This window comes from Deinococcus fonticola (assembly GCF_004634215.1).
Classification (GTDB): Bacteria; Deinococcota; Deinococci; order Deinococcales; family Deinococcaceae; genus Deinococcus; species Deinococcus fonticola.
Genome location: NZ_SMMH01000004.1, coordinates 56,153 through 111,785, shown reverse-complemented (window position 1 = coordinate 111,785; position 55,633 = coordinate 56,153). Strand labels below are relative to the sequence as shown.

At 64.4% G+C, this 55,633-nt stretch carries 56 protein-coding genes (2 of these 56 cut by a window edge); 21 read left to right on the top strand and 35 right to left on the bottom strand.

The window, feature by feature from the left end; all coding sequences use genetic code 11:
• The 3 genes from glmU to E5Z01_RS03795 all read left to right on the top strand — a co-directional run.
• Positions 1-398, top strand: partial view of a bifunctional UDP-N-acetylglucosamine diphosphorylase/glucosamine-1-phosphate N-acetyltransferase GlmU gene (gene glmU / locus E5Z01_RS03805; RefSeq protein ID WP_167757754.1) — the 3' portion only. 1,045 nt of this gene lie to the left of the window's left edge; 398 of the gene's 1,443 nt are visible here — the last part of the coding sequence; its start codon lies off the left edge, out of view; the stop codon is at positions 396-398.
• Between the two features lie 63 nt (positions 399-461).
• A complete protein-coding gene (locus tag E5Z01_RS03800) occupies positions 462-1,331 on the top strand; it encodes a UbiA family prenyltransferase (RefSeq protein ID WP_135228159.1) in 870 nt (289 codons plus the stop codon).
• Positions 1,316-2,692 (top strand): phytoene desaturase family protein, encoded by a 1,377-nt coding sequence (locus E5Z01_RS03795; RefSeq protein WP_276321224.1) that lies wholly within the window; start codon positions 1,316-1,318, stop codon positions 2,690-2,692. Before E5Z01_RS03800 ends, E5Z01_RS03795 begins: the two co-directional genes overlap by 16 nt.
• Before the next feature lie 109 nt (positions 2,693-2,801).
• On the opposite strand, the gene E5Z01_RS03790 is transcribed toward E5Z01_RS03795, so the two are convergent.
• The 9 genes from E5Z01_RS03790 to E5Z01_RS03745 form a co-directional block, all read right to left on the bottom strand.
• Positions 2,802-4,544: a S8 family serine peptidase gene (locus E5Z01_RS03790; RefSeq protein WP_135228158.1), complete on the bottom strand. Its 1,743-nt coding sequence runs from the start codon at positions 4,542-4,544 to the stop codon at positions 2,802-2,804.
• Between the two features lie 369 nt (positions 4,545-4,913).
• Positions 4,914-6,485, bottom strand: a complete 1,572-nt coding sequence (gene pruA / locus E5Z01_RS03785) for an L-glutamate gamma-semialdehyde dehydrogenase (protein WP_135228157.1) — start codon at positions 6,483-6,485, stop codon at positions 4,914-4,916.
• On the bottom strand, positions 6,478-6,993 hold the full coding sequence (locus tag E5Z01_RS03780; protein ID WP_135228156.1) for a DUF6714 family protein: 516 nt from the start codon (positions 6,991-6,993) through the stop codon (positions 6,478-6,480). The genes pruA and E5Z01_RS03780 overlap by 8 nt, the downstream gene beginning before the upstream one ends.
• A complete protein-coding gene (locus tag E5Z01_RS03775) occupies positions 6,993-7,925 on the bottom strand; it encodes a proline dehydrogenase family protein (RefSeq protein ID WP_135228155.1) in 933 nt (310 codons plus the stop codon). The genes E5Z01_RS03780 and E5Z01_RS03775 overlap by 1 nt, the downstream gene beginning before the upstream one ends.
• On the bottom strand, positions 7,922-8,647 hold the full coding sequence (locus E5Z01_RS03770; protein ID WP_135228154.1) for a GntR family transcriptional regulator: 726 nt from the start codon (positions 8,645-8,647) through the stop codon (positions 7,922-7,924). The genes E5Z01_RS03775 and E5Z01_RS03770 overlap by 4 nt, the downstream gene beginning before the upstream one ends.
• Before the next feature lie 78 nt (positions 8,648-8,725).
• Positions 8,726-9,193, bottom strand: coding sequence for an MgtC/SapB family protein (locus E5Z01_RS03765; RefSeq protein WP_135228153.1), 468 nt, complete (start codon positions 9,191-9,193; stop codon positions 8,726-8,728).
• A 72-nt stretch (positions 9,194-9,265) separates the two neighbouring features.
• Positions 9,266-9,664, bottom strand: a complete 399-nt coding sequence (locus tag E5Z01_RS03760) for a hypothetical protein (RefSeq protein ID WP_135228152.1) — start codon at positions 9,662-9,664, stop codon at positions 9,266-9,268.
• The gene (locus E5Z01_RS03755) at positions 9,661-9,918 is read right to left on the bottom strand and encodes a hypothetical protein (RefSeq protein WP_135228151.1); all 258 of its coding nucleotides are present in this window, start codon (positions 9,916-9,918) and stop codon (positions 9,661-9,663) included. The genes E5Z01_RS03760 and E5Z01_RS03755 overlap by 4 nt, the downstream gene beginning before the upstream one ends.
• Before the next feature lie 234 nt (positions 9,919-10,152).
• Positions 10,153-10,545 (bottom strand): hypothetical protein, encoded by a 393-nt coding sequence (locus E5Z01_RS03745; protein ID WP_119765704.1) that lies wholly within the window; start codon positions 10,543-10,545, stop codon positions 10,153-10,155.
• An 84-nt stretch (positions 10,546-10,629) separates the two neighbouring features.
• On the opposite strand from E5Z01_RS03745, the gene recO reads away from it, so the two are divergent.
• A complete protein-coding gene (gene recO, locus E5Z01_RS03740) occupies positions 10,630-11,355 on the top strand; it encodes a DNA repair protein RecO (RefSeq protein ID WP_135228150.1) in 726 nt (241 codons plus the stop codon).
• 111 nt (positions 11,356-11,466) lie between these two features.
• Here recO and E5Z01_RS03735 read toward each other — a convergent pair whose 3' ends face one another.
• Positions 11,467-12,342 carry an alpha/beta hydrolase gene (locus tag E5Z01_RS03735; protein WP_135228149.1) on the bottom strand — a complete coding sequence of 292 codons (876 nt, stop codon included), beginning with the start codon at positions 12,340-12,342 and terminating at the stop codon, positions 11,467-11,469.
• Between the two features lie 145 nt (positions 12,343-12,487).
• Between E5Z01_RS03735 and E5Z01_RS19395 the strand changes: the two genes are divergently transcribed.
• Positions 12,488-12,655, top strand: coding sequence for a hypothetical protein (locus E5Z01_RS19395; RefSeq protein ID WP_167757753.1), 168 nt, complete (start codon positions 12,488-12,490; stop codon positions 12,653-12,655).
• A gap of 107 nt (positions 12,656-12,762) precedes the next feature.
• Positions 12,763-13,428 carry an L-serine ammonia-lyase, iron-sulfur-dependent subunit beta gene (gene sdaAB, locus E5Z01_RS03730; protein ID WP_135228148.1) on the top strand — a complete coding sequence of 222 codons (666 nt, stop codon included), beginning with the start codon at positions 12,763-12,765 and terminating at the stop codon, positions 13,426-13,428.
• Between the two features lie 7 nt (positions 13,429-13,435).
• Here sdaAB and E5Z01_RS03725 read toward each other — a convergent pair whose 3' ends face one another.
• Positions 13,436-13,954: a GNAT family N-acetyltransferase gene (locus E5Z01_RS03725; RefSeq protein ID WP_135228147.1), complete on the bottom strand. Its 519-nt coding sequence runs from the start codon at positions 13,952-13,954 to the stop codon at positions 13,436-13,438.
• Positions 13,955-14,044: 90 nt separating this feature from the next.
• On the opposite strand from E5Z01_RS03725, the gene uvrB reads away from it, so the two are divergent.
• Positions 14,045-16,060 carry an excinuclease ABC subunit UvrB gene (gene uvrB, locus E5Z01_RS03720; RefSeq protein WP_135228146.1) on the top strand — a complete coding sequence of 672 codons (2,016 nt, stop codon included), beginning with the start codon at positions 14,045-14,047 and terminating at the stop codon, positions 16,058-16,060.
• A gap of 15 nt (positions 16,061-16,075) precedes the next feature.
• Here uvrB and E5Z01_RS03715 read toward each other — a convergent pair whose 3' ends face one another.
• Both E5Z01_RS03715 and E5Z01_RS03710 read right to left on the bottom strand, forming a co-directional pair.
• Positions 16,076-16,531, bottom strand: coding sequence for a hypothetical protein (locus tag E5Z01_RS03715; protein WP_135228145.1), 456 nt, complete (start codon positions 16,529-16,531; stop codon positions 16,076-16,078).
• 46 nt (positions 16,532-16,577) lie between these two features.
• A complete protein-coding gene (locus E5Z01_RS03710) occupies positions 16,578-17,843 on the bottom strand; it encodes a uracil-xanthine permease family protein (RefSeq protein ID WP_135228144.1) in 1,266 nt (421 codons plus the stop codon).
• Between the two features lie 259 nt (positions 17,844-18,102).
• Between E5Z01_RS03710 and E5Z01_RS03705 the strand changes: the two genes are divergently transcribed.
• Positions 18,103-19,014 carry a hypothetical protein gene (locus E5Z01_RS03705; RefSeq protein WP_135228143.1) on the top strand — a complete coding sequence of 304 codons (912 nt, stop codon included), beginning with the start codon at positions 18,103-18,105 and terminating at the stop codon, positions 19,012-19,014.
• A gap of 85 nt (positions 19,015-19,099) precedes the next feature.
• On the opposite strand, the gene E5Z01_RS03700 is transcribed toward E5Z01_RS03705, so the two are convergent.
• Together E5Z01_RS03700 and E5Z01_RS03695 are read right to left on the bottom strand one after the other, a co-directional pair.
• On the bottom strand, positions 19,100-19,393 hold the full coding sequence (locus E5Z01_RS03700) for a hypothetical protein (protein ID WP_135228142.1): 294 nt from the start codon (positions 19,391-19,393) through the stop codon (positions 19,100-19,102).
• Positions 19,394-19,497: 104 nt separating this feature from the next.
• Positions 19,498-20,103, bottom strand: a complete 606-nt coding sequence (locus tag E5Z01_RS03695; RefSeq protein WP_135228141.1) for a c-type cytochrome — start codon at positions 20,101-20,103, stop codon at positions 19,498-19,500.
• Positions 20,104-20,276: 173 nt separating this feature from the next.
• On the opposite strand from E5Z01_RS03695, the gene malQ reads away from it, so the two are divergent.
• Complete coding sequence (gene malQ / locus E5Z01_RS03690; protein ID WP_135228231.1) at positions 20,277-21,794, top strand: 4-alpha-glucanotransferase; 1,518 nt, start codon at positions 20,277-20,279, stop codon at positions 21,792-21,794.
• A gap of 143 nt (positions 21,795-21,937) precedes the next feature.
• Here the strand turns inward: malQ and E5Z01_RS03685 are convergent, their stop codons facing one another.
• The 3 genes from E5Z01_RS03685 to E5Z01_RS03675 form a co-directional block, all read right to left on the bottom strand.
• The gene (locus E5Z01_RS03685; protein WP_135228140.1) at positions 21,938-22,495 is read right to left on the bottom strand and encodes a P-loop nucleotide/nucleoside kinase family protein; all 558 of its coding nucleotides are present in this window, start codon (positions 22,493-22,495) and stop codon (positions 21,938-21,940) included.
• A complete protein-coding gene (locus E5Z01_RS03680) occupies positions 22,492-23,049 on the bottom strand; it encodes an ATP-binding protein (protein WP_135228139.1) in 558 nt (185 codons plus the stop codon). Before E5Z01_RS03680 ends, E5Z01_RS03685 begins: the two co-directional genes overlap by 4 nt.
• Before the next feature lie 94 nt (positions 23,050-23,143).
• Positions 23,144-23,581, bottom strand: a complete 438-nt coding sequence (locus tag E5Z01_RS03675; RefSeq protein ID WP_135228138.1) for an OsmC family protein — start codon at positions 23,579-23,581, stop codon at positions 23,144-23,146.
• Between the two features lie 76 nt (positions 23,582-23,657).
• On the opposite strand from E5Z01_RS03675, the gene E5Z01_RS03670 reads away from it, so the two are divergent.
• Positions 23,658-24,485 (top strand): alpha/beta hydrolase, encoded by an 828-nt coding sequence (locus E5Z01_RS03670; RefSeq protein ID WP_135228137.1) that lies wholly within the window; start codon positions 23,658-23,660, stop codon positions 24,483-24,485.
• Positions 24,486-24,618: 133 nt separating this feature from the next.
• Here E5Z01_RS03670 and E5Z01_RS03665 read toward each other — a convergent pair whose 3' ends face one another.
• Positions 24,619-25,038 carry a hypothetical protein gene (locus E5Z01_RS03665; protein WP_135228136.1) on the bottom strand — a complete coding sequence of 140 codons (420 nt, stop codon included), beginning with the start codon at positions 25,036-25,038 and terminating at the stop codon, positions 24,619-24,621.
• Between the two features lie 267 nt (positions 25,039-25,305).
• On the opposite strand from E5Z01_RS03665, the gene E5Z01_RS03660 reads away from it, so the two are divergent.
• The 3 genes from E5Z01_RS03660 to E5Z01_RS03650 all read left to right on the top strand — a co-directional run bounded on the left by E5Z01_RS03660 (position 25,306) and on the right by E5Z01_RS03650 (position 28,344).
• Complete coding sequence (locus E5Z01_RS03660; RefSeq protein WP_135228135.1) at positions 25,306-25,914, top strand: adenylate/guanylate cyclase domain-containing protein; 609 nt, start codon at positions 25,306-25,308, stop codon at positions 25,912-25,914.
• A 46-nt stretch (positions 25,915-25,960) separates the two neighbouring features.
• Positions 25,961-26,638, top strand: a complete 678-nt coding sequence (locus E5Z01_RS03655; RefSeq protein ID WP_010887388.1) for a response regulator transcription factor — start codon at positions 25,961-25,963, stop codon at positions 26,636-26,638.
• A gap of 110 nt (positions 26,639-26,748) precedes the next feature.
• Complete coding sequence (locus E5Z01_RS03650; protein WP_135228134.1) at positions 26,749-28,344, top strand: sensor histidine kinase; 1,596 nt, start codon at positions 26,749-26,751, stop codon at positions 28,342-28,344.
• 29 nt (positions 28,345-28,373) lie between these two features.
• On the opposite strand, the gene argR is transcribed toward E5Z01_RS03650, so the two are convergent.
• The 4 genes from argR to E5Z01_RS03630 all read right to left on the bottom strand — a co-directional run bounded on the left by argR (position 28,374) and on the right by E5Z01_RS03630 (position 34,490).
• A complete protein-coding gene (gene argR, locus E5Z01_RS03645; protein WP_119765741.1) occupies positions 28,374-28,835 on the bottom strand; it encodes an arginine repressor in 462 nt (153 codons plus the stop codon).
• A 205-nt stretch (positions 28,836-29,040) separates the two neighbouring features.
• A complete protein-coding gene (coaBC, locus tag E5Z01_RS03640) occupies positions 29,041-30,288 on the bottom strand; it encodes a bifunctional phosphopantothenoylcysteine decarboxylase/phosphopantothenate--cysteine ligase CoaBC (RefSeq protein ID WP_135228133.1) in 1,248 nt (415 codons plus the stop codon).
• A gap of 189 nt (positions 30,289-30,477) precedes the next feature.
• A complete protein-coding gene (locus E5Z01_RS03635; protein WP_135228132.1) occupies positions 30,478-31,545 on the bottom strand; it encodes a DmpA family aminopeptidase in 1,068 nt (355 codons plus the stop codon).
• A 68-nt stretch (positions 31,546-31,613) separates the two neighbouring features.
• A complete protein-coding gene (locus tag E5Z01_RS03630) occupies positions 31,614-34,490 on the bottom strand; it encodes a GAF domain-containing sensor histidine kinase (protein WP_135228131.1) in 2,877 nt (958 codons plus the stop codon).
• Positions 34,491-34,533: 43 nt separating this feature from the next.
• Between E5Z01_RS03630 and E5Z01_RS03625 the strand changes: the two genes are divergently transcribed.
• Positions 34,534-35,043 (top strand): GNAT family N-acetyltransferase, encoded by a 510-nt coding sequence (locus tag E5Z01_RS03625; protein ID WP_135228130.1) that lies wholly within the window; start codon positions 34,534-34,536, stop codon positions 35,041-35,043.
• Between the two features lie 76 nt (positions 35,044-35,119).
• On the opposite strand, the gene E5Z01_RS03620 is transcribed toward E5Z01_RS03625, so the two are convergent.
• The 9 genes from E5Z01_RS03620 to rpmH all read right to left on the bottom strand — a co-directional run bounded on the left by E5Z01_RS03620 (position 35,120) and on the right by rpmH (position 44,275).
• Entirely contained in the window at positions 35,120-36,001 is an 882-nt protein-coding gene (locus E5Z01_RS03620) for a menaquinone biosynthetic enzyme MqnA/MqnD family protein (protein ID WP_135228129.1), read from the bottom strand.
• Positions 36,002-36,439: 438 nt separating this feature from the next.
• On the bottom strand, positions 36,440-36,805 hold the full coding sequence (locus E5Z01_RS03615; RefSeq protein ID WP_135228128.1) for a nuclear transport factor 2 family protein: 366 nt from the start codon (positions 36,803-36,805) through the stop codon (positions 36,440-36,442).
• Between the two features lie 60 nt (positions 36,806-36,865).
• Positions 36,866-37,996, bottom strand: a complete 1,131-nt coding sequence (gene mqnE, locus E5Z01_RS03610; RefSeq protein WP_135228127.1) for an aminofutalosine synthase MqnE — start codon at positions 37,994-37,996, stop codon at positions 36,866-36,868.
• Positions 37,997-38,032: 36 nt separating this feature from the next.
• Positions 38,033-38,728 carry an SMI1/KNR4 family protein gene (locus tag E5Z01_RS03605; RefSeq protein ID WP_135228126.1) on the bottom strand — a complete coding sequence of 232 codons (696 nt, stop codon included), beginning with the start codon at positions 38,726-38,728 and terminating at the stop codon, positions 38,033-38,035.
• 69 nt (positions 38,729-38,797) lie between these two features.
• Entirely contained in the window at positions 38,798-41,257 is a 2,460-nt protein-coding gene (gene lon, locus E5Z01_RS03600; protein ID WP_135228125.1) for an endopeptidase La, read from the bottom strand.
• A 409-nt stretch (positions 41,258-41,666) separates the two neighbouring features.
• Complete coding sequence (gene yidC / locus E5Z01_RS03595) at positions 41,667-43,256, bottom strand: membrane protein insertase YidC (protein ID WP_135228124.1); 1,590 nt, start codon at positions 43,254-43,256, stop codon at positions 41,667-41,669.
• Positions 43,253-43,573, bottom strand: coding sequence for a membrane protein insertion efficiency factor YidD (gene yidD / locus E5Z01_RS03590; protein WP_135228123.1), 321 nt, complete (start codon positions 43,571-43,573; stop codon positions 43,253-43,255). The genes yidC and yidD overlap by 4 nt, the downstream gene beginning before the upstream one ends.
• Positions 43,570-44,022: a ribonuclease P protein component gene (rnpA, locus tag E5Z01_RS03585; protein ID WP_135228230.1), complete on the bottom strand. Its 453-nt coding sequence runs from the start codon at positions 44,020-44,022 to the stop codon at positions 43,570-43,572. The genes yidD and rnpA overlap by 4 nt, the downstream gene beginning before the upstream one ends.
• Positions 44,023-44,131: 109 nt before the next feature.
• A complete protein-coding gene (gene rpmH, locus E5Z01_RS03580; protein ID WP_119765764.1) occupies positions 44,132-44,275 on the bottom strand; it encodes a 50S ribosomal protein L34 in 144 nt (47 codons plus the stop codon).
• A 425-nt stretch (positions 44,276-44,700) separates the two neighbouring features.
• Between rpmH and E5Z01_RS03575 the strand changes: the two genes are divergently transcribed.
• The 4 genes from E5Z01_RS03575 (at position 44,701) to E5Z01_RS03560 (ending at position 48,516) form a co-directional block, all read left to right on the top strand.
• The gene (locus E5Z01_RS03575; RefSeq protein ID WP_135228122.1) at positions 44,701-45,768 is read left to right on the top strand and encodes an FtsW/RodA/SpoVE family cell cycle protein; all 1,068 of its coding nucleotides are present in this window, start codon (positions 44,701-44,703) and stop codon (positions 45,766-45,768) included.
• A gap of 37 nt (positions 45,769-45,805) precedes the next feature.
• Complete coding sequence (locus E5Z01_RS03570) at positions 45,806-46,663, top strand: SDR family NAD(P)-dependent oxidoreductase (RefSeq protein ID WP_135228121.1); 858 nt, start codon at positions 45,806-45,808, stop codon at positions 46,661-46,663.
• A gap of 152 nt (positions 46,664-46,815) precedes the next feature.
• On the top strand, positions 46,816-47,757 hold the full coding sequence (locus E5Z01_RS03565; RefSeq protein ID WP_135228120.1) for an isoaspartyl peptidase/L-asparaginase family protein: 942 nt from the start codon (positions 46,816-46,818) through the stop codon (positions 47,755-47,757).
• A 120-nt stretch (positions 47,758-47,877) separates the two neighbouring features.
• Entirely contained in the window at positions 47,878-48,516 is a 639-nt protein-coding gene (locus E5Z01_RS03560; protein ID WP_167757752.1) for a class I SAM-dependent methyltransferase, read from the top strand.
• A gap of 29 nt (positions 48,517-48,545) precedes the next feature.
• On the opposite strand, the gene E5Z01_RS03555 is transcribed toward E5Z01_RS03560, so the two are convergent.
• Positions 48,546-48,857 (bottom strand): hypothetical protein, encoded by a 312-nt coding sequence (locus E5Z01_RS03555; protein ID WP_135228118.1) that lies wholly within the window; start codon positions 48,855-48,857, stop codon positions 48,546-48,548.
• Positions 48,858-48,946: 89 nt separating this feature from the next.
• Here E5Z01_RS03555 and E5Z01_RS03550 point away from each other — a divergent pair, with 89 nt between their 5' ends.
• Positions 48,947-49,768 carry an exodeoxyribonuclease III gene (locus E5Z01_RS03550; protein ID WP_240738166.1) on the top strand — a complete coding sequence of 274 codons (822 nt, stop codon included), beginning with the start codon at positions 48,947-48,949 and terminating at the stop codon, positions 49,766-49,768.
• A gap of 539 nt (positions 49,769-50,307) precedes the next feature.
• Positions 50,308-54,195: a ribonuclease R gene (gene rnr, locus E5Z01_RS03545; RefSeq protein ID WP_167757751.1), complete on the top strand. Its 3,888-nt coding sequence runs from the start codon at positions 50,308-50,310 to the stop codon at positions 54,193-54,195.
• 58 nt (positions 54,196-54,253) lie between these two features.
• On the opposite strand, the gene E5Z01_RS03540 is transcribed toward rnr, so the two are convergent.
• Both E5Z01_RS03540 and E5Z01_RS03535 read right to left on the bottom strand, forming a co-directional pair.
• Complete coding sequence (locus E5Z01_RS03540) at positions 54,254-55,081, bottom strand: PIG-L deacetylase family protein (protein WP_135228117.1); 828 nt, start codon at positions 55,079-55,081, stop codon at positions 54,254-54,256.
• A gap of 123 nt (positions 55,082-55,204) precedes the next feature.
• Positions 55,205-55,420, bottom strand: a complete 216-nt coding sequence (locus E5Z01_RS03535; RefSeq protein WP_240738178.1) for a hypothetical protein — start codon at positions 55,418-55,420, stop codon at positions 55,205-55,207.
• 59 nt (positions 55,421-55,479) lie between these two features.
• Between E5Z01_RS03535 and E5Z01_RS03530 the strand changes: the two genes are divergently transcribed.
• On the top strand, positions 55,480-55,633 hold the 5' portion of the coding sequence (locus tag E5Z01_RS03530; protein WP_135228115.1) for a ParA family protein. Its footprint extends 467 nt past the window's final position; 154 of the gene's 621 nt are visible here — the first part of the coding sequence; it begins with the start codon at positions 55,480-55,482; the stop codon falls past the right edge of the window.

Sequence of the window (55,633 nt, the reverse complement as noted above, 5' to 3'; positions counted from 1 at the left end):
TCGGGAATTTCGTGGAAACCAAGAACGCGAAGCTGGACACGGGCGTCAAGGCCGGACACCTCGCGTACCTGGGAGACGTGACCATCGGCACGGAGACGAACGTCGGCGCCGGCACCATCATCGCCAACTTCGACGGCGTGAACAAACATCAGAGCAAGGTCGGCGCGGGCGTATTCATCGGCAGCAACAGCACCATCATCGCCCCGCGCACGGTGGGCGACGCCGCCTTCATTGCCGCTGGCAGCGCCGTCCACGACGACATTCCCGAAGGGGCAATGGCCGTGGCCCGCGGCAAGCAGCGCAACCTGGAAGGCTGGTCGAAACGCTACTGGGGCGGCATGGGCGAGAAGGTGGAGCGCAAACTCCCCTGGCTGGCCGGCTGGCTGAAAAGGCAGTAGCGCGCAGCGGCGGGAAAAAACACCCTTAACGCCGCTCGCCTGACCCTCTACAATTCGGGCCGCATGCCTTTGCCCCTTTTGCCCTTCCCGCGCCTGCTGGTGGTGTCCCGCCCGGCCCTGTGGGTGAATACGGTGGGCACCCTGGTGACGGGCCTGTGGCTCGCGGGGCGGCTGTTTTCACTGGACGTGCGGTTGCTGGCCCTGCTGGTCTACCTGACCCTGCCTTTCAACCTGCTGATTTACGGTCTGAACGACCTCTCGGACCGCGAGGAGGACGCCCGTTCCAGCCGCAAGGGGGGCTGGCAGGGGGCGCGGCTCACCATCGCCGAGGGCCGGCCGCTGCTCCATTCCACCCTGCTGGTGAACCTGCCGTTTCTATTGCTGGCCTTCCTGCTGCCAGCGGGAGCGTTCGCGCTGCTGCTGCTCTGCGCGCTGCTTTTCATGGCCTACAGCGTTCCGCCCCTGCGCCTGAAGGCGCAGCCTTTTCTGGATGGCCTGAGCAACGTCGCCTACGCCCTGCCGCTGGCGCTGCCCGCGCTGGTGTTCGGCGACGCGCTGCCTTGGTGGCCGCTGTGCGCCCTGATGAGTTACGCGGTGGGCAAGCACGCCTTCGATGCCGCGCAGGACATTCCCGCTGACCGCGCCGCCGGCACGCGCACCGTCGCCACGACCCTGGGTGTCCGGGGCACGGCGGGGTACGCCCTGGCGTGGTTTGGGCTGGCGGGCGCTTGCCTGTGGCCGGTGTCGCGCGTCACGGCGCTGGCCCTGTGGCTTACGTGCGGCGGCATGGCGCTGCGTCTGTGGCTGAACTCTACCCCGCAGCAGGCGGCGCGGCTGTACCCCCTCAGCATCGTGACGCCCTGGCTGGTAGGCACCGTGGCGGGCGTGCAACTCGTTGCTCTGCTGGTCAGGAAGCCGTGGCACGGGTTCTAGGGGGGGTTCTGGGGGCGCGGTCGGTCGGCGTACTGGGCGGCGGCCTGGCGGGCCTGAGTATGGCCTGCCTGCTTGCCGCGCGGGGCCACCGGGTCACGGTCTACGAACGCGAGCTGGTGGGGGGGAAACTCCGGCGCGTGCAGGTGGGTGGGCTGACCTTCGATACCGGGCCGAGCCTGTTCACGTTCCCGCAGGTGTGGCGGGCGTTTCTGGCGCGGTTGCAGCAGGAAGACCCGCTGGACTTGCAGCCCCTTCCCGGTGGGCTGGGCGTCCACCACACGCCTTTCGGAGGCCTGCCGCTGCCCGTTGCGCCGGAACATTCTCTTTTTCCCGAGTGGCAGCGGTATTGCCTGAAGGTCGCGCCGCTGCGGCCGCACCTGCTGGCCCTGCTGACCACCCCGCCGCAACTGCACCGTCCTGAATTTCTGCGGGCCAGCCGGGCTCTGTTCGGCGTGACCGGGCGGCACCTCACGGCGGAAAGCTGGTTGGAGGCACAGAAGTTTTCGCCTGCACTGGCGCATGCCCTGCGCACGCACGCGCTGAACGCGGGGGTCTCGCCGCAGGACGCTCCGGCACTGTACGCCCTGATTCCCGCCCTGGTGGGGCAGGAGGTGTACCGCCCCGCCGCCGGGATGGGCGCTGTGCTGGACGCCCTGATGGATTTTGCCCGGGCCAGGGGCGTGACCGTTCATCAGGGAAACGAGGTCACAGCCCTGAACAACCACGTTTTGACGCTGGGCAACGGACGTGTGATCGAGCACGATCTGATCGTCAGCGCCATCGACCCCCAGCGGCTGGCCCGCCTGCGGGGTCTGGCGGCCCCTTCGCCCGTCGCCCGCCGCAGCGTGAGCGGCCTGGCCCTGTACGCTGCCCTGCCGCACACCTCCCGGTTGCCGGCCACCAGCGTCCTGCCACCAGCTGATTTTCAGGTGTTCCGCCGGGCTGTCCGGGCCGGAGCACTGCCGCCGGACACCCTGGCCCTCGTCCACGCCGAGGGGCCGAAACTGGCGGCGCTGCTCACCGTTCCCGCCGTTACCCGCGAAATAACCTGCGGGCATCCCTGGGTACAGCGGCAACTCAGGCGCATCGAGAACACGCTGGGGGCACCGGGTTTGCTGGACAGCGCCCTGGACATCAAAGTTCTTGATCCCCTGCACTACGCGGCGGGCGGGCACCCCGGCGGCGCGATTTACGGCGCGTTTGCGCCTTCCTGGCGGGGCGGGCCGCTCCACCCGCAACCGTACCGCCTGGGCGAGAGGCTGTGGCAGGTGGGCACTGGCGTCCATCCGGGCGGCGGCCTGCCGGCCATCCTGGGCGGGGCGTTGATGGTGGACACGTTGCTGGCTCAGGCCAGAAAGTGAAGCTGCCCTGCGCGCCATCCTGCCTTCTTCCGGCCAGGTTCAGCCATGAAAAAACACCGCCCCTTTGAAGGAAGCGGTGCTCGGCCCGGAAGAAGGCTGAAGCGGGGACTTACTGTCCGGTGATGGCCTTGAGGGGATTGACCAGGCCGTAGCCGAAGTTGTTGTCTTTGCCGGCTGTGCCGAGGTCCTTGGCGGTGCTGGTCAGCAGGCTCAGCAGCTGGGCATTGGTCAGGCCAGGTTTGGCGGCCCAGACGACGGCAGCGGCGGCGCTGGCGTGCGGGGTGGCCATGCTGGTGCCGTTGTACATGTCGTAATCCGCGCCCGTCACGGCGACCGTGCCGGTGGTAGGCAGTTTGGTCAGCAGGCCCTGGCCGTCGGCCTGAAGGATGCCGACCACGGGAATGGTGTAGCTGTTGGTCAGGCTCGTGCCCAAGGCGCCCGCCGTGTTGTTGTAGATCATGACGGCTTTTGCGCCGCTGGCGACGGCGTTGGCGACTTTCTCCTCGAAGGAGCAGGTGCCGCGGCTGATCAGGGCGATGTTGCCGCTCAGGGCGCTGTTGCGGCTGGTCGTGCCGCAGAACTCGTTGGCGCCGGCTGTGCCTGTGCCGTCGCCGGCTTTCACGACGTTGCCGCTGAAGGTCGCCTTGGCGCTCTTGTCGGCGGACATCACCTGGGTGAAGTTCACACCGCCGCCCGACGCCGTGGCCCTGGTGCCCTGGCCGACGGGTACGCTGCTGATCACGTCCACGCCCGGAGCGACCAGGTCGACCTGTGTGCCGAAGTTGCTGAAGTCCGCCTTGGCTTCGGTGTTGTCGATGGCCCCGATGCCCACCACGTTGTCGTAGGCAGCGGGGTAGGACACGGCGGCGCCGTCGTTGCCGGTGGCCGCCACGGTGAAGGCCCCCTTCTTCCAGGCGCTGGTGTAGGCCCGCTGCTCGGTCTTGCTGGCGCGGCCGCCGCCCAGGCTCAGGCTGATGACGACCTTGGCTTCCGTGCCGCCCTGGCTTTTCAGCTGGGCGACGCACCAGTTCACACCGTTGATGATGCCGCTGCTGCTGCCGCTGCCGGTGTCGCCCAGCACGCGCGCCATGTACAGGTTCACGCCGGTGGCGACGCCGCCCACCCCGTTCACGTCCATGCCTTCCAGCGTGCCGCTACCGCCGGTGCCGGCGCCGTACTGCGCGAAGACCGTGCCGGACACGTGCGTTCCGTGGTGGGACACGTCGTTCAGCTGGTACGGGTCATTGCGGTTGGTTTCCGTGGTGATGAAGTTCTTGAAGCCCTTCAGTTTTTTCTGGAATTCGGGATGGTTGCCGTCGATGCCGGTATCCCCGATGCACACGGCCACGCCTGCGCCGGTGTAGCCGCTGGTGCGTAGCGTCTCGACTTTCAGGGCGTTGTCGCCCCAGGTGGTTTCACCGCTGCCGGTGTAGGGCGGGGTGGTCAGGGCCTGAGCGGTGAAGTTGGTTTTGCGGGAGCCGGCGTCGCTGCTGCCGCTCTTGAAGCCCTGGGCGGTGCGCACCAGATCGGGTTCCACGTAGTCCACCATGGGGTTGCCCTGAAGTTTGGCCAGCGCGGCGGGCGAGAGGCGCACGGCGGCGGCGCTGATGTCCGCCCACTGGCTGGTCATGACGCCGCCAGCGGCGGTGATGGCCTGGGCCTGCATGGCGGCCTGTTGCTGCAGGCTCTGGGCACTGATCTGCCCGGCCTCTTTAAACCCGACGAGGTAGGCGTCACTGGCGACCACGTCCTTGTTGGTGGTGGGGGCCGTGGTGTTCACGGGGCTCTGCTGCCCACAGGCAGCGAGGGTCAGGGCGAGGGTGGCAGCCAATAGAGCGCGGGTACGGGTCATGAAGTCTCCTGAGGGATGAGTCCGGAACACGTCGCTACGCGAAGTAGCCCCCCACGTTGGTAGGGACGGCATTTCCAGACGTTCAACTTTGGTCTTTTTTGGACTTGGGCGCAATCCTAATGTCCACCTGCTTCTCATTATCCGGCTTATCTAGACAACATTGTGGTGGGTGTAATAAACCCTACAAACTTCGTCGGCATCAGCTTTTCGTCAGAAAAGACATATGAAAACAGGCGGAGGGACTTCACCTTCCGCCTGCAAAGTTGCTTGACTTCTCTAAAAATGGGGTTTTAAAAACAGAATCGCACTCGCGCTGTTCCTCTCAATGAGGTGAGTAAAAGAACAGACCGGTCTGGGCGGCGGGGCGTCTTACCAGCGCTCGGTCACTGTCTTGAGCTGCATGAAGTTCGCCAGGTAGTCCGGCCCGCCCGCCTTGCTGTCCGTGCCGCTCATGTTGTACCCGCCGAACGGCTGCACACCCACGATCGCCCCGGTGATCTTGCGGTTGAAGTACAGGTTCCCCACCTCGAACTCCGCGCGGGCCTGCTCCAGGTGCTCGCGGCTGCTACTGATCACGCCGCCCGTCAGGCCGTACTCGGTGCTGTTGGCGATATCCAGCGCGTCCTGCCAGTCCCGCGCGCGGATGACCGACACGACCGGCCCGAAGATCTCCTCCTGCGCCAGACGCGACTCGCGCTTCACGTCCCCGATGATGCTCGGCTGCACGTAATGGCCCTTCTTTCCGCCGCACTCGCCGGGAGCCTCGCCGCCCAGCATGACCTGACCCTCATCCCCCGCCGTCGCGAGGTAGCCCTTGATCTTGTCGAAGCTCATCTGGTTCACCACGGCCGTCACGTGCGCGTTCTCCTCGCCGCAGCCCATCTTCAGGGCCTTCGTGCGCTCCACGAACCCGCTCATCACCTCGTCGTACACACTGTCCACCAGGATCAGGCGGCTCATGGCGCTGCATTTCTGCCCGTTGAACCCGAAGGCGCCCTGCACGGCCGCCGTCACGGCCGTCTCGATGTCCGCGCCCTCATCCACGATCAGCGCGTCCTTGCCGCCCAGCTCCATGATCACGCGCTTGATCCACTTCTGGCCGGGCTGCACCTTCGCGGCCACCTCGTTGATGTGCAACCCCACCGCGCGGCTCCCCGTGAACGTGATGAAGCGCGTCTTCGCGTGGTTCGTCAGGTACTCCCCGATCTCCTTCCCGACGCCGGGCAGGAACTGAAGCACCCCGGCCGGCAGGCCCGCCTCGATCATGATGTCCACCATGAACCCAGCGATCAGCCCGGCGTCCTCGGCGGGCTTCACCAGCACACAGTTGCCCGCCACGATCGGCGCGGCCGCCATCCCGATGAAGATCGCGCACGGGAAGTTCCAGGGGCTGATGCTCACGCCCACGCCCAGCGGGATGTGCATCAGGCCGTTCTCCTCACCTTCGAACCAGGTCGTCTCGGCGCTGCCAAACCCGCTGTAGCGCATGGCGCTGCGGGCGTAGTACTCCAGGAAGTCAATCGCCTCAGCGACCTCCACGTCGGCCTCGGCGTAGTTCTTGCCAACCTCGATGGTCATCAGCGCGCACGCTTCCAGCCGGCGGCGCTTCAGGATCGCCGCGGCCTTCAGCAGAATGCGGGCGCGGGCGTCCATGTCCCACTTCTTCCAGCTCTCGAACGCCTTCCACGCCCCCTGAAGCGCGCGCTCGGCGTCCTCCACGGTGGCCTTCGCGGTCGTGCCCACGACCTCACTGGTATCGCAGGGGTTGATGGACTCCAGCTTCTCGGCCGTGTCCACGCGCTCACCGTCGATCACTAGCGGGTAGTGCTTCCCGACCAGTTCGGCGCGGATCTTCTTCAGCGCGTCCTGGTAGGCCTTGACATTTTCTTCCTTCGTAAAGTCGATGAAGCTCTGCGGGCGGTATTCCTGAACTTTAATCATGGGTGGGCTCCTTGAGGGTTTCGGCGTGGGCAGTCCAGATGGCATGTGCCCGCTGATAGTGATGGGTGAAGCAGGAATCGTCGGGGTCGACGCTGAGCAGGTACTGCAAGAAGGCCTGGATGGCCTGAGCCTGACTGAAGTTGAACAGCACAAACTGCCCTGGTCGCTCCTGGAGAGATTCCAGCGTGTAGATGGTGTGTTCGAAGGCGGCCGAGTCGGACTGAAAGCCCCTGCGCAGCACCCAGCTGGCGTAGGCCGGCAGGTAGTAGTGCAGCCCGCGGGCGTCCATGAAGCTCAGGGCGCAGTAGCCCCAGCCCAGCGCGATGGCCTCGTCCGGCACTTCCCACCAGTGCTGCTCGGTGTCGAGGGCGCGGGCGGCCCGACGCTGCTCCGCCGTGCCGTAGTCGTCTATCACGTTGGCCTCGTGCAGGCTGACTCCGCTACCCAGCTGCACCATTTCAAAGGCCTGGCGAAGCTGATCCAAAGTGGCCTGCGCGCGGAAGTCCATCAGCCCTTCAGCATCCCCTGCACGACGAAGGCAGCGTTTCTGGGGGTTTCGGCAATCCGTCGGCTGAAGTAGGCGTACCAGTCGCGGCCGTAGGGAATATAGGCACGGACGCGGTAGCCTTCCTGCGCCAGTTGTTTTTGCAGGTCGCGGCGAATGCCGTACAGCATCTGGAACTCGAACTGATCCCTGGGAATACCGTGCGCCAGCACGAAGCGTTTCACGTCGTCGATGATCTGTTCGTCGTGCGTGGCGACGTTGGTGTAGTGCCCCGCTTTCAGGTGCGCGTACACCAGGCGGCGATAGTTCTGGTCGACATCGCTCTTGTCGGGGTAGGCGACCGTTTCGGGTTCCAGGTACGCGCCCTTGACCATGCGGATATTGGGGTGCAGGTCGTCCAGTCCGGCGCGGTCTTGCAGGCTGCGGTACAGGTAGCTTTGCAGTACCGTGCCGACGTGCTGGTGGCCGAATTCACCGACCAGCGTGCGGAACTGCTGGAGGGTGATGTCGGTGCGCGGGTGGTCTTCCATGTCCAGGCACACGAACCCGCCGTACTCGCTGGCCTTGCCGATGATGCGCCGGGCATTTTTCAGGCCCAGATCCTCGCCGGCGTCCTGCTTGCCCTGGCCCACGCTGCTCAGCTTGATGCTGACATACGGCGTAATACCGGCCTGGTGCGCCGCCTCGATGAGCCGGATGACGTTGTCGGCAAATTCGGTGCACCTGGCGGGGCTGTCGATGAACTCGCCGAGCAGGTCGAGGTTGCCCTGAATGCCGTCCTGCTCCAGGTCCTTCACGGCCTGAACAGCGCTGGAAATGTCCTCGCCGGCCACGAAGCGCTGCGCGAGGGGCCACATGCGGGCGCGGGCCAGTTCCTCGACTTTCTGATTGCCGGCGACAGTCAGCACGGCTTTGCGGTAAATCTGGTCGATCATTTCTTCTCTCCTGAGAGGGGGTGGGGGGCGGTGGTGGCGCGGCGGGGCGGTGGCGGATGCTGGCGGGGCGCGGCGTCCGGCTCCAGTTCGGGAATGACCAGCCGGGCGAAGGTGCGGACGTGCACCCGGGCGGCTTCGCGGGCGCGTACCGGGTCGCGGCGCAGCACGGCATCCACGATGTCGGCGTGCTGCTGCGCGGTTTGCGGGTGGGTGTTGTATGTGCGGGTCTGGTGCTTGATCAGGGCGATGCGCTGTTCCAGGTCGCGCGACAGGTCGCTGAGCGCGGCGTTGTGCGCGGCACTGGCGATGACGCGGTGAAAGGCGAGGTCCAGGCGCGTCTGCTCACGGTAGTCGGTGTTCTGGGCGGCGTTCAGTTGTGCCAGGGCGCTTTCGAGCGATCCGGCGTCGTCCGGCGTGTGGTGCTGCGCGGCCAGCGCGGCGGCCAGGCCATCCAGTTCCTCGCGCACGGTGTACGTGTCCTGCGCTTCCCGGGCGCTCAGGGTGCGCACACGCACGCCCTTGTTCGCCTCGGCGACCAGCAGGCCGTCCTGCGTCAGGCGCATGATCGCCTCGCGGATGGGGGTGCGCGACACGCCCAGCAGGTGCCCCAGTTCTACCTCGCCCAGCCGTGCGCCAGGCAAAAACTCACCGTCCAGCACGGCGCGGCGCAGGTGCTGATACACCCCGTCACGCACCAGGCCAGGACGCTCGAACTCGGTCATCCTGGATATTGTATACAATCTTTGAAGAAAGGAAAGGGAATCGTCATCCTATTCACGGGGCCGCATGGCGGCGCGGGTTTACTCATCTCGCCGCTTTTGAGGAACAGCCTCGGCCACCCGGCTCAGTGGCCCCAGTGTGAACAGAAACAGCAGCGTGGCGCCCGTCGCCAGCACGTACAGGTGCAGGCCGCACGCCACCCCGACCGCCGCCGTTGCCAGCAGGCCAGCGGCAGTGGTCAGGCCTTTCATCTGGTCGCCGCGTTTGCTGGAGAAGATCGCGCCCGCTCCCAGGAAACTCACGCCGCTGACCACCGCGCCCAGCACGCCGATCACGTCGAAGCGCACCTGGTCGTCCTGCCCGGCGAAGGTCTGCACCAGCGCCTCGCTCAGCACGATGAACAGCGCCGCGCTGACCCCCACCAGAATGTGCGTTCGCAGTCCGGCATTGTGCCCGTGGCGCTCGCGTTCCCAGCCGATCAGGCCACTCAGGGCAAACGCCGCCAGCAGGCCCTTCATCAGGTTCAGTTCGTGCAGCACACCTTCCACCTGCCCAGCGTAGGGGAGAGCGGCCGGTCATGTCATGGGAAGGTCATGCAGGGCGTTCATGCTCAGTGTCCTTCATGCCCAGTGTTGTTCATGCTCGGTGTGCAGGCACCTGGCGCATACCCAGTCCAGCGGCTGAAGGTTTCCCGTCAGTCGCTTACGCCGGCGTTGACGGCGGAGATAAGTGACGTACCCGATCAACACAGCGCTGCCCAGGCCGACGCCCTCTATCAGCGCCAACACGAAGCCGCGCCGGTGCTGCCCGCCCAACAGGACTACACCTACCCAGGGCATCAGAAAGCCCAGCAGCAGCAGGCTGCCCAGAATAAGGACATGGATGGGCACCCACCATTCCTCCGGTTTCCAGACCACCCACACCCGCTCCGGGTTCTGCTGGAACTTTTCCCAGCGCACCATGGGGTAGGCGCATTTGGGGCATTCATGCCAGGCCTGGGCAGGCACGCGGCGGGTCATGGGCCTGCCTCCGTGTAAAAGCACTGGGCGCACATCCAGTCCGTGTCCTTCAGGGATCGACCAGCGTGGGCTTTTCTGAATCTGCGGAGGCGACCGCCTGTCACGGCGCTGAGCGTACTTGCGCCCCACACCAGCAGGTAAATGAGCAGGTCGAGCAGCCAGCCTGGACTGAGGATGAAGGGCTCCAGGCCCTTTTCCGGTTCGCCGCGCCAGTTGCGTTCCGGCACGTTTCTCAGGCGTCCCCAGCTGCTCATGGGCCAGCCCCTCATATGGACGTGGCAGCGTGGACACTCACGCCAGGTTGCATCGAAGACGCGGCGGCTCATGACCTGACTAGAGCAGTGCTCCGAATTCCGCGCTCTGTGGAACTTCACCCCAGAGCGCTCCATTCTCTGTCCTGCTCGTCTGAATTCACTCGCTCCGCTCGAACAAAAAGCACTGCGTTCTTTTGCTAAATGCTCTACGCCAGCCTGCACCCGTTGGTTCCCTTACTCGGCGTGAATGGTCTCGATGGGAAAAATACGGTCGGCCAGGGCTTCCAGGTTCTGCTGTCCGGCGCGTTGCTGGCATCCCTCGGTGGGGCTGCACAGGGTCAGGTAACGCGTGCGCCGGGCCGCCACCACCACGCGGTAGATGTGCGCCTCGCTGCGGCTGCGGGTGTGGTGGCACAGGTCGCAGTGCAGGGCCGCATTGCCCTTGGGGGGCAGCGGCGTGAATTCTGCCAGTTGATCCCCGTGAACTAGCGCCAGCCGCCCGTCTGCGACCGGGTACAGGCCCAGGGTGGGGGCCTTCTCGCTGGAACGCTCACCAAAAATCTCGCGGTGCGACTCCGGGAACAGTTCCCGCAGCAGATCGGCGGCCGTGTGGGACTTCTCGCTCATTGTGCTCCAGTGTAAGGCGGCTGCGCGGCGCAGATTGTCGCCCCCGCCCGAGACCCTGTGTCTCCCAGCCTTTAGACTTTCCCCGTGAGGTCACGCACTGCCAACCGCAGCGGAATCGTCATTCGTCGCCGGGTGACACCGGCGGGGGACATCATCGTGACGCTGCTGACCCCGCAGGGCAAACTGAAGGCCATTGCGCGCGGCGGCGTGAAAGGCCCCCTGAGCAGCCGCCTGAACCTGTTTCACAACGTGGGTGTGCAGGTCTACCAGGCGCCCGGCAACGACCTGGCCAGCGTGAAACAGGCAGTGCTGGAGGGCGCGCTGCCCAAACTGGCCGAACCGGAACGCTACGCTTTCGCGCACCTGATGGCCGAGTTCGCGGACGCCCTGTTTCAGGAAGGCGAATTCAGCGAGCAGGCTTACGACCTGTTCGCCGGGGCACTGCGCGGCATCTCGCACCAGCATGACCCGGAGTGGGTGGCGCTGGTCATGAGCTACAAACTGCTGGGCCTGGCCGGCATCCTTCCACAGACTGCCCGCTGCGCCCGCTGCGGCACCCCGGATCCCGAGCACCCGGATCCGCTGGGTGGGCAACTGCTGTGCCGCCACTGCGCTGCGCTGCCCGCTTACCCCCCCGAGGCACTGGATTTCCTGCGCGGCGTGGTGAAACGCACCGTGCGGGCCAGCATGGACGCCCCCCTGCCCGACGATCAGCGCCCCGCCCTGTGGAAAGCGCTGGAGCGCTTCGTGACCGTGCAGGTCGGGAACGTGCACAGCTGGCGGCAACTCGTGCCCTTTGCCTCAGCCTGAACTGGAGCGTTCGCCTGCGAGAAACAGCGGCAATTCGGGGTCGGGCGGGCCACACAACAAGAGGCTGTTTCTCCCTGGCTGCCGAATAGTCCGCTCAGAAGGCCCTGGTAGTCACTTCAGGCGCCTGGCCTCGATAAACTGGATGATCTCGGCCCGCGTGCCCCCCAGGAAGGTCAGGTTCCGTGCCACCGCGCCCAGAATGGTGATGTGGTTGAGGCGCGGCAGCACCTTGCGTTCCACCTGAGCGCCCGCTTTTTGCAGCGCGGCTTCCATGTTGATGGCGTTTTGTGGATACACCGTGGTGTCGTTGGCCGCGACCAGGAGCAGGTGCGGGGGCGCGTCGGCGCGGACGTGCCGGTCCGGCATGATGTCGTCCGGCAGACCTTCTTCCGGGAAGGCGTTGCGGCTGGAAAACTCCCGGAAATCGTAGCTGTACGGCCCGGCAATCCCGATCACCCCGCGAATGCTGGAGATGGGGACATTCACCTCGCGCAGCCAGCGGGCGTTATCCACCAGCTCCACGGCGTTGAAGCCGCCCGCCGAGTGGCCCGCCACGAACACGTTCTGCGGGTTGCCGCCGTACTTCCCGGCGTTGTCGCGCAGCCACTTCAGGGCCAGCGCAGCGTCCTGAATGTAGGTGGGGTAACGGTTTTGCGGGGCCAAACGGTAATTCATGACGCCCGTCACGTACCCGGCGCGGGCCAGCGACTCGCCCACGAAAGCGTGCTGGCTCTTGTCGCCGCCCGTCCACGACCCACCGTGAATAAACAGCACGACCGGGGCGCTGCGGGCCTCCTGCGGCGCGTACACGTCTATGGTGTTGCGGGTGTCCGGGCCGTAGCGCTGGTTTTGCACCACATTCAGGCCGCGCGGGCTGTTGGTGGCGTTCACGGTCTGCACGATCCGGTCACTGGAGCAACTGCTCAACACGGCACTCAGGGCGGCGGCCCCCATCAGGGCCAGGATCAGTCGGGAAGAAAAACGCATGCGTTTCAGGCTAGGCGGCGCGGCCCCCCGACACGTTCTCTTTGGTCACAGTTCCGGCCTTGTTAAACCAATTCCCTACGCTTCCTAAGGACTCGGCCGGGCAGCAGATGCCCACCGCGCCGCCTTTTTCTCCAGACTGAGAGGCATGACCAACCCCAACCCCGAAAGCGGCGACATCAAGCAGGACGAAGTGGTGGAAGAAGGCATGCAGGGCGCAGACGGCAACGTGGACGCCAACGGGCTGGAGGCCGACATGACCGAAGCCGAGAAGCAGCAAAAGCTGCGGGAACTGCGCGAGAACCTCGACCAGTAAAGCTGTTTTTCAGCCCTCATGTCCCGGTGCCTGCCGGGGCTTTTCATGCCCGCCCCGTCCATGCCTGTACTGTGTCTACCTATACTGCGCCCGCCTATACTGCGGCCATGTCCCTTCTTGACATGATTGGCCCGGTCATGATCGGCCCCAGCAGCAGCCACACGGCGGGCGCGTGCCGCCTCGGGCTGATCGCGCATCACCTGCTGGGCGAAACCCCCCGCAAAGCCACCATCGGCCTGCACGCCAGCTTCGCCAAGACCGGACGCGGCCACGGCACGCACCTGGCCCTCATTGCCGGCATTCTGGGTTTTGCGCCCGACGACCCCCGGTTGCCCCAGGCCTTCGAGGAGGCTGGGGCCGCCGGGCTGGAATTCGAGTTCAGAGACGTCGACCTGGGCGACGTTCACCCGAATACTGCGCACATCGACCTGCACGGGGAAACGCAACACGTCACTATGCAGGGCAGCAGCACCGGCGGCGGCGTCATTCAGGTCACGCAGGTGCAGGGCCTCGGCGTGAACTTCAGCGGCGCAAGTCCCACCCTGATCGTCCGGTACAGGGACGCCATCGGCGTGATCGCCCGCCTGGCCAGCACCATTGCCGCCGCTGAGTGCAACATCGCCACCCTCACCTGCACCCGTGAAGGACGCGGCGGCCAGGCCCTCCTTGCCGTGGAACTCGACCAGGAAATGAGCACCGAAGCCGTGAACTTCCTCAATAGCTGGCAGGTGACGAACTGGGTCAGGATGCTGCCCAAAGTCATGGACGGTTAAAGCACGTTCAGGACAGGCGCTTCCAGTACAACAATGTTCCGGTGAGGCCGCCGTGTGGTTTCAGCGCGAACTCTGGAATTTCCCCGCTGAGGCTGTAGCCCATTTTCTCGTAGAACGGGCCGGCGCCTTCATCGCTGGCGGTATCCAGCACCAGCAGTGTTTTTCCGCGTGCGGCGGCTTCTGCCTCGGCGGCCTGAATCAGCCGCGTGGCGATTCCGCGCTGACGGGCCTGTGGGTGCGTCATCATCTTCGCTATTTCCGCCCGGTGCGGCTGATTTGGCGGCAGGGCGGTCAGCAGGGTCACAGTGCCCAGCAGACGCTGACCTTCCCAGGCGCCAAAAATCACGCGGTTCCCGGCATCCGCCTCATTGAAGGCCGCCTGCCAGAACGCCTGCGCCTGGGCCGGGGAAACAGGGTGCATGAACCCCACCGAGCCGCCCGCCGCGACGGTGGCGATCAGCACCTCGGCCAGGTGCGCCCGGGTTTGCGGCGTGTTCGTGAGCGGGCGGATTTCAGGCGTGGACACGCCGCAACAATACGCATTTCCAAGGTTGTGTGAGGTTCACTGCGCCATCTGGCTTACCTTTCCCTTACGCTGGGGGCGTAAAATAAGCCCATGTTGACTGTCAAGTCCGAATTCAAACCGTCCGGCGACCAGCCCACCGCCATCGCCTCCCTGGTCGACGGACTGGAAAGCGGGCTGCGGTTTCAGACACTGCTGGGGGCCACCGGCACCGGCAAAACCTACAGCATGGCGAAGGTCATCGAGGAAACGCAGCGCCCGGCGCTGATCATGGCTCCCAACAAGATCCTCACGGCGCAGCTGGCGTCCGAGTTCCGCGAGTTCTTCCCGGACAATGCGGTCGAATTCTTCATCAGCTACTACGATTACTACCAGCCCGAGGCGTATGTGCCGGGCAAAGACCTGTTCATCGAGAAGGACGCCAGCATTAACCAGGAGATCGAGCGCCTGCGCCACTCGGCCACGCGCAGCCTGATGACGCGCCGGGACGTGATCGTGGTGGCGTCGGTGTCGTGCATTTACGGCCTGGGTGACCCGAAGGAGTACACCGCCCTCAACCTGATCCTGAAGAAGGGCGAGCAGGTCAGCCGCGACGAGATGTTCGGGCGGCTGGTGAACATGCAGTACGAGCGCAACGACATCGAACTGATGCCTGGGCGCTTCCGCGCAAAAGGGGAGACGGTGGACGTGTGGCCCGCCTACGACGAACAGCCCCTGCGCATCGAACTGTGGGGCGACGACATCGAGCGCATCAGCGTGATTCACCCGCTGACCGGCGACCGACTGGGCGACCTGGACGCCACCGTGATCTACCCGGCCAAGCATTACGTGAGCAGCGCCGGGAACATCGAGCGGGCCATCGTGACCATTCAGGAGGAACTCGACCAGCGCCTGGAATACTTCAAGTCCACCGGGAAACTGCTGGAAGCGCAGCGCCTCAAGGAGCGCACCCTGTACGACCTGGAGATGCTCAAGGTGCTGGGCTACTGCTCCGGCATCGAGAACTACTCGCGCCACATCGACGGACGCCCGCCGGGGGCCACGCCGTACACCATGCTGGACTATTTCCCGGACGACTTCATCACCTTCATCGACGAGTCGCACGTCACCGTGCCGCAGATCGGCGGGATGGCCAACGGCGACCGCGCCCGCAAGCAGACCCTGGTGGATTACGGCTTCCGCCTGCCCTCGGCCATGGACAACCGCCCGCTGAACTTCGAGGAGTTCATGACGAAAACCGGGCAGACCATTTACGTGTCCGCCACCCCCGGCCCCTTCGAGCGCGAGGTAAGCGACAGCGTGGCCGACCAGATCATCCGCCCCACCGGCCTGATCGACCCGCCGGTCACGGTGCGGCCCATCAACGGCCAGATCGAAGACCTGCTGGGCCGCGTGCGCGAGAAAGCCGCCCTTGGGGAACGCACGCTGGTCACCACCCTCACCAAACGCATGAGCGAAGACCTCACCGAGTACCTGCTGGAAAAAGGCGTGAAGGCGCGGTACATGCACAGCGACATCGACAGCGTGGAACGCCAGGTGATCATCCGCGACCTGCGCCTGGGGCACTACGACGTGCTGGTGGGCATCAACCTGCTGCGCGAGGGTCTGGATTTGCCGGAAGTGTCCCTCGTTGCCATTCTGGACGCCGACAAACCCGGCTTCCTGCGCAGCGAACGCGCCCTGATCCAGACTATCGGCCGCGCCGCCCGCAACGTGAACGGCGAGGTGATCCTGTACGGCGACACCATCACGCCCGCCATGAAGTTTGCCATCGAGGAAACCGCCCGCCGCCGCGAAAAGCAGCAGGCGTACAACGAGGAGCACGGCATCACCCCCACCACCGTCATCAAGGGCGTGCGCAACGTCATTCGCGGCGAGGAACAGCCCGACGAGATCAGCAGCGACAATATCGGGGACGACCGGGACAGCCTCACCGCGCAGCTCACCGACCTTGAACTGGACATGTGGCAGGCGTCGGAAGACCTCGACTTCGAGAAAGCCGCCAGCCTGCGCGACCAGATCAGGGCCATCGAAGCGAAGTTGCAAGGAAAAGAGTTCAAGCAGGCCACCGTGCCGGGGCAGAAGGTCAGGAAGAAAGGGCGGCGGTAACGTGCAGAAGGACAGTCACTGAAGACGCTTGAGTGTGCAAGTGCCGTGGCCCGCCTTTCGCGCCGCGTCGTATAAATTACCGTCATTGGGGTTGTGGTTGACGTGCCGTTGCGGAATCAGTGTGCCCAATTCATCCGAGGTGCCGCGCAGCGCATATCCTTCATCGAGCGCGGAAAACGGCGCAATGCAGAAGCGGTTGACCTGACCATCTTGGGTAGCGATCAGAAACCGGACAGGCAAAAATGCGGTTAACGCGCCGCCCTCCGTTTTGAAGCTCCTGACCTTCTCCACGGTTCGAGTTTTCGGAAACTCCCACTCAAGGCCGACCCGCTGCACGGTTGGTAACTCACTGGTGAAACGCCACTGAACTTCCCAGAATTGACCGACTTTTAGTGGGAACTCAGGCCGAGGGCCAGCGCCGCCCGCCAGGGCAGTCGTTGAGCAAAGGATGGCTAGCAAAAGCGTTCGCATCCGTCTCAGACTACTTGACTGAGAGGTGCCTCAAAGCCGCATTTCCTCACACGCTCACGTCCTGTCCCTCAGGCAGCCCGGCGACTTCCTGATGCTGGTGGGGCAGCAGCAGATTGGCGATGATGCCGACCAGGGCGGCGAGGGCCATGCCGTGCAGTTCCAGTTTCGTTCCGGCAATACTCAGGGGGAAGGACGCGCCGCCCAGGCCCAGCACCAGAATCAGCGACACGATAATCAGGTTGCGGCTGTGCGCGAAGTCTATTTTGGCTTCGGCCAGGGTGCGGATGCCCACCGAGGCGATCATGCCGAACAGCAGAATGGACACACCGCCCAGCACGCCTTGCGGCAGGCTTTTCAGCACGGCGGCCAGTTTCGGAGAGCAGCCAAAGCAGATGGCAAAGAATGCGCCGATTTGCAGCACGCGTGGGTCGTACACGCGGGTCAGGGCCAGGACGCCGGTGTTCTCAGCGTAGGTGGTGGCGGCGGGGCCACCCAGCGCGGCACTGGTCATGTTGGCCAGGCCGTCGGCGAGGAGGGTGCGGTTGAGGCCGGGGTCTTTCAGGAAGTTCTTGCCGACCACGCGCCCGTTCACGATCACGTCCCCGACATGCTCGATGAACGTCACGACGGCCACCGGGGCAATAATCGCCACCGCCCGCCAGTCCAGCGCCGGGGCGTGAAAATCCGGCAGGCCGAACAGCGGCGCGGCGGCAATGTCGGCCAGGGCCTTGCTGTCCACCTGCCCGGTCAGCAGCGCGACCAGGTAGCCGGTCACGACGCCCAGCAGAATGGGAATCATGCGGAAGAGGCCACGCCCGAACACGCTGGCCAGAATGGCTGCCAGCAGCGTGGCGAGGGCCAGCCACCAGTTGGTTTTCGCCTGATTCACGGCCACGCTCGACAATCCCAGACCGATCACGATAATGACCGGGCCGGTCACGACGGGCGGGAATACGCGCAGCAGCCGGTCGGTGCCGAATATGGTCACCAGGGCGCTGAACAGCAGGTACATCAGGCCTGCCGCGATCAGGCCGCCGCCCGCCGCCGCTGGCCCCATCTCCTTCACGACCAGGGCAGTCGGGGCAATGAAAGCGAAGGAACTCCCCAGAAATATCGGGACTTTCCCCTGCGTGATCAGGTGAAACAGCAGGGTGGCGACCCCCGCGCCGAACAGGGCCACGCTGGGCGATAGGCCCACCAGAATGGGCACGAGAACCGTGGCACCGAACATGGCGATCGAGTGCTGTAACCCCAGCACCACGCGGCGCTCCGGTGGAATGTTAGCGGGGGAGGGGGTGGGCGTTTGGGTCATTTGGCCTCCGGGGCAGCCGTGAACACCCACCGGCAGGCGGGGGATGGGCGTGCGTTTTCCCTGAGACCCCAGCTTACCTGACCTGGCCGCCTTGATCCTGGTTCGCTTGAGCCCAACCGACTTGACCCTGACTTGCTCCATGAATCGTCACCAGCGAAGCGGGCACTCGCCTGAAGAGAAGTGAGGGACTGGAAAGGGCCGGCTATTCGGACTTCTGGGCTGACAGAACCTTGCCAGAGGCCTCCATGTACGGTGGACTGTGTCGAACTTCCGCCGGGCCTTTCTGCTTCTTCCCCTTTTCTCCCTGATGTGCAGTGCGTCGGCGGCGGGCCTTCTGGGGACGCGGGCAAGTTTTTTCAACAGTGCCTTCTGCCGTCAGTACGCCTGCGGTGAGCCCTACCGCAGCGGTCAGAACTGGATGTACCGCCTGAACACCGGGGACACGGCTTTCATTCGCCGGGAGAACAACGACGCGCAGGGCCGCATCGAACTCATGGCCGTGTTCATCAACGAGGACAGTTTTCACGCGGACGTGGATCGCCGAACCTTCGCGGATTTGCAGCGCACCGCCATCGGGCAGGTGGCCTTCACGGGGCGCATCGAACCCTGTTACGGCGCGTCGGGCGTGCGTGAACTGGTGAGTTATCCGGCGCCGAATGCCCGCTCGGTGCTGTGCATGCGCGAAGGCCGTCAAACAGCCGTGGCCCTGCTGGCTGATCTGAATGCCACGACCTCCACGGCGCCCGGATCGTCGCCAGCGCCCACTGTGGCAGGTGCCCGCGTGAAACTCAACCAGTGGCAGTTCACGGGTTGCCGCAGTGAGCGGGGCGTCACGTCCTATTTGCCGCTGGGTCTGGGCGCGGCCTGCACGTTGCAGGTTCAGGGGAATTTCAACGGTCAGCGGGTCCTCAGCGCGTCGTTCGAGTACGAGCTGGAATACCCGGTGGGAGGCGTTCTCGCCAAGTTTCGCGTAGAGGGTCGGGACACCTACTCTGCGGCGGGGGGCGGAAATGTGAAGCTGACGCCGCAGGGAAAGACCTTGAGCTTTACCTTGCCCATCAACGTCCGGGCACGGGCAGACCGGCGTTACGTGCGCCTGGGCGTGATCGGCACGCTGGTGTTTGCCGACGGCACCAGCAAACGCGTGTACGAAACCCTGAACATCCAGTGAATGAGCATCCCAGCCCCTCAATACTGAAGTGACTGGGAAGGGGCGAGCAGAGCCAAGGGGAGACCTGGCACCGCAGAAGCGGCGCTTACACCACGATGCGTTTGAACTGCCCTTCCTCATCGGCGGCCGAGAGTTGCCCGTAGGCCAGTTCACGCGCGACCACTTCAGCGACGTTCAGCCCGACCTCCGGCGCACTTCTGCCCTCGCTGGGGGTGGGCTGCGCCACCACGTCGAAGCCGCGCAGTTCGCCGTCGGCGTCGAGGTAGCGCACCTGCACGGTGAAGTCCCCGGCGTTGACCTGCGGGGTCACGGTCAGGCCGTCGCGGGGGTCCGGGCGGTAGGCGCTCTGAAAGGCGGTTTGCACGTCGCTCAAGTTCATGGCTCCAGTCTGACGGCCTCCCGCTGCCGGTGCGTCAACCGTTCGTTTAGGCTGAGGAACCTAAAAAGCCCGCCACCTGGGCGGGCCTCGCTATGCCGGGGCGGTCAGTCGACAGTTTTCAGCCAGGCATAGATGCCCGCCACTTCGTCGTCGGTCACGGCGGTGGTGTCGAACTTCATCATGGGCGGGGCCAGGGTCTTGGTTGGCGTGTTGCCGTCGCGCAGGGCGGTCTTGAATTGCTCCTGCGTCCAATCCTTTACGGCGTTCAGTTTGGGTGCCATGCCGCCCATGCCGCCCTCGGCGTTCGCACCGTGGCAACCGGCGCAGGAGGCGGCGTATTTGGTTTTGCCTGCCTCGATGTCCCCGGCGGGTTCGCTGGCGTGCGCGGCGTTCGCCGTTTCGGCGGGGGCGTTGCCGGTGGCCCCGGCAGCGTTGGTGTTGTCCACGCCGGGCGTTCCGGCGTTGGCGGTGGTGCCGGCATCGGTCGGCGCGGGCTGCGTTTCGCCGTGCGCCGCGGCATCGTCGCTGGGGGCGGGCGTGGCCGCAGCGGGCGTTTCCACATGGGTGGCCGTCCCTTCAGGGCCACTGGCAGCGGCACTGGCGTGGGCCGCCGCTTCGTCCGGGGTGGTGGCTTTTTTGTAGGCGATCACGGAACCCGCGAGTGTTCCAAGCAACAGGAGGGTCATGGTGACGGCGAACGTGTTCTTCATGAACCTCAGGCTACCATACGGTCAGGGGGCGTTTGCCCGCCCACGACGCCCTGAAACCCAGCCTGAAGAAGCGGCAGGGTGGCGGCATGTGCGCCCCTGTTCCCGTGAATGCTCTACACTTTGCACAACTCGTTGGAAGTGATTCCATCAACCTGCCTTCGGAGGTCAACTTCATGACGCTGAACCGCGCTAGCGGCATCCTTCTCCACCCCACCAGCCTGCCCGGCCCCTACGGCATCGGCGAACTCGGCATGAACGCCCGGCATTTCATCGACTGGCTCGCGCAGGCCGGACAGACCTACTGGCAGGTCATGCCGCTCGGCCCGACCGGGTACGGCGACAGCCCCTACCAGGCCTTTTCCGCCTTCGCCGGCAACCCTTACCTGATCGACCTGGCGACCCTCAAGGAAGAGAAGCTGCTCAGCGACGCGGACTTCGCGGCCATGCCCGACTTCGACCCCTTCAAGGTGGATTTCGGCGTGCAGTACGTGTGGCGTCACCAGATGCTCGACCGCGCCTACGCCAAATTCGTGTTCGACTCTACCCCCGAACTGCACCGCGAATTCGAGGACTTCAAAGCCGCCGAGGCCAGCTGGCTGGACGATTATGCCCTTTTCATGGCCCTCAAGAACGCTTTCGGGGGCCTGCCGTGGAACGCCTGGGAAAGTGGCGCGCGCGACCGCGACCCGCAGGTGCTGAGCCAGGCCACCGAGCGCCTGGCCGCCCAGATCGACCGCGTGAAGTTCGTGCAGTTCCTGTTTTTCCGGCAGTGGACGGCGCTGCGCCAGTATGCCCGCGAGCGTGGCATTCAGGTGATCGGGGACATCCCCATTTTTGTGGCGCTGGACAGCAGTGACGCCTGGGCCAACCGCGACCAGTTCTTCTTCGACGACCAGGGCCAACCCACCGTCGTGGCGGGCGTGCCGCCCGATTACTTCAGTGAAACGGGGCAACTCTGGGGCAATCCCCTCTACAACTGGGACGCCATGCAAAAAGACGGTTTCCAGTGGTGGATCAAACGTTTTCAGGGCAGCCTGAAACTGTATGACCTGATTCGCGTGGATCACTTCCGGGGCTTCGCCGGCTACTGGGAAATTCCTTTTCCGGCCGTAAACGCTATTCAGGGCCGCTGGGTGCCCGCGCTAGGCCACCAGATGTTCGAGGCCGTGTTCGCTGCGCTGGGCGAACTGCCCATCATTGCCGAGGATCTGGGCGTCATTACGCCCGATGTCGACAAACTGCGCGACGACTTCCATTTTCCCGGCATGGCGGTGTTGCAGTTCGCGTTCGGCGGCGGGGACTTCAGCGTGAACGCCTTCCTGCCCGAAAACCTGAAGGAAAATCAAGTGGTGTACACCGGCACGCACGACAACGACACCTCGCGCGGCTGGTGGGTGAACGCTGCCCCCGAAGAACGCCGCAACTTCTCGCAGTACGTGCAGCATGACCCCGCCGAGGAAGCCTTCGCCGGGCAGCTCACGCGCCTGGCCTTCCAGAGCCGCGCGGCCCTGGCGGTCGTCCCCCTCCAGGACGTGCTGAACCTGGGCAGCGAGGCCCGCATGAACCTGCCCGGCACCACCGGCGACCACAACTGGACGTGGCGCTACAACCCCGCCACCCTGATGCCCAGCCTGGCCGACAGCCTGCGCGTGCTGACCGAGCAGACCGGCAGGCTCAGTTCGCGCCCTTGATTTACAGCATTTCACAGAAGAACAAAGTGCTTTCTGCCCGAACGAGCGAGTGAATTTATTGAGAACGGCACAAGTTTGTCTTGGCGAAGCGAGGCGCACTGCACGCTGCACAAAGCCAGGAAGCGACAAGCTAATCCAGACCTCTAGAAAAGCTGCCCGGCCTGATGCGCGATCAGTAAGGCCGAGTCGGCCGGAGAGAGTGCCGCCGTGTCGATGCGAACAGCATCACGCGGCGGCGCCAACATTCCGGCCGACGCCAGCGTTTCGCGGAGTTGCTGCGGATCGCGCATTTTGGCCCGTTCCAGGCGCTCCGGCAGGGGCAGGCGCCGGGCGAGTTCCTCCACGCTGCATTCCAGCCATACGGGCAGGTATGTCGCCCCACGTTGCGCGGCCAGATCCCGCACCCGTTGCAGGGCCGCCGGGCCGGACGGCCTGTTCGTCAGGTAACTGGTAAAGATCTGATTCACATCAGGCGGAGCGAGTCTTGCCGCCTCCAATCCCGCCTCACGTACCCGCGCGGCCAGGGCGTGAATTTCAGCCGGGATCGGCCGCAGTCCGTCCGCGCCATAAGGTTTGAATACGGCGTCGTTGAACAGGTGATTGTCCAGCAGCACCGCCCCCGTCAAACGCGCCAGATGCAGTCCCACCGTTCTTTTTCCGCTTCCAGGCGGGCCGACCAGATGCCACACGAACGGCGTCATTTCAGTCCCTTATCATGCTCGTTGATGGCCTGCGCAGCCTCGGTAGGGGAGAGGCGACTGGTATCCAGCGTGAAAGCCCCATTCGGAACGGGAAGAACGCCGTGCCGCTCCAGAACTTCGCGCAGCGTGCCGACATCGTTGATCTTCTCGCGCTCGGCCCGCTCAGGGGAACCCATGCGCCGCTCCAGCGCCGTGACCGGGCAGGTCAGGTAAACCGGGAGAAACTGCGCGTCACGCGCTGCCGCCAGTTCACGCAGACGCTCGATGGCCTTTGGTTCATTCGGGTCGTCGGCCAGGTAATTCGTGAAGATATGGCTGACTTCGTGTGGAGCGAGTTTCACGGCCTCCAGCACGGCACGGTACACCTGCCCCACCATTTCCCAGACATTCTCAGGCCAAGCTTCACGGTGACGATTGCCGCCCAGCGCTATGAAAACCGGGTCATTGATCAGGTGATTGTCGATCAGTGCCGCTCCGGTCAGGCGCGAGAGTTCCTTCCCGATGGTGCGTTTTCCACTGCCGGGCGGGCCGATCAGGTAGTACAGGTGACTCATGACTCAGGCTAGAGGGCTGGATACCGGGGTGCATCTGCCAAATGCACTAAAAACCGCCCCAGCCGGAACCGGGGCAACTTTTGCAGATTGAGCTTTATTCCAGAATCGCTTCGTGAGTGATCTCCACGTTGCCCTGCATGACGCGGCTCAGGGGGCACTTCTCGGCGGCGTCCTTCACGTGCGCTTCAAAGTCGGCCTGGTCGCTGCCCGTGACTTTGCCGCGCACGACCAGGTGCATCCGGCTGATCCTGAAACCGGGGCCGTCCTTCACCATCTCGCAGGTGGCGTCGGTGCGCAGGTCTTCCACGGTGTGCCCATGGTTGCTCAGCAGCGCCGAGAGTTGCATGGTGAAGCAGCCCGCGTGGGCGCTGGCGAGCAGTTCCTCGGGGTTGGTGCCGGGGCCACTCTCGAAACGGGACTGGAAGCCGTACTGGGCGTCCTTCAGCAGCCCGCTTTCGAGGCTGACGGTGCCCTTGCCGCTTTTCAGGTCGCCTTGCCAGTGGGCCGCTGCTTTTCTTGCGATGTCTGCCATGCCTTTCAGTGTGCCGCCTCGCCTGGCCGGGCGGGTCAGTTCGCGCTTAATGCACCTTTTCGGTACACTGCCGGTCATGCAACAGCAGGAATGGACGGTGCCCGGAGCGCCCGTCAGGGGGTTCGTCTGGCCGGCAGAAAAACCGCGCGGCGTGGTGCTGCTCGCGCACGGATTCGGTGAGTACGCGGGGCGGTACGTGGAGAAGTACCACGGCCTGATCCCTGCACTGGTCGGGGGCGGGTTCACGGTGTACAGCTACGATCAGCGCGGTCACGGCGCTTCGGAGGGCCGGCGCGCGGTGGTAGACATGCACGTGCTGGTTGGCGATCACCTGAAGGCCAGGGAAGCCCTGCGCCATCAGCCGCTGCCAGTGTTTCTGCTGGGGCACAGCATGGGGGGCCTGATCGCGGCGGCCAGCGCGGTGCGTGACCCGCGTGGCCTGCGGGGGGTGATTCTCTCCAGTCCGGCCCTGCTGGTCGGTGAGGACGAGAGCCCCCTGAAGAAGAGCCTGGCCCCGCTGCTGGGGCGCATCGCGCCGGGCCTGCCCGTGGCCGAGCTGCCCACCTCCGGCCTGTCGCGCCGCAAGGACGAACTGGCGGCTTACGAGGCCGACCGGGGGATCTACCACGGGAAGGTGGCGGCCCTGAGCGCCGGAACCATGTTGAGCCTCAGCGACAGCCTGTGGCGGCGTTACCCGCAGTGGACACTGCCCACCCTTATTTTTCACGGCAGTCGCGATCAAATCACCGACCCCAGGGGCAGCAGACGCTTTCACGACGTGATTCCCGCGAAGGACAAGACGTATATGGAGTTCGAGGGCGGGTATCACGAGCTGCTGAACGACGAGTGCCGCGCCGAGGTGCGCGAACTGATCCTGCGCTGGCTGGGGGAGCGCACGCCGTGACGTGAAACGCCGCTGGCGGCCATGACCGGAGCGCTGGCATTCCTCAATGATCGCCTGATCCGCGTGGCCCACTGATCGCCGGGGAAGTGGCGGGCTTCGGCGGCGGTCAGCAACTGAAGTCAGTGTGTGCGCGTCAGGGCTGGTTTACGCGCACAAAACGCCTGTCCAGCGCCTGGAACACCGTGGCGACCTGCTGAGCCACCGGCCCGGTCTGGCTGACGCTCACGGTCGTCCACCCGGCTTTTTCCTGGAAGGAAAAGATCACCTCGCGTTCATCATTGACATCGACCACCCCTGCCCCCTGCGCGTCCGCCCGGATGCGTACGGCGCTGGTCAGCGTGAGCTGGCTGGCGCTGGAGTGTTTCGACCAGAGCACCAGAGACTGGTAGGTGGGCAGGGCCGCGAAGGACGAGGCGATTTCGGTGACGGCCTGCATGACCTCGGCCTTGGGGGCCTGGTAGACCACCGGGGGAGTCGTGGTTCTGGGTGTGCAGGCGGCCAGCAGCAGGCTGCCAGCAAGGAACACCGAGCGCGACAGGGAAATTCTGGGCATACCTCCAGTATGTCAGGCAAGCGTGCCAGAGAAGCGCCCGGAACATAGAAAGCAGAACCCTGAATACCGGGAACCTTCGCGGCGGCTACCCCGTATCGGCGGTATGGCTCGCTGGGCACTTCAGGCTCTACACTATGAAAGTGACCTTAACCGCTTCCCCTTGACGTGGCCTGAAGTGCTGGGTAAGGCGAACCGTTCGCTGATCCGGCCACCGCACCCTAAGGGCATTCTTAAGACTGATCGAAGCGTTCTCTGGAGTCTGCTGGCATGAACCAACGTCTACTTCCTCTGCCCAGGCAACGTGCGCAAGTGCAGCATGTCAGCGTGCTGATGCTGGATCTGGTGGGCAGCACCCGCCTGGCGCGGGATCTGCCGCTGGAGCACTACGCGGCCCTGATGACCGAGCTGGTGCAGCTGCTGATCCTGAGCTGCGAAGCCTGGGGCGGCACGGTGTTGCAACACCAGGGTGACGGTGTGGTCGCCTGCTGGCCGCAGGAGCACACCCCGCAGGCGGTGCGCTGTTCGCTGGAGGCGCCGCAGCGCGTCTCGCGGCTGGGTCTGGCGCAGCAACTGGGCGTGAGTTTGCAGGTGCGCGGCGGGGTTGCCAACGGCACGGTCATCACGGGTGAGGTGGGCAGCCAAATCACCGCTTACGGCCTGCCCCTGAACCTGGCGCGGCGCATGTGTGACGCCGCCCGCCCCGCAGAGACGCTGGTGTGCGCCGATGTGGCCGAGTGGTGCCAGCACGCGCCGGCCCCGCTGGCGTTCGCGCTGCGCCGCGATCAGCCGGCCTTGCGGGGCTTTGACGGGGACTGCCAGGCATACACTGCCGCCATCCGCGAGCGGCTTAGTCACAGCGGGATGAAAGTCATCTAAGGATCACCTGTTTCCTTCTCATGAGAAGGCTCCCTAGACTGCAACCATGGAACGCAAGCCCCTGGTACTGGTGATCGAGGATGAAAAAGACATCGCTCGGTTTATCGAATTGGAACTGGCCGCCGAAGGGTACGCCACCGAAGTGGCCTTCGACGGCGTGACCGGCCTCAGCAAATTCCGCGAAGTGAACCCGGATCTGGTGATCCTTGACCTGATGCTGCCCGTGCTGGACGGCCTGGAAGTCGCCCGGCGCATCCGCAAGACCAGCAACACCCCCATCATCATCCTGACCGCCAAAGACGGCATTCAGGACAAGGTCGAGGGCCTGGACTCGGGGGCCGACGACTACCTCATCAAACCCTTTTCCATCGAGGAGCTGCTGGCCCGCGTGCGCGCTCACCTGCGCCGCGTGAACCCGGCCGTGACCGGCGAGGTGCGCGTGGCCGACCTGGTCATGAACCTCGACGGGCGCGAGATCTTCCGGGGAGGCCGGCGCGTGGAGCTGTCTGCCAAGGAATTCGAGCTGCTGGAACTGCTGGCCCGCAACCCCGGCAAGGTCTTTTCACGCTTTGAGATAGAGGAAAAAGTCTGGCCCGAGTACACCGGCGGCAGCAACGTCGTGGACGTGTACATCGGTTACCTGCGCCGCAAGCTGGAAGAAGGCGGAGAGCGCCGCCTGATTCACACCGTGCGCGGCGTCGGGTACGTGCTGCGCGAAGAGTAGGCCAGGGTTCAAACGGTGCGGGCGGGACGGCGAAAGCGGCCGGCCGCCCGTTTTTTCATATTCGGGCCAGCTACACTACCTCCTGATATGGCCCCACGGAACGGAACGCGATGACCCTGCGCTGGCGACTGACGCTGCTTTACACGGCGCTGCTGGCCTTTTTGCTGGGCCTGGTGGCCGTGGCCGCACTGGTCTTGATGAACCGCAACCTGATCGGCACGCTGGACGCCACGCTGGGCGACGAATACCGCGCCGTCGAGAAACTGATCGGGCAACTAGCCCTGACCTCCATGAAGACCGGGGCGGAACGGGACGCCGAGGGGGTTATCCCGCGCGCGCGCTACCTGTTCCCCAACGACGCCATTCAGATCGAGAACCTGGGCGTGTATGACCGACAGACCCTGATCGACGGCCTGGCCGCCAACCAGCCTGGCGCCCGCCGCGCCGCGCTGATCCAGGGCGTGCGCACCATCCAGAAGTACTCGCGCACCACCGTGACCGGCATCAGCGACCAGCATCCCTTCATCCTGACGGACGATGAACTGGTGAACCTGGTGCAGTCTCCCGGCGGGCGCATCATCGTCAACAGAACCGTCAAACCGCCGTACAGCAAGGCCGGAACGCTGGTGCCGTACCGCGTGCTGGTCACCATCGGTGAAATGCAGCTGGAACCCGTCAGTGCGGCTCCCATCGACCTGAAACCGCCGTCCAGCTACGTGATCTCCTACGTGGGCCGCAGCCTCCAGCCCATTCAGCAGACCATGACCTCGCTGCAACGCGTCTTTTTGCTGCTGTTCCTCAGTGGCCTCCTGCTGAGTGGCGTGGGCGCGTACTTCCTGGCCGGGCAGGCGCTGCGCCCCCTGCGGCAGGTCAGGCAGGCTGCCGAGGGCATCAGCGGGCAGAACCTGGGCGAACGCGTGCCCGAACCCCAGACCGGCGACGAGGTGCAGGCGCTGGCCGCCTCGCTGAACGCCATGCTGGGTCGCCTGGAAGCCAGCTTCGAGGCCCAGCGGCGCTTCACCAGTGACGCCAGCCACGAACTGCGCACGCCCGTCACCGCCATTCAGGGCCACGCCAGCTATCTGCTGCGGCGCACCAACCCCAGCGGGCAACAGGCCGAGAGCCTGAGGATCATCCAGAGCGAATCCGAACGCCTCACCAACCTGATCGCCAGCCTGCTGCAACTTGCCCGCTCCGACAGCGGCGCCCTGCAAATGACGCTGCAACCCATCTTCTCACTGATGTTTCTCACCGACGTGGCCCGCGAACTCGAACCGCTCGCCACTGCCCAGGACAGCACCCTGACCACCAGCGGGCAGGACGTGCCCTTCGAGGGCGACCCGGACAGGCTGCGCCAGGTCATCATCAACCTGGTCGGCAACGCCCTGAAAGCCGGCGCAAAAACTGTCACGCTGGCCAGCACCCCGCAGGAGGGCGGCCAGGAAGTGCGCCTCAGCGTGTGCGACGACGGCCCCGGCATTCCCCCCGAACACCTGGAACGCCTGTTCGACCGCTTCTACCGCGTCGAGGATAGCCGCAGCCGCGACCAGGGCGGCGCCGGCCTCGGGTTATCGATCGCCAAGGGCATCGTGGACGCCCACCACGGGCGTATCTGGCTGGAAAGCGAACCCGGCACCGGTACCACTGTCCACGTGCAGCTGCCCATTGGGAACATCCCCGAATTTGACGACGAGGACGTTCCGTAGGCAGTAGAGGGGACAAGATATTTCTCTTCTTACCCCAGCATCAGTGCGTGCAGTTCCTCCATGAGCGCCTCGCCTTCCTCGGTGGTGCGGGCCACCACGAAAATCGTGTCTTCCCCGGCAATGGTGCCCACGATGTCGTCCCGCCGCCAGCGGTCGAGCAGCAGGGCCACCCCTGAAGCGTGTCCCTCCGCCGTGCGAATCACCAGCATGTTCTCCCCACGATCGACGTCATTCACGAAATTCTGAAAAAGCCGCGCCACCTGCTCCTCCACGTCGGCGTGGGCGCCGTACTGCGCCAGCGCGTAACGGTGCCGGCCCTTGCCGATGGGCAGGCGAACCAGCCGCAGCTCGTTGATGTCGCGGCTGATGGTCGCCTGCGTCACGTGAATGCCTTCCTTCTGAAGGAAATTGACCAGGTCGGCCTGCGTGGACACGCTTTCGCGCGCAATAATTTCCTGAATTCGTTTCTGACGTTGTTCCTTGCTGAGCATCACAGGAATGCTATGTATAAAAGTTGAATAACGCAAGGAAGCTTTCCGCAGGCGTCCAGAAAAAGACGGTGCTTGGCCTGTTGCTCGTGGCTGGGAAAGGAAGTGGAGAACCTGGAAAGCCAGGCAAGAAGTCGTCCCTGGTAAATGGGTTACGGATCGGCGTCAGTGTGCGGGTGCTTCTCTACGCTTTCCGGCTCTCTTTCTGTCAACCTGGAGCGGCTTTCTGCTTCACCTGCAGCGCCGCGTCGAGCAACTTCCGCGCCACTTCACGTTTACTCATGCGCGGCCAGTCCTCATGCGAACCGTCTGCGCGCACCAGCGTCACTTCGTTGTCGTCCCCGCCGAAAGCCGTACCTTCGCGCGTGGGGTAATTCAGCAGAATGAAATCCGCGTTCTTGCGCTGCGCTTTGCCCGCCGCCCGCTCCACGCCCGCGTGCGTTTCCATCGCAAACCCCACCAGCACGCGTTCACCCTTGTTGCGGCCCAGTTCCGCCAGAATGTCCGGATTCGGGGTCAGGTGAACAGTCACGTCCCCCGCCACCTTCGCCTGCTTTTCCGTGGCCAGTTCCGCCGCGCGGTAATCCGCCACCGCCGCCGTCATCACCACGATATCTGCCGACTCGGCTGCCCCCACCACCTCATCCCGGAGTTGCAGGGCCGACTCGATCCGCACCACCCGCACGCCTGCCGGGTCAGCCAGGTTGACCGGGCCGGTCACCAGCGTCACCTGCGCGCCACGGTCACGCGCCTCCTGGGCCACCGCAAACCCCATCTTTCCACTGCTGGGGTTACTGATGAAGCGCACCGGGTCAAGGTACTCCCGCGTCGGCCCCGCCGAGACCACCACGCGCAGGCCGCGCATGTCCTGAATCGCCTGAATTGGGGAAACGTCAACGTCACCCGGCCCGCCGAGCAGTTCCAGCACCCGCGCTGCGATCTCCTCGGGTTCACTCATGCGGCCCACGCCGCTGCCCTCGCCCGCTGTGCCGAACGCGCCCACCGCCGGCCCCAGGAACCCATGCCCCCAGCCCCGCACCGTCGCCACGTTCGCCTGCACCGCCGGATGCCCCCACATGCGCTCATTCATGGCCGGCACCCACAGCACCGGACACTGCACACTGAGCAGGGTCGCCGATGCCAGATCACTGCCATGCCCGCCCGCCGCGCGCGCCAGCAGTTCCGCCGACGCGCCCACGATTACCACGGCGTCCACCTTGCCCAGCGTCAGATGCTGGGCGTCCGCTCGCGGCGAGAACCACGTCTCATCGGTCGCTACTGGTGTGCCCGCCGCCGTGGCCAGGCTCAACTCCGTGATGAACGCCAGGGCCGCCCGCGTGGCCAGCACCTGTGTCTGGGCCCCCTGCTCGCGCAGCCGCCGCAGCACTGCCGGGGCCTTCACCGCCGCGATGCTGCCTGCCACGATCACCAGAACCGACTTTCCCGCTGCGCTCATGGCAGGAGTGTAATGCGTCGGGCGCTGGCTAGCCTGGCGTATGGTCTACCCCCAGCCCCCTATCCAAAGAACAGGGGGAGCCAGCGTTGCACTGGGCAGGGGTGGGACATGGGCGCTTGTTGGCTCTGTAAGGCGGCATCCGGGCTCGTTGCGTATGGCTACGGCCTCGGCTTGAAATGTCCCTTGCAGTTATGGGTGGGATCGTGGAGGGTGGGTCACGCGCTCCAGCACCTCTGGAATGGGCAGAGCGTGGATGGTTTTTCCGCCCTGTCCCGTGACGGTGTGAGCTTTAAACAAAGAGTTGTAAATGGCTTCCTCCGTCGCTTCCACGGCCGCCTGAAACAGCGGGGTCATGAGGTCGTTTGGAAGGTCGGCCGTGTGCTGAACGGCTGACTTTTGACGGCCACGGCGCACTTTCTCGCTGGTGCTGAAAGCGATAGCGTAATCGCCGGAACTGTTGGCCATGTACGATCCAGTACGTCCCAGAGCCAGGAACGCGCGTTTCGCCAGTCGCGTTAAATTTCGGTCGGACAGGGGAGCGTCCGTGGCGAGAACGATCATCACGGAGCCGTCCCCAGTGTTCTGGGCAGGCGGGGGCAGGTCAATCGGGACGCCGCAGATGTGCAGATGGCCGCCGTAATTCGTCTGCACCAGGGTGCCCAGCGTGTACGGCTCGCCAGCAATGTCCAGTCGCCGGGAACCCGTGCCGATTCCGCCTTTCCAGCCGAAGCAGACCGTGCCCGCGCCGGCGCCCACGGCGCCTTCCTCGACGAATTCAGCAGCGATTTCAAGAGCATTCAGGACATGCTCTGGTGTGACGACGCGGGCACGGATGTCGTTCAAGAGTCCGTCGTTCGTTTCGCCCACCACGGCGTTCACGCTGCGCACATCCTCGTTGCCGGGTTGCCTGAGCGTCCATTCGATCAGCCCCGCCAGACCTGCCGCGACGCTCAGGGTATTGGTCAGAACAATGGGCGTTTCCAGTTCGCCCAGTTCGTGAACCTGGGTGATTCCGGCCAGTTTCCCGAACCCGTTGCCTACCGCAATTCCGGCCGGAACGCGCTCCTGAAAGATGTTTCCACCGTGTGGCACCAGGGCGGTGACGCCTGTGCGCACCCCCTCCCCCTCCATAAGCGTGACCTGGCCGACGCGTACGCCCGGCACGTCCGTAATGGCATTCAGCGGGCCGGGCGGCAACAAGCCCACGCTCAACCCGTACTCGCGGAAACGGCGACGAGGCTCAGAATCGCTGGTCATGGGGGAAAGATACCCTCGCAAAGAGCGTTCGTGGCTATCAGCTATCGACTCTTCGCCAGCCGCTTCCTTCACCCCGGCAGCGTAAAAGTGAGCCTCGTGCCCTGCCCTGGGGCGCTTTCTACTTCCAGTTCGCCGCCGGCCAGTTCCACCCGTTCGCGCAGGCCGATCAGCCCCAGATGTCCAGCGTTCGCCTGCGCCTCGGCCTGTTCATTGGTGAAACCGCGTCCGTCATCGGAGACAACCACGCGCACGTGATCCTCACGGAAGGCCACGCGAATGGCGGCGCTCTGCGCCCGGGCGTGCTTGTCCACGTTGTTCAGGGCTTCCTGCGTGAGCCGGAACACCGTGAGTTCCACGGCGGGCGGCAATCTGCGTTCCGATCCGCTGACTTCCAGGCGGGTGCTGGTCTGCGCCTGACCGGCCAGCCATTCCAGCGCGGGCAGCAGCCCCAGGTCGTCCAGCACACTGGGGCGCAGGTTGCGCGCAAAACGCCGCACCGACTCGATGGCGGCGTTCAGGTCGGCCAGGATATCGTCGGCGCGTTCCTTGCGCTCGCCGTCCAGTTCACGGGCCAGCCGGGCCACCCGGCGCGTGCTGGCGATCAGGACTTGCGCCGTGTCGTCGTGGAGTTCGCGGGAAATGCGTTTGCGTTCCTCCTCCTGCGCCTGCGTAAACAGCGTCAGGTACGTGCGGAGTTCCACCGTGCGGCTCGTGGCGGCTTCCAGCGCCTGGCCGCGCCGCGTGATTTCCTCGGCCAGCGTCTGAAGTTCGGAGAGGTCGCGCGCCACCATCAGCATGCCCTCGCCCGTGTGGCTGAGGCGCACTTCCAGGCGGTGCTGGCCCACCTGAATCTCGGCGCGGCCCCCCTCGCGGCGATGCCCGGCGTCGCCCAGCGCGGCGTGCAGGGCACTGCGGGTGCTCAGGGTGGGCAGGCTCAGGAGCGGCTGTCCGGTGAGTGGCCCGGTCAGGGGTTCGAGCAAGCGGCACGCGGCGGGGTTGGCGTAAGTAATTACGCCCCCACTGTCGGCACTGAGAATCAGGTCGTGCGCGCCTTCCGCCAGCTGACGGTAACGGGCTTCCTCACGCTCTAGCGCGGCCAGCAGCCGCTCGCGCGTGAGGGTCAGGGCCATCTGATCGGCGACACTGCGGGCCAGCCCCAGCACCCGGTCGCTGGGGGGAATGGTGTTCGGGTCGTCCACGTACAGGAACCCCAGCAGGTGACGGTCTTCCCAGTTCTTGAACGGTTCTGCGCCGTGCAGCGGCACAATGAGCCCGCTTCCCGCCACGGGCAGGCAGTAGCGCCGTGTCAGGGGCCGTGGGCCGCGCCCCAGTTGCGCTTGCAGGGCCGCGAGTTCCTCCGGGGTGGGCGGGAAAAGCTGGTAGCTGCCGCAGCGGATGGCCTGGGTGGTGTCGTCCACCAGGGCCAGCAGGCCGCGCCCCGCGTTCATGGCCAGGGTCGCCATTTTCGCGGCTTCCGAGAGGGCCGCGTCGCTCTGATCCTCGCCCAGCAGGCGGCCCACGTTCAGCAGCACGGCGGCCTCGCGCTCACGGCGCAGTTCTTCCTCGTACAGGCGGGCGTTTTCAATCGCCAGGCTGGCCTGCGCCGCGAACACGCCCGCCAGTGCCAGGTCGTCGGCGTCCAGCGGCAGAACTTCACTCCAGTACAGCGTCAGCACGCCGAAGGCCCCGCCGCGCGTCAACAAGGGCAGGCCCACCACGCCCCGGTACGGGTAACGGCCCTGCGCCAGCAGTTGGCGGGTGTAGCGGCTGCCCGCGCCCAGGTTGGCGGTGGTCAGGTCGTGGGCCACCACCATCTCGCGCGACTGCGCCGCCCGCCCGGTCACGCCCGCGCCCACCTTGGCATGCACGCGCAGCACGTACTCGCTGGGCAGGCCCACGGCGCTGTGAATGTTCAGGCTGCGGCCATCGGGTTGCAACTCGTACACGGCGGCGGCGTCCGCACTGAACATGCTCACGGCCCTTTCCAGCACCTGCGGCAGCGTGTCACTCAGGTGCAGGCTGCCCGCCAGCGCCACCCCGGCCTCGCGCAGCGCCTCGGCGCCCTCGCGTTTGCGCGTCTCGATGCCGTACAGGCGGGCGTTGTCGATCGCCAGACTGGCCTGTTCGGCCAGGGCCAGCACCAGCCGGGCATCGTCCTCGCTGGCGGCGGCGCCGGGCGTGCGGCTGTCCACGTACAGCACCCCCAGCGCCCGCCCACGCGCACTGAGGGGCGCAATCACCGCCGCTTCCGGGTCGAGTTCGGCCAACCCCCTGGACATGGCCGAGTTGCTGTCGCGCGCCCGTTCGAAGCGGATGGCCTCGCCGCGCCGCACCAGTTTCTCGAAACTGACCGGGCCGATGCCGATGCCGCCCGTGAACTCGGCATCGAACCCGAAGGTGAACAGTTCCCCTGTTCTGGCCCGCGACTCGCCCAGCTCGCTGAACAGCGCCACGAAGGCCCGCGTGAACCCCAGCGCCAGCGCGGCACTCTGCGCCGTTTTCGGCAGCACCTCGGCCAGGTCGAGGCTGCCCTCCAGTCGCCTGACCAGGGCTTCGACCGTCTGCGCGATGCGGCCACTGCCGCGCCGCGCCTCGCGCGCCTGCACGCCTTCCAGGGCCAGCCCGAACAGTGGCGCCAGCGCCGCGAGTTCCTGAAGGCCGTCCTCGCCGGCGCCCACCAGTTCCAGCACCCCGCAGCCGAACGGCAGCGCCGTCAGCATGCCCTTGTCCACGCGCGCCCCCAGCTGAATGGCCTGACCCACCAGCGTCCCGTCACTGAGGCCCAGCCCACGCCCTTCCTCGCCGATCACATTCAGCTTCCCGTCGGCCGCCAGCCACACCTGTACTCCGTGCGCCTGCGCGTGGTCGCACGCCAGCCGCGCCAGCGCTGCGCCGAACTGGGCGACCGTGCTGGCGTTGGTCAGGGTGGGGGAGAGCGTCAACATAAACGTGGCCTTCATTCTGGCAAATCTCACCCATAATCACCGCATGATTCGCCCGCGCACGCCCGCCGACCTGCCCGCCCTGGTCAACGCTCTGTGGGAAATTCATGTGCAGGACGGCTATCCCAGCGTGTGGCCCGAACAGCCGCTCAGTTTTCTGGCTCCAGCCGACACAGTTCCAGCTGACACCGTGGGCGGTTGGGTGGCTGAAATGGACGGGCGCGTGGTGGGGCAGGTGCTCTTGCGGGGAGTGAGCCGCCCGCCAGGCTGGCTGCTGGACGCGGGCCTGACCGACCCGAATCTGGTCATCCTGTCGCGCCTGTTCGTAGCTCCCGGCGCACGCCACCAGGGCCTGGCCCAGGCTCTTTTTCAGACGGCCTGGGCCGAAGCAGAAAGACGCGGGCTACAGCCTGTGCTGGACGTTCACCACAGAAATTATGCGGCTATTCGCCTGTATGAACGCCTCGGCTGGCAACGGATCGCCAGCGTGCACGCCGACTGGGCTGACCCGGACGGCACCACCCCCACCGTCCACGTTGACCTGTCGCCCGCTTGACCCTTACTCAGAAGCACCCCGTTTGTTTCTTGTTCCTGCTCCTTCCAGTCGGGTTGCCCAGTTATTTCATCACTGATCAGCCGGAATCTTTATCACACGGGCCGAAGCACAGTTCCGCGTGCCCCGGCACGGCCCGGTCGGCAAACAGCCTGAGCGCCTGCCGGTCGGCTTCCTCCAGGTGGTAGCGGAAGTTCCACAGGTAATGCTGCACCACGTCCTCCGGCAAGCCCAGTTTCAGGGCGTGCCGCGCCGACACCTCGGCCAGGTGACCGATGCCGTACCGCCGCGCCAAGCGCATGGCCCTGAGAAGTTCGGCGGGGGGCGGGTTGTCCTTGCGGTAAGCCCATACCGCGAACACGAACGGCCGGCCCGTGACATTGAACCACTCCTCGGCCAGGTCGGTCACCGTAATTCCGCGCCCGGTCTGCGGAATTTCCGGCACGATCGTCTCGTCCGTGAACGGCCCCACCACGCCGTACCATTCCTTCAGGGCGCTGTCACCAATGCGCAGGACGCCATCGAATCCCTGTGCCAGCAGTTCCTCGGCCTCGCCCTCGGCCCGTTCCAGCACCGGCGACAGGCCCCACTCGCGCAGCAGCACCTCCAGCAGCGCCACGCTCATGGCCGACTGCGAGGTCAGGGCAATGCGCCGCATGTCCGGCAAAGGGCAGGTGTGAAACAGGTTCACCGAGTACACCGGCCCCAGCACCGCCACCGAGAAATCCGGCAGGGCTGCCAGCGTATCGGCGTGCCGGATGAACTCCACCGCGCTGATGTTGGCAATATCTACCCGGCCAGTCAGCAGCGCCTCGTTCATCTCGGTCGGTACACCAGTGATGGCTGTCACTGAAGGCGGCAACACCAGCGGGTCGAGAATCGGCGCGACATTCGTAAAGTGAATCCAGCCTGCACGGTAAGGACGCAGATGGTGGATCGGTAATGGTTGATGATTGGTCATGAATTAGCTTTCCGACGAGCAAGAACGAAGAGGAGAGCAGCTAGAACGAAGCATACGACCGCCAGAATGAAGTGAAGCATTCCCAGCGCATTGAAACGAGGATCAGGCAAACTGCCCGCCCAGGCCTCCTGAGGGTTTAGCAAACCCAGTCCATAAAGCCACTTCAGGACGGTCATGGGAATGGCCCCCGTCAACAATCCCGACAACACGAAGGCTATCCCAGCGCCTAGGAAACCAGACGCCAACCTCATGCCCGAAGCCCCAGCCATAGCAGAGAAAAACCAATTCCCAGCCAGAGAGCGAGGGCTAATTTCAGGCCAGCCTGCCAGGCTTCAGGAATGCCTAAAGCGTGTTTGCTTCCCAGAGTGACCCGGGTAAGCAAACGGCAAACCAACCAGAAGGCACCCAGCCCGGAAAAAATTTTCCTGCTCTGTCTCGTCACGGCACGACCTGCACGCTCACGGCCCACCATTGCCCGCCCTTCCAGGTGTACACGCGCAGAAAACTCTGCACCCGCTCGCCGCCGGCATACAACGTGCCGCGTGTAACTCCGGTGTGGCCGAACACCACAGAAGCGTGCCGCTCGAACATCAGCGCAGTGGGCGGGTTGTGGGCCATGCCTTCCAGCAGGTCTTGCTTGAAGGCCAGCGTGCCGTCGGGGAAGAAGCCCACCCAATCGTCGGCCAGCATGGGCCTCAGCCGTTCGGGGTCGCGGTGGTGGTAGGCAGCGTTCCAGGCTTCGTCGGCCTGCAGCAAAGAGTCGACGGTGGCAGTCTCCTTGAGCAGCCTGACAGGGGAAGCCATGTCAGAAAGGCTGTCCGGCTGGTGGTCTGGGAGGGTGGTCATCAGCGCGTTCCCATCACTTTAATCGGCAGCCTGCGTTCCTTCACGCGCAAAGACCTGCAATTCATTGTAGTAAGCGTCTCGCAACACCGGCGTGCGCCCGGCGTGCTGGATCATGCGGATCATGCCCTGCTCGGACAGTTTCATGGGGCTGGTGGCCCCGGCGGCGTGTGCGATGTGTTCCTCCTGAATGGTGCCGTCGATGTCGGACACGCCCCAGTCGAGGGAAACCTGCGTCAATTCACTGCCGATCATGACCCAGTACCCCTTGATGTGCGGGAAGTTATCCAGGTAAATGCGGGCCACGGCGAGGTTCCGCAGGTCGTCCAGGCCGGTGGTGAAGTCGGTTTTTCCCAGGTTCTGCGCCAGGGTATTCCCGAGCGGCTGGAAGGCCAGCGGAATGAAGGCGTGAAAGCCGTTCGTCTCGTCCTGAAGGGTGCGCAGGCGATGCATGTGATCCAGGCGTTCCTCCAGCGTCTCGATGTGGCCGTACAGCATGGTGGCGTTGGTACGCATCCCCAGGCTGTGCGCCTCGCGGTGAATCTGGAGCCACTTCTCGGCTTTCACCTTGTTTTTCGCCACCTGCTTGCGCACCCGGTCGGCAAAAATCTCGGCCCCACCTCCCGGCATGGCGGCCAGTCCCGCCGCCTGCAACTCGCGCAGCACTTCCAGGGTGGGTTTCTTACTGATCTTGCTCAGGTGCTCGATCTCCGCCGCCGTGAAGGCCTTCACCTGCAAATCCGGGTAGGCTTCGCGCAGCTTCTGCACCATCGCGGGGTAGTACTCCCACTTGTGGTTGGGGTGGTGACCGCTGCTCATGTGCAATTCGGTAATGCCCGGCAGGTAACGCCGCCCCACCTGGCGCACCACCTCGTCCGGGTCGTAGTCCCAGGCCCGCTCCTCGTTCTTGTGCGCAGCAAAAGCGCAGAAGGTGCAACCCACGTAACAGATGTTGGTGAATTCCAGCCGCATCGAGTGAACAAAAAACACCTTGTCACCATGCAACTTCTCTTTCCGCAGGTTGGCCAGGCGCATCAGCGCGTTCAGGTCACGCGTCTCGAACAGTTGCATTCCTTCCTCGAAAGTCAGGCGCTGCCCGGCCTCCACCTTCTCCACAATCGGAGCCAGCCCAGGGTCACGAAGAAACTTCATAAGGGCCAGAATACGCCTGCGGGTGAAGTCAAGTTGTCACCGCTGCCACAGGCCGGGCGAAGCGCCGAAGCCAGGAAACTTTTGAGCCAGAGAAAAATAACCATCGACATACTGCCCGTTATCCTCGTGTAGGCCAACGGCCCAGAGTTCCCAGTCAAACTCTTCTATTCGCACGGCGCTGGCCCGCCCCGTTTCCAGACGACGCAGGTACTCCCGCAGGAAAGCGTCGAGTGAATCAGCCAGGACGTACTTTTCCTGCTCATCCCGCCCAAAATTGATGACCTGGCCTACTACACCCTCCAGGCCAGGATTAAGGTCGATACCGACGCCGCTCCCCCCGCCATCCTCCAGAAAAGACAACCATCCACGCGTTATGTAGGCCTCCTGAATGGCGTCCGGTGGGTGAGATTGACTGGGAATGTTCGTATTCAAGTCCGGCGAACCGTGAAGAAGATCCTGCCAGCGTTCCCAAACCTGCTCCACTCGTGCTAATGACTGAAATGTCATGCCGAACATGCCGCCTGGCCCGAATTCCTGCCCATCATGCCAGCGGTATAACGTCCGGTAAGCCTCCGGCAGCTTCAATCCCGTTCGCGCTTCCACATCGTTTAATTCCTCTTCAGGCACGCCAGGGCGCAAGGAAGCCTGGATGGCCGGGACATGCGCCGCGTACCAACTCTCGATACGTGCCAGGACATCTTCAAGAGAGGCTGTTTCAATCAGGGAAGGCATGACTCAGCGTACATAATCAAATGAAAATCCCCCACCTTGTTCGGGCGGGGGACTTCGTTTGGATTGCGTTTACGCTCTGGCGCCTGCGCCGGTGCGGCGGGCGGGTTTGCGTTTGGTCGCGGTGGGGGGGGTGGGGACGCTGCCGTCGCGGGGGGCTTCCAGGGCCTTCAGGCCGCCGACCAGCGAGACGTCCAGCACCTGATCCAGCGTTTCGGCGGGGTGGAAGCGCATGGTGCTGCGCAGGTGCATGGGGATGTCGTTGATGTCCGGTTCGTTCTGCTTGGGCAGGATGATGTGCTTGATTCCGGCGCGGCGGGCACCCAGCACCTTCTCCTTCAGGCCCCCGATGGGCAGGTAACGGCCTGTCAGGGTCATTTCCCCGGTCATGGCAACATCGTGGCGAGCGGGAATACCGGTCAGGGCGCTGATCAGGCTGGTGGCAATTGCGCCGCCTGCACTGGGGCCTTCCTTGGGAATCGCTCCGGCGGGAACGTGAATGTGGATTTCGCTGTTGTCCAGTTTGTCCTTGTCGATGTGGAAGCGTTCGGCGTTGCTCTTGGCGTACGTCAGGGCGGCGCGGGCGCTTTCCTTCATCACGTCCCCGAGCTGTCCGGTCAGTACCAGGCCGCCCTTGCCAGGCATGATGCTGGTTTCCACGAACAGGATGTCCCCGCCCACCGGCGTGTAGAACATGCCGGTGGACACGCCCACCATGTCCTCCTGGCCCTCGGTTTCGGGGGTGTGGCGCGGCTGGCCCAGGTAACGCTCCAGTTCCTTGTCGGTGACTTTCACGCGCTTGACTTCCCCGGTGGCGATGCGGCGGGCGACCTTGCGGGCCACCGTGCCGATCTCGCGTTCCAGGTTACGCACGCCCGCTTCGCGCGTGTAATGGCTGATCAGTTTCTCCAGCGCGGCATCGGTGAAGCTGATCTGGTTAGCTTTCAGGCCGTTCTGAATCAGCTGGCGCGGCAGCAGGTAGCGTTTGGCGATCTCCAGTTTCTCCTGCTCGATGTAACTGTTGAACTCGATCACTTCCATGCGGTCCATCAGGGCCGGGGGGATCTGTTCGGGGTAGTTGGCGGTGGCGATGAACATGACCTCGCTGAGGTCGAAGGCCACGCCCATGTAGTGGTCGGTGAAGTGCTGGTTCTGCGCCGGGTCGAGCACTTCCAGCAGGGCCGCGCTGGGGTCGCCCTGATAACTGCTGCCCAGTTTGTCCACCTCGTCCAGCAGGATCACGGGATTCTTGGTGCCAGCGGTGCGAATGCCCTGAATGAGGCGTCCGGGCATCGCGCCAATGTACGTGCGGCGGTGGCCGCGAATGTCGCTCTCGTCGCGAGCGCCGCCCAGCGCAATGCGGACGTACTTGCGCCCCAGCGACTTGGCGATGCTCTGCGCGATACTGGTTTTACCTACACCGGGAGGGCCGGTGAACACCAGAATCGGGCCTTTATTGACTTCCTCAGCGCTGATTTCGCCCCGTTCGGCGCGTTCCTTGCGCAGGCGGCGCACCGCCAGGAATTCCAGCACGCGGTCTTTGACTTTCTCAAGGCCGTAGTGGTCGTCGTCCAGTACCTGCGCGGCTTCCTCGACGTTCAGGCGGTCTTCGCTGCGCTCGTTCCAGGGCAACTCGGTCACCCAGGTCAGGTACGTGCGAATCACGCTGGCCTCGGCAGCGTCGGGGTGCATGCGCGAGAGGCGATTCACTTCGCGGTCGATTTCCTTCTTCACGTCCGGTTTCAGGTTCAGCGCGTCGATTTTGGCGCGGAACTGCTCGGCCTCGTCGCCTTCCTCGTCGTCACCGCCGTGCAGTTCCTTCTGGATGACCTTCATCTGCTCACGCAGGTAGTACTCACGCTGGTTCTTGTCGATCTCTTCCTTCACCTGCGTGCGGATCTTCTGCTGCATGGCCTGCACTTCCTGCTCGGCGTCCAGCAGGGTCAGCAGTTTCGTCAGGCGCTTGGTGATGTTGGCGGTTTCCAGCAGGGCCTGCTTGTCTTCCAGTTTGAAATCCAGGTTAAAGGCGATGTGGTCGGCCATTTCACCGACGTCATCTTTGCCGTTGATGGTCTGCACGGCTTCGCTGCCGATCTTGCCGTTGTTGGCAATGGCCTCGAATTTCTCCTTCAGCTCGCGGGTCAGCGCCTGAACTTCCAGGGTTTTGTCCTTCCCGGCACTCAGCGGTTCAATGCTGGCGGTCAGGTACTCGCCGCGCTGGTACTCGGTGGCTTTCACACGGGCCACGGCACTGACCAGCATCTGCACTGTGCCGTCGGGGTTCTTACGGACGCGCAGCACGTTACAGGCGGTACCGATGTCGTACAGATCACTGCCTTTGGGGTCATCCACGTCCTTGTCCTTCTGGGACACGATCAGGATGACTTTCTCACCGCTCATGGCGGCTTCGATGGCGTTGATGGAGATGGCGCGGCTGGCGTCGATGTGCTGCACCATGCTGGGGTAAATCACGCTGCCACGCACGGGGCAGACGGGGACAATGCTGGGAAGTGGGGTGGTTTCGGTGGGCATTCATGACTCCTTTCGCCCGGTGGTGCTCGGCGTGGGTTCCGCTGGTTATACCAGGAAACTTGAGTGCAACTATATCAAGTTTGAGGTATTCGGACAAGTGAGAAGTCCTGTACGTCAAACGGCCTACCCTGCGTCTGTCACGAGAAAAGTCTACCCCTTCAACCTGACAAGCCCCTCACACAACCCTGACGTGGGGTTAACCCTCCCCCATGCCTGATAAAGCTCTGGGAGGCAGAAGGATGCGGCTGATATGAATGACCGTTGATCTGGTCGAAGTGGCCCACTTGCGGGTTAAGGGGAGTGCCAAAACCCTGGAAGGGTTGGGGACTCGGCGCCAAAAGAAAACTCCCCATCACGTGGACAGGGAGTCGGGTGTTGAGGAATCGGCTGGGGGTAAGTCGCCGGGTCTTTATTCTTTCGGCGCGTCGATCACCTTGCCGCCTTTTTTCTTGACGGGGGCCGTGACCGTGACTTTCTCGACGGTGGTCGCCAGGCTCTGGGTTTCGCGTTCCACCTGCTTGTTGATGATCACCTGCTGAAGAATGCCGATCAGGGTGCTCAGGACGCTGTAAATGATGACGCCAGCGGGGAAGGTGAAGGCGAAGTACAGGAAGATCACGTAGATCATGATCTGCTGCTTGAACATCTCCGGGGACTTGCGCGTCATCACGTACAACTGCCCGATGTTGGCCAGCACGTACAGCAGCGCCATGATGTAGAGGGGATCGGGAATAGCCAGGTCCGGCATCCACAGGAAGCCCTTGTCGAACTCGAAGTTGCGGATGGTCGACCACAGCGCAATCAGGATGGGGAAGGGCAGGAAAGAACTCAGGCAGCCCGCCGGGTTGAAGTTGTGATCCTTGTAGAGCTGCTGCATTTCCGCCTGCATGGCGCGCTGCGACTCCATGTCGCGCTTGTCCTTGTACCGCTCCTGGATTTCCTTGATGCGCGGCTGCATGACCTGCATCCGGGCGCTGGTGCGACCCTGCGCCTGCATCAGCGGCCACATGGCGAGGCGCACCAGGATGGTCATGGCCACGATGGCCAGTCCCCAGCTCCCGATGATCTTGTACAGGAACTCCATGAACTTCACGATCCACAGGCTGATCTGCCCGAACAGATTCGGTTTAAAGAGGCCCGGCATGTACTGGGCGTAGCCGCTCTGGTACAGGTGAATCAGTTCGTTCTTGCCGCCGTACACCTGTAAGTTGCTCTCGGCAGGCACCTGCGCCACGATACTGGCCTGCTGCCCACCGGTGAGGGTTACGTCCAGCGCCGTGCCGGCCTGTGGCCCCACGATCAGCGCGTGCGCCACCTGGCTGGGTTTCTCCTGCATGGCGGCGTACTCGACGTTTTTCAGCACCTGGTTCTGAAGCTGCACCACCTGTCCGCCCGAGAGCGCCTGCACGTTGGGCCCGCTGTTCTTGCCCAGGCCGGGGAACAGGATGTTCACGCTCTCCGGGCCGCCCTGCACGCTGGTTTTCAGGTCGATCTTGAAGTTGCGCGGGTGCAGGGTCACGGTTTTCGTGACGGTCGCGCCGCCCTGCGTGTATCTGAAGACCGCCGTCTGGGTGTTCTGCTCCAGCCTGGTTTCGGTGGTCGGGGCCGTCACCTGGGCTTCTTTCGTGGGGTCGAGGTCGCCGCCGCTCACCGCGAGAGCGTGCCGTCCGGCCACCTGCGCCTGACCGACCATGTTCGCAATGCCTTTCTGGTCTTTCAAGGCGGAGAAACCCCAGCTTCCGTTCCTGTTCTTGATGTACGGCGTGCCCGCGTAGGATTTCACGTACCAGCCGATGATCTCACCACGGTCGTTGAACACCACGTCCTGAAGGTTGCTGGTGGCGATCAGTTCATCACCGGGTTTGCCGTCGAAGTCCGCCTTGATCCACTGCGGCGTGATGGCCTTCCCGAAGGTGGGGAGTGGGGTGTTCGGCATGCAGCCCGTGAGGAGCAGGGTGCCCGCCACGGCGGTCAGGGGAAGCAGGAGTTTGTTCTTCATGAATGCGTCGTCTTCTCGCTTTTGTTGTGGGGGTGTCTAGGGAAGTGCGTGGGAACGGGATCGAACCCACCCTCGATCAGCGGGTTGCAGCGCATGATGCGCCACGTCGCCAGCCACCCGCCCTTCATGGCCCCGAAGCGCTCGATGGCCTGCGCGGCGTACTCGGAGCAGGTGGGTGTGAACCGGCAGGTGGGCGCGGGTTTACGCGGGGAAAGGTGATGCTGGTAGGCCCGCACGATGCGAACCAGGCCACGCGCCGCTCTGCCTCCGGAGCTTGCCCCCCCAGATGCTAACCCATTTGATACGGGTTCGCTCACATTTCCTCCTTCGGTGCTGTGGAGTTCATGGACGCTGTTACGCGGCGGCCCTCCGCCGGGTTCCCTGATTTGGCAGCCCCGCCTGACTTTGGCCCACGGGACTTGCCGCCTTTCACGCGCCCCGGCGCTTTGGCCAGTGCCCTGGCGAGCGCGGCCTGGAGCTCCTGAAAAGGCACTGTGAGCACCGCCGGATTGGGCATCAGAATGGCCCGGCAGGGGGGCAGCCCGCCCGGCAAGGTTCGCAGCGCCTCGCGCACGCGCCGCCGCGCCCGGTTGCGTTTCACCGCGTGCTTCAGTGTCTTCTTGCTGACCACGATGCCCACGATGGCCCGGGGGTGCCACGTTTCCCCGTAGCGCGGGCGGTACTCGGCCACACGCAGGGTAAACAGCGCATCTCGCACGGCCACTCCGTGGCTGCGCACTTTCCGGAATTCCTTTTCGCCCTTCAACGAGGCCAGCGCCACCGGACGGGCGGGCCGAGCTTGCTCGGTGCTGTCCTGCGTGGCGCTGTTCACAGTGGTGATGGGTAATCCCGCGAAAGGGGCAGACGAGGCGAGATTACTCGTCGCTGACGGTCAGCTGCTGACGACCACGGGCGCGGCGGCGCGACAGGATGTTGCGGCCGGCCTTGGTCTTCATGCGGGCGCGGAAGCCGTGAGTCTTGGCCCGCTTACGGTTGTTGGGTTGGTAAGTACGCTTCATGACAGTTCTCCTTGCTCGCGGTAAGGCCGCCCATGCCACTCAAAGCTGCCACAACGGGCGGGGGCCTGCTGGTTTCACGCGAAAATGCATCCCCGTTTCCGGGGACAAACTGGAGAAGTGTACCACGGCGCGGGCAAGCTGAAAAGATGGGCCGGGTCAGAAGGTGAACAGGGCGGTCAGGCGGCACTGGCCCGAATGATCTCTCGCCGTCTACCTACGGGGCCTATGCTGCGCCGCTTGACAAGGCCCTCAAAAGAGATGCGGTGCACTGTATTCCTGACTTTTGCCACCGAGAAGGCGAAGCGAAGGATATTCTCCCCACCGCAGCTTTACCGTGCGTTTCTCTAATGCGCCGCCCTCTGGCCCGCCCCATACTCAACTCAGCATCAGGTGCATTAGCCTGTCGGTGTGTCGAAGGTGACTTCTTGAAATACGATCTGCGCCTGCCCCTCATCGTGGCGCTGCTGCTGGGGGTGGGGCTCATGACCGTCAGTACGGCGGCCCTGTCGCCAACGGCCACGCCGGGCATTTTCACGAAGCAGATGCTGGGCATTGCGCTGGCCGCTGTGCCGGTCTTCGTGATGTGGAAGGCCGGAAAGGAACGCATCTACCAGGCGGCGCCGTGGCTGTACGGGGCGGCCCTGTTCCTGCAAGCCAGCACCTTCGTGCTTGGGAAGGAAGTCAACGGGCAACGCAACTGGCTGGTGGTTGGGCCCGTTCAATTCCAGCCGCTGGAAATCCTGAAGTTCGCCCTGATCCTGATGCTGGCGGTGGCGCTGCGCGAGGGGTATCAGGGCCTGCGAACGTATAACCGCGCCTTCCTGATCTTCCTGCCGGCGCTGGCGCTGGTGATCACGCAGGACTTCGGCGGGGCGATGGTGCTGGGCGCCATGTTCGCGGTGATGATGCTGGCCGCCCGCATTCCCCCCTGGCACGCCCTGCTGGCGACCCTGGCGCTGGCCGTCGCCGTCCCGACGGTGCTTTACCCGCACCTGGAACCGTACCAGCAAAAACGCCTGACTATTTTCCTCGACCCGTACCAGGATCCACGCGGGGCCGGCTACCAGGTCATTCAGAGCACCATCGCGGTCGGTTCCGGTGGGCTTCAGGGCAAGGGGTATAAGCAGGGCAGCCAGTCGCACAACGGTTTTCTGCCCGCCGCGCACACCGACTTCGCTTACAGTACCTGGGCCGAGGAACAGGGCTTCGTGGGTGCGCTCGGCGTGCTGCTTCTGTACGGCCTGCTGTTCTGGACGCTGGCCAGCATGGCCGGAAGCACCAGCCGCCTGGACGACCAGATCATCATGGCCGGCATCCTGGGCCAGATCGGTTTTCAGGTGCTGGAAAACATCGGCGCGGCCCTGGGCGTGTTGCCGCTGACCGGCATCACCCTGCCGCTCATCAGCTCGGGCCTGAGCAGCCTGGTCAGCATCCTGAGCACCCTGGGGCTGGCCTACGTGGTGTTCCGCGACCGTCGGCAGGAATTGATCTGACTGGCCCTGCGGCACCTGGGGCCGGTAAAATAATGGGATGACGCCCTCGCTGAACGGCAAAATCGCCCTGGTGACCGGGGCTTCGCGGGGACTGGGGCGCGCAGTGGCACTGGAGCTGGCGCTGGCGGGCGCGTTCGTGATCTGCACGGCCCGCAGTGTTCGGGGCCAGAGTACGCAGGCGCAACTGCCGGACACCACCATCGACGACACGCTGGACGCCCTTCAGGCCGCCGGCGGACAGGGCAAGGCCGTCCGCTGCGACCACAGCGACCCGTCGCAGGTGGAAGCCCTCATGCTGAGCATCAGGGAAAAGCACGGGCGCCTGGACATCCTGGTCAATAACGCCTGGGGTGGGCACGACGTCGTGAGGAACCCCACGCAGCCATCCGAAGTCTGGGACGAACCGCTGGAACAACTCAGAGGCATGCTGCTGGGGGGCGCCTACAGCGATTACGTCACCTCGCTGCTGGCCCTGAAGCACCTGATGGGTCACGCCCATTCGGGCATCATCCTCAACACCACCTGGCACACCGACGAGCCGCCGGCCTGGTTGCCCTACGAGGTGAGCAAAGCGGCCAAGAACCGCCTGGTGTACGCGCTGGGGCATCATCTGCAGGCAAAGGACATTCCCGTGATCGGTGTCGCGCCCGGCTGGATGCGCACGGAACTGATGCTGACGCACCACACACCCGAGGAACTGGCCGGCCAGACGGAAACGCCGCACTACGCCGCACGGGGCCTCGTGGCGCTCGCCGCCGACCCGCAGGCCCGGCGCTTCAGCGGCAAAGTCATGGACGTGGGCGAACTGGCCGACCTTTACGGCTTCACCGATCTGGACGGTTCTCAACCCCAGTGGTTCAGGGCGCATCAGGCCAGCCGGCGCGGCGACTCGTAAATCCTTTGGGGCTGGGGCGCCGCTGTTCAGCCCGCTGTAGGAGGATTTCTCCTTTGTAGTGCCTCCAGATGTCGGGGTGCCCGCAGTCCAAGCTCCTGCAGAGTCTCCGCTCCCCTCGCGTCCTGAGTGTCTGCGGGCGCTAGCCTGAGGGCATGACCAACACAGCAGGAAAGCCCGTGATCGCCATTCACGGTGGGGCGGGAACCATCTCGAAAGCCAGCCTTACACCGGAAGCCGACGCGGCCGCCCGTGCTGGCCTGAGAAACGCTCTGGAGGCCGGGTACGCGGTGCTGGCCGGTGGAGGCACGGCGCTGGACGCGGTCACGGCGGCGGTGGTGGAATTGGAGTCGCATCCCAGTTTCAACTCCGGTCACGGCGCGGCCTTCAACCAGGGCGGGACGCATGAACTGGACGCCGCCATCATGGACGGTCAGACCAGCCTGGCGGGCGCGGTGGCCGGGGCAAAACGCATCAAGCACCCCATTCTGGCGGCCCGCGCACTGGCACAGCAGGCCGATCCGCTGCTCCTGATCGGCGAGGCCGCCGACACCTGGGCACAGGAGCGCGGGCTGGAGGTGGTGGAGAACAGCTTCTTTTCCACCGATTCGCGCCGCGAACTGCTGGAAAGAATGCTGGAACGCCAGCGTCAGGGCACGGCTGCCCAGGCTACCGCGCAGGAGAAGCACGGCACGGTGGGCGCGGTGGCCCTCGACGCGCACGGTCACCTGGCCGCCGCCACCTCCACCGGTGGGTACACCGCCAAACCCGTCGGGCGGGTCGGGGACAGCCCCATCATCGGGGCGGGCACCTGGGCGGACGACCTCACCTGCGCCGTGTCCGGCACGGGCAAAGGCGAACTCTTCATTCGTACGGCGCTGGCACACAGCATTCACGCCCGGATGCTGTACGCCGGAGAAACCCTCGCGCAGGCCGCGCAGGCGCAGATCGACGAGACCGGCCGCCTCGGCGGGGGCGGCGCGGGCCTGTGCGCGGTGGACAGGCACGGGAACGTCGCGCTGCCCTACGACACCGAAGGCATGTACCGGGGCTGGATGAACGCGGATGGCGTGTATGTCGCTATTCACGAGGAATGAGCCGGTGGTGCGGCGTCTCAACGTCTAAATGTCCGAAGATTTAAACGCTCAAAGATGCAGGTGGCCGACGGTTTTAACAGTTGGATACGCTTCGCCGCCTTCCGTCAGAGGTCAACCGAGATGAGCCTGAACGAACGGGATGCTCTCCTCTCATTCCAGCTGGGGCGGGACTGGCCGCACGACCCGCTGTTGAATGCCATGAATCTTCCCGCCTACTGTGACGTGCTTGACGTGCTGGACATCGGGGCAGGCGAGGGGCGACTCCTCAACTTCCTGGGCATGCGCGGCCACCAGGGCAAAAGAACAGGTCTCGATCCACACCCAGGGCCAAGAGTTCAGCAGGGGTACGCCGAGGAATTGCCCTTCCCGGACTCGTCTTTCGACGTGGTGTTCATGATCCGCATGCTCCTGCACTGCCTCGATCCCCTTCAGGCGCTCACGCAGGCACAGCGTGTCCTGCGGCCCGGCGGTGAATTGATCGTGGGGGTGCAGGGTCACCTACACCTGCACCGGCTCTGGCGTCAGGTAGGTCGCGTGACCTCCAAGCGGGGTGCCGAGGAGCCGGTGCAGGAGTTGCTGTCTGCTGCGGGCCTGTTGGCCAGGCGACTGGAGGTGACGCTGCCCCTCCGCCTGAACAACCTGGACGCTGCCGATCTCCTGAGCACCTACGACCTCAAAGCAGACTTGAAGGCCCTTTCTTTTCCTCTGGCGGACACGCTTCACCTGATCATCTTTCTAGTCCAAAAAAAAGGAGCCTGACCCGGCTCCCGAATATCTGGACTGCGCGCCTATTTGTCGAACTTGGCGAACCCGGCGGCGCTGCGGCGCTGCGCTCCACGGGCATAATCCATCTGCATTTCCACCGTCTCGTGCTTGCCTTCAGTGAAGGTGCTGTCGTGAATCCAGTAGTTCAGGCGGTCATCGCCCAGCTGCACCCAGAACTTGTGCTCGTCCTGCGGGTCGCGCCAGAAGGTCACGTGCTCGAACCTGTTCGATTCCGCCCAGACCCTGATGTCGTCCAGCACGCGGGCAGCCTTGGGGTGCTGGGCCATGCTGAACTCCTGACCGTCGGACTCGTTGAAGAACTTGATGTCTGCCATGAGGCTCAGCGTACCCTCTCGCCACAATCAATGGGACTGAATTGACTGAACTGGCATTCAGAAAGCCTTTCCCCATTATTCTTTGCCCGATGACCACTGCACCGATGAACACGGGGCCAATGAACACCGCGCTGCCCACCCTGAAAGTGACGACCTTCAATGCCAATGGCCTGCGCAGCGCCATTCGCAAGGGGTTCGTGGACTGGGTGGAACGTGAAGCCCCGGACGTGCTGCTGCTTCAGGAGGTGCGGGCCGACCCCATGCCGGACGCGCTGGCGCATCTGGGTTACGGGGGCGTGTGGGGGGCCGCACAGAAAGCCGGGTACAGCGGCGTGGCCCTGCTGACCCGCCATGAATTCACGGACGCCCGCATCGGCATGCTGCACGATGAAGTGGACGCCGAAGGCCGCGTGATCAGCGCCGTGGTGCGCGGCATTCGTTTCGTGAGCGTGTACCTGCCCAGCGGCAGCAGCGGCGAAGTGCGTCAGGATTTCAAAGACCGCGTGCTGGTCGACTACCAGGCGTGGGTCAGTGGCGTAATGGCCGAGGGCCTGCCCGTAGTGCTGGGCGGCGATTACAACATCGCTCACCAGAACGTGGACATCAAGAACTGGCGCAGCAACCAGAAAAGCAGCGGCTTCCTGCCCCACGAGCGCGAATGGATGACTGCCCACCTGGCCAGCGGCCTGACCGACTGCCACCGCGCTCACCTGGGTGAAGCCGCCGAGTACACCTGGTGGAGCAACCGGGCGGGCGCCTACGCGAACAACGTCGGCTGGCGTATCGATTACCTGCTGGCGTCCGGCGTACAGATCAAGCAGGTGTGCGTCGACAGGAACATAAAACTCAGCGACCACGCCCCCTTAAGCGGCGTGATCGAACTGGGTCAGGTTTTGCCACAGAACCTCTAAAGAACCCTGTTCATTCCAGATTGTTCAATGCCGTGAATGCGGAGAACAATCATGACTTGTCCCGGTTGGTACGCATCTTAGGCCAGCTTCTGGGCCAGAAATATAAAAGATAATCGGGTCAATCGACGAGACCCGCGCCACTGCCTGCTGAATAAGGGCCCGTCACCACCCGTAGGTATTCTCTGCGCTTTCCTCAAAACCCGGGAAAGCAGACGTGTGAAGCGAACTCTGTTCCTTTTCGTTCCATTCTCGTCGTCACTGACGCTCTGCTGCTGTTCACCCATCCGCCAGATTATGTAAAGACAACGTAAGGCACGGCGTGTTATGCTGGTTTTGCTGCCGGGAACTGCCGTGCAATCACCGCATGAACCATGAGGGTCGCGGAAGGAACGTGCGAGTAAGCCCGAGGAAGCAAAGAGAGATGGGTCAGACCCTGTTCCCCGTGAGTGGAACGTCCACGCCGCGAAACAAGTGACTTCGCAGGCCAGCCGTTTACAGAATGTGTTGCTCACGGGCGCGTACTGACCATAGGTGCGTAAATGCCAAGAGTGAAAAAGCAGGACGCCGCACCGGAAGCCAAGGCCAGTGCATCGTCCAGTCCGAAAAAGAAAAAGTCGACATCAACTTCGGCAGACGCCGTGAACACCAACGAAGGGACTTTCCAGATGGAAGGGCCTGAAAGTGTGCCCGCGGCGGCGACGCCCAGGGCCACGAAGAAAAAAACGGCTACCAAAACGGTGGCTGTAGAGCTGCCCGCCGAGACGAAGAAAACCAGCCGGAGCCGCAAAGCCAGGGCTGAGGAAGTCAGCGCCGAGCGGGTCAGCAGCGAGCCTCAAGTTGCTGAAGAGCCGGTGGCTCTTAAGAGCCGTTCCAGAACCAGGAAGACGAAAGTAGCTGAAGTTCCCGTGATGGAAAGTCAGGCTGACTTGGACGTGGCTCCTGCCCAGCCGGAAGTGAACCCGGAAAGCGTTGACCGCCAGCCGCAGATGGAAGCGCTCGTGGAGGCGACCCACGAACTTGCAGAGGTCATTCCCCCCAGGCCCGCCAGAAAAGGCCGCAAGCCGAAAGCGGAAGCGATCCCCGTCGCTGAAGTCGGAGAACCGATTCCCGCACCCGTGGAGGCCACACCGGAACCGGTGATTCTTGAGGTTCCCAGGCCGAAAGCCACCCGTGGCCGCAAACCCAAAGCAGCGAAAACGGCGGAAATGCCAGCCGACCTGCCGGGGGTGCAGAGCGTGCCGGTCGAGCCGGAAACCCCGGCGCCGGCGATTACGCACACGACCATTACGCACACGACCAAGGAGTCCTTCGTGGATTCCCCGGCCGCGTTCGACGAGGAGTACACGCCAGCTCCCCAGGAGGCTGCCCAGCCCAGCCGCAGGAACCGCAAGCCCAAACGCACCAAAGAAACCGCTCAGGCGCCTGAACCAGAAGCCGTGGAGCCTGAAGGGGAAGAACTTCCCGACGCGAACCCGGAGCAGGACATCCTGATCGCGCAGTTGCGGAAACTGGGCCGACCTGTTCACGTGCGCGACCTGGAGAAGACTTTCACGCGCCAGACGCTGGAACGCCTGGGTGGGTGGCGAAACCTCACTGACTTGCTGGAAGAGCTGGTCGAGGCCGGTCAGGTCATTCGCACGCGCAAGAAAACCTACGGTCTGCCGGATGCCATGAGTCTGGTACGCGGGCGTTTTCAGGCCTCGCAGGCGGGCTTCGGCTTCGTTATCCCCGACAGTGGCGGCGAGGATTACTACGTCCCGGCCGACAAGACCATGGAAGCGTGGAACGGTGACATCGTGCTGGTGCGCATGGAAGGTCGCGGCGACACACGCGACAACCGTGGCGGACGCCGGGGCCAGAGAGGCGACGGCAACCCGCGGGCCAGTGTGGTTCGGATTGTTCAGCGGGCTTACCGCCAGCTGGTGGGCACGCTGGAATTCCAGCATGGTCACCCGATCCTGAAGCCGGACGACCACCGCGCCCGTCACCGTATTCTGCTGCTGCCCGACGGCCTGGAAGAGCTGGAAGGCGGCGCCCGGGTCGTGACTGAACTGTTCTGGCCGGAAACGACCGGTGAGGACGAGGTGTTTGGCCAGGTGACCCGCGTGCTGGGCACCGAGGATGACCCCTTCACCGAGACGGAAGCCGTCATTGTGAAGTACAAGCTGCGCGGCGACTTTCCGGACGATGTACTGGCGCAGGCTGAAGCGGTGCCGGTCGAGATTCCCGAGGAAGCCCTGGTGGGTCGCCTTGACCTGCGCGACTTCAACATCTTTACCGTGGACGGACGCGACGCCAAGGACTTCGACGACGCCATTCACATTCAGCCGGTGCCGGACGGGAACTTCGTGGTAGGCGTGCACATCGCGGACGTGAGCCACTACGTGAAGGAAGGCACGCCCCTCGATCAGGAAGCGTACGCGCGGGCCACCAGCGTGTACCTGCCGGGCCGTGTGCTGCCCATGCTGCCCGAGCACCTCTCAAACGGCGTGTGTAGCCTGGTGCCCCATCAGGATCGCCTGACCATGACCGCCCTGGTCGAGCTGTCGCCCGAAGGGGACATTCTGGACGTGAAACTTGCGCCCAGCGTGATCAACAGCAAGGCCCGCCTCACCTACGACGAGGTGCAGGCGTACAGCGAAGCCACCGCCACCCTGCCCGAACACGCCCGCCACCTGGAAGGCGACCTGCACCTGCTGCTGAAAATCACCACCAAACTGCGTCAGAAGCGCCTGCGGGAAGGGTCGCTGGACTTCAAACTGCGCGAAGTGAAAGTGGATGTCGGCCCAGACGGGCGCATGGAACTGATCCCCATCCGCGAGGAAACCGCGCGCGGCATGATCGAGGACCTGATGCTGCTGGCGAACAAGGTCGTGGCGCAGTTCCTCTTGCAGCGCGAGGTGCCGACCCTCTTCCGCATTCACGAGGAACCCACCCTGCAGCGCTTTCAGGACGTCAGCCAGGCGATTGGCCGGCTGGGATTCGCCTTCCCTGGCGGGGAGCCTACCCCGCAGGCGTACCAGGCAGTTTTGAAGCAGGTGCGCGGCACCCACCGCGAAAGCGTCGTGAACACGCTGCTGCTGCGTTCCATGCAGCAGGCCAAGTACGCGGGCGAGAACCTGGGCCACTTCGGCCTGGCGTTCGACGACTACCTGCACTTCACGTCGCCCATTCGCCGTTACCCGGATCTGGTGGTGCACCGCACCCTGAAAGCTGTACAAAGCGGCGAATTCAAGGCTGGCAACCGCAACCTGGCTCAGTTTCAGGCGCGGCTCCCCGGCATGGGCGAGCACACGTCCGACCGTGAACGCGCCGCCGCCGAGGCCGAACGCGACCTCACGAAGTACTACCAGTGCAAGTGGGCGCAGGAACACCTGGGCGAGAGTTTCCAGGGGAACGTGTCCGGCGTGGTCGCTTCGGGGCTGTACGTCGCGCTGGACAACGGTGTGGAAGGCAAGCTGCACATCAGCCACCTGGACGATGATTACTACGTGTTTATCGAGGACGCGCAGATGCTCAAGGGCCGCCGCAGCGGCAAGAGCTTCCGTCTGGGCGACCCGGTGGGCATCACCATTCAGGACGTGAAACCCCTGGCCCGCCAGATCGACCTGGTGCTGGCCGACCCCACCGACCCCGAGTACAAGCTGGGCCAACTGAAAGCCCCGCAGGAGAAAAGTATGGATACGGATACCCCCGTGAAACCCCGTGCCCGCCGCCGCGAAGACCGCGAGGCGGAACACCGCGAGAAATTGCAGAAAGTGCAGGTCAGCGCGCCGCGCAAGTTCACGCTGGACGACCCCAGCATTCAAACCAGTCCGCAAAGTGGCGCTCGCCCAAGTGGTGGCGGGTACACCCGCAGCCGCAGCGGACAGGGCCAGAACCGTAACGAGCAGCGTGGCGGTGGCCGGGGCGGCCGCCAGGGCAGCCCGACCTTCGGCGGCGTCAGCATGGGCGAAGGCGGCCAGAGCCGTTCGGGCGGTGGGTCATCTCGCCGGGTCATCACGCTGGAACGCCCCCGCAACGAGCACCTGCGCCCGGTGAACATCACCGTGCAGCGCATGTACTTTGGTGACTGGACGACCGACAACCTGCCCCCGGACGAAGGCCCCACTCAGGCCCGCGCGGGCCGTGAACGCGGGTACAGCCGCCACGAGCGCGGCGAGGGTGGCGGGCGCGGCTGGACTCGCGGCAACAGTGACCGTGGCGCCGTTCGTCACCTGAACGGACGCTCCGGCCAACAGGGGGGCCAACAGGGAGGGGGGCACCAGGGACAGGGCAGCGACCACCGCCCGGCTCCTGCGGCCGCACAAGCTCAGCCTGCCCAGGCTCAAGCCACCCAGACGAACGGAACCGCCAGCAGTGACGATGCCAAACGTCGCCGCCGCCGCCGGGGACGCCGCAACACCGGAAGCGCCCCCACCGAGTAAATAGAATTGACGAAGCGCCGCTCTACAGCGGCGCTTTTTTTATGGCACAAGCAAGCGCTCAGGCGTCCAGGTGCTCGAATTCGGGCAGGCCATCGAACAGGCCGCGCAGGGGGTAGCGGGTAAGGGGCGTGCGCGTTCCGCCAATGCTGAAGGACTCCACGCCGAGCAGGCGTGTTTCCATCTGCTCCCGCTCCTCGGGGGTCATGCGGCCCATCAGGCTGGTTTCGCCCATCTGGGTGCCGTGGGCAGCAAGCGCGGCCTTCTTGTTCGCGGCGTAAGCGCTGACATTCATTCGCACGGCGATGGTGGAGTCGGACACGCCATAGATTTCGGGCGAAAGGTTCTGGCCCATACGGGCAATGCCCTCGGCGGCCTGGATAGTCAGGGCGTTGTAGTACAGGCGCTGCGGCCCGCCGTCGGGAAGGTGGCCCGTGCTGAAAAACGCGGCCAGGGTCGCCCGGTGAATCTGCAGGTGGTCGATGTGACCGTACCCGCCGTGCGGGTCGAAGGTGACCATGACCTGTGGCTTCACCTCGGTGATCAGGGCGCGGAGTTTTGTTTCCACGTCGAACACGTTCACGTTCATCATGGCTTTCGGGTCATCAAGACGTGTGCGTTCATAGCGCCCGGAATCGTGGTAATCCAGGAACACGGGTTCCGGGATTTCCAGCGCCTGGCACGCGGCGCGCAACTCCTGCTCGCGCTGCTGGCCCAGGTCGTCCACGGTCATGCCTGGCACGGTAATTTTCCCGGCTTCGCCACGTGTGGCGCAGGCCAGCACGACTTTCACGCCTCTGCGGGCGTAGTGCGTCAGGGTGCCGCCCACGCTGAAGGCTTCATCGTCGGGGTGAGCGTAAACGGCCAGCAGCGTGGGAGTGGAGTTCATTCTGGACATCCTAGAGCAGTTCGCCGAATTCTGTCAGGAGTGGAACGTTATCCCGCATACTCCAGTGTTTCCCAATTCAATCGCGCCGCTCGGCCCAAAGCACCTCGCTCTTTGGGCAATGCTTTAGCGCTCCGCTTCCGCCAGGCGCAGGCCCCGCTGGTAAAAGTCGAGGCACTCGGCCGTCCAGGTTTCGTAAATGCGGCGGCGGTTCACGGCGTCGGCGGCTTCCAGCGCTTGCCCCAGCGCGCGGTAGAAGCGGCTGCCCTGTTCCTGCATGGAGCGGGCAATCCAGTAGGGTTCGGAGTCCAGAAGCTGCTGCAATGGTGTGTCTGTATTCACTGAACCCTTATCTTGCGGGGCTGACATGAGAACATGAAGGGTCTGGTAGTTTGAACGGCATGCCGAAAGTCATTGCCATCACATCCGAGAAGGGAGGGGTGGGCAAAAGTACCCTGGCTGTTCACCTCGCCGGAGCATTTCACGAACGCGGCCTGAACGTCATGCTGGTCGACGAGGACGGGCGCGTGGGCAGCAGCCTGCGCTGGGCGCAGA

Coding starts and splice junctions, on each gene's coding strand:
- E5Z01_RS03800 (WP_135228159.1), top strand. CDS start 462: ATGCCTTTGCCCCTTTTGCCCTTCCCGCGCCTGCTGGTGGTGTCCCGC.
- E5Z01_RS03790 (WP_135228158.1), bottom strand. CDS start 4,544: ATGACCCGTACCCGCGCTCTATTGGCTGCCACCCTCGCCCTGACCCTC.
- pruA (WP_135228157.1), bottom strand. CDS start 6,485: ATGATTAAAGTTCAGGAATACCGCCCGCAGAGCTTCATCGACTTTACG.
- E5Z01_RS03780 (WP_135228156.1), bottom strand. CDS start 6,993: ATGGACTTCCGCGCGCAGGCCACTTTGGATCAGCTTCGCCAGGCCTTT.
- E5Z01_RS03775 (WP_135228155.1), bottom strand. CDS start 7,925: ATGATCGACCAGATTTACCGCAAAGCCGTGCTGACTGTCGCCGGCAAT.
- E5Z01_RS03770 (WP_135228154.1), bottom strand. CDS start 8,647: ATGACCGAGTTCGAGCGTCCTGGCCTGGTGCGTGACGGGGTGTATCAG.
- E5Z01_RS03760 (WP_135228152.1), bottom strand. CDS start 9,664: ATGACCCGCCGCGTGCCTGCCCAGGCCTGGCATGAATGCCCCAAATGC.
- E5Z01_RS03755 (WP_135228151.1), bottom strand. CDS start 9,918: ATGAGCAGCTGGGGACGCCTGAGAAACGTGCCGGAACGCAACTGGCGC.
- E5Z01_RS03745 (WP_119765704.1), bottom strand. CDS start 10,545: ATGAGCGAGAAGTCCCACACGGCCGCCGATCTGCTGCGGGAACTGTTC.
- E5Z01_RS03735 (WP_135228149.1), bottom strand. CDS start 12,342: ATGCGTTTTTCTTCCCGACTGATCCTGGCCCTGATGGGGGCCGCCGCC.
- E5Z01_RS19395 (WP_167757753.1), top strand. CDS start 12,488: ATGACCAACCCCAACCCCGAAAGCGGCGACATCAAGCAGGACGAAGTG.
- sdaAB (WP_135228148.1), top strand. CDS start 12,763: ATGTCCCTTCTTGACATGATTGGCCCGGTCATGATCGGCCCCAGCAGC.
- uvrB (WP_135228146.1), top strand. CDS start 14,045: ATGTTGACTGTCAAGTCCGAATTCAAACCGTCCGGCGACCAGCCCACC.
- E5Z01_RS03715 (WP_135228145.1), bottom strand. CDS start 16,531: ATGCGAACGCTTTTGCTAGCCATCCTTTGCTCAACGACTGCCCTGGCG.
- E5Z01_RS03710 (WP_135228144.1), bottom strand. CDS start 17,843: ATGACCCAAACGCCCACCCCCTCCCCCGCTAACATTCCACCGGAGCGC.
- E5Z01_RS03700 (WP_135228142.1), bottom strand. CDS start 19,393: ATGAACTTGAGCGACGTGCAAACCGCCTTTCAGAGCGCCTACCGCCCG.
- E5Z01_RS03695 (WP_135228141.1), bottom strand. CDS start 20,103: ATGAAGAACACGTTCGCCGTCACCATGACCCTCCTGTTGCTTGGAACA.
- malQ (WP_135228231.1), top strand. CDS start 20,277: ATGACGCTGAACCGCGCTAGCGGCATCCTTCTCCACCCCACCAGCCTG.
- E5Z01_RS03685 (WP_135228140.1), bottom strand. CDS start 22,495: ATGACGCCGTTCGTGTGGCATCTGGTCGGCCCGCCTGGAAGCGGAAAA.
- E5Z01_RS03680 (WP_135228139.1), bottom strand. CDS start 23,049: ATGAGTCACCTGTACTACCTGATCGGCCCGCCCGGCAGTGGAAAACGC.
- E5Z01_RS03675 (WP_135228138.1), bottom strand. CDS start 23,581: ATGGCAGACATCGCAAGAAAAGCAGCGGCCCACTGGCAAGGCGACCTG.
- E5Z01_RS03670 (WP_135228137.1), top strand. CDS start 23,658: ATGCAACAGCAGGAATGGACGGTGCCCGGAGCGCCCGTCAGGGGGTTC.
- E5Z01_RS03665 (WP_135228136.1), bottom strand. CDS start 25,038: ATGCCCAGAATTTCCCTGTCGCGCTCGGTGTTCCTTGCTGGCAGCCTG.
- E5Z01_RS03660 (WP_135228135.1), top strand. CDS start 25,306: ATGAACCAACGTCTACTTCCTCTGCCCAGGCAACGTGCGCAAGTGCAG.
- E5Z01_RS03655 (WP_010887388.1), top strand. CDS start 25,961: ATGGAACGCAAGCCCCTGGTACTGGTGATCGAGGATGAAAAAGACATC.
- E5Z01_RS03650 (WP_135228134.1), top strand. CDS start 26,749: ATGACCCTGCGCTGGCGACTGACGCTGCTTTACACGGCGCTGCTGGCC.
- argR (WP_119765741.1), bottom strand. CDS start 28,835: ATGCTCAGCAAGGAACAACGTCAGAAACGAATTCAGGAAATTATTGCG.
- coaBC (WP_135228133.1), bottom strand. CDS start 30,288: ATGAGCGCAGCGGGAAAGTCGGTTCTGGTGATCGTGGCAGGCAGCATC.
- E5Z01_RS03635 (WP_135228132.1), bottom strand. CDS start 31,545: ATGACCAGCGATTCTGAGCCTCGTCGCCGTTTCCGCGAGTACGGGTTG.
- E5Z01_RS03630 (WP_135228131.1), bottom strand. CDS start 34,490: ATGTTGACGCTCTCCCCCACCCTGACCAACGCCAGCACGGTCGCCCAG.
- E5Z01_RS03625 (WP_135228130.1), top strand. CDS start 34,534: ATGATTCGCCCGCGCACGCCCGCCGACCTGCCCGCCCTGGTCAACGCT.
- E5Z01_RS03620 (WP_135228129.1), bottom strand. CDS start 36,001: ATGACCAATCATCAACCATTACCGATCCACCATCTGCGTCCTTACCGT.
- E5Z01_RS03615 (WP_135228128.1), bottom strand. CDS start 36,805: ATGGCTTCCCCTGTCAGGCTGCTCAAGGAGACTGCCACCGTCGACTCT.
- mqnE (WP_135228127.1), bottom strand. CDS start 37,996: ATGAAGTTTCTTCGTGACCCTGGGCTGGCTCCGATTGTGGAGAAGGTG.
- E5Z01_RS03605 (WP_135228126.1), bottom strand. CDS start 38,728: ATGCCTTCCCTGATTGAAACAGCCTCTCTTGAAGATGTCCTGGCACGT.
- lon (WP_135228125.1), bottom strand. CDS start 41,257: ATGCCCACCGAAACCACCCCACTTCCCAGCATTGTCCCCGTCTGCCCC.
- yidC (WP_135228124.1), bottom strand. CDS start 43,256: ATGAAGAACAAACTCCTGCTTCCCCTGACCGCCGTGGCGGGCACCCTG.
- rpmH (WP_119765764.1), bottom strand. CDS start 44,275: ATGAAGCGTACTTACCAACCCAACAACCGTAAGCGGGCCAAGACTCAC.
- E5Z01_RS03570 (WP_135228121.1), top strand. CDS start 45,806: ATGACGCCCTCGCTGAACGGCAAAATCGCCCTGGTGACCGGGGCTTCG.
- E5Z01_RS03565 (WP_135228120.1), top strand. CDS start 46,816: ATGACCAACACAGCAGGAAAGCCCGTGATCGCCATTCACGGTGGGGCG.
- E5Z01_RS03560 (WP_167757752.1), top strand. CDS start 47,878: ATGAGCCTGAACGAACGGGATGCTCTCCTCTCATTCCAGCTGGGGCGG.
- E5Z01_RS03555 (WP_135228118.1), bottom strand. CDS start 48,857: ATGGCAGACATCAAGTTCTTCAACGAGTCCGACGGTCAGGAGTTCAGC.
- E5Z01_RS03550 (WP_240738166.1), top strand. CDS start 48,947: ATGACCACTGCACCGATGAACACGGGGCCAATGAACACCGCGCTGCCC.
- rnr (WP_167757751.1), top strand. CDS start 50,308: ATGCCAAGAGTGAAAAAGCAGGACGCCGCACCGGAAGCCAAGGCCAGT.
- E5Z01_RS03540 (WP_135228117.1), bottom strand. CDS start 55,081: ATGAACTCCACTCCCACGCTGCTGGCCGTTTACGCTCACCCCGACGAT.